Below are 53,243 nucleotides of genomic sequence, written 5' to 3' on the forward strand. Positions count from 1 at the left end.
GTTCAAAGTCTCGCGAGCAAGGGCGAGACAAGGCGAAAACAAGCGAAAAAGCGGAGTGCACATACGGTACATGAGCATTTTGAGTTTGTTTTCAACGCCCCTTTCTATCCATCCCGCCGACGCGCAGCAGATCGTAAACAGGTTCTTAGCGCTCTGCCCAAGCCAAGGTCGCCTTATACCCGTCCGGCGCCTCCAGCGCCCAGACTCTTGTCGCCGGCCAGCGTTCGGGCGCGGCAATCCGCAACGGCAGTTCCTTATCCGTCAGTTCCAAGGCCTCGAACGCGGACAGGTGCTGAGCAATGCCCACGCCCCAGGCTTTCAGCACCGCCTCCTTGATGGTCCACAACTGGAAGAAAGCCGCCACGTCCCGCCCGTGTCCGCATAGTTCCAGCTCCCCCGGCAGCAAGGTCTGCTCCGCCAACGCCGGCACGTCGCGCATGGCTTGCACCGTTTCGATGTCCACCCCCACCTGCCCGCCGCGCGCGATGGCGATCAACGCGTAAGCGCCGGAGTGAGACACATTGAAGACCGGCGCGCCGGCCAGGCTCAAGACGGGTTTCCCATGGGCGCCCAGCTCAAACGTCAGCGCGTCCGGCGTCAGGCCGGTTTCTTGCGCCAGCAGCCGCCGCAAGGCCAAGCGAGTCAAGGCGAACTGCAACTGGTTGATGGTGCGCAGATAGCGCAGGCAGCGCTTGCGCTCGTCCTGACTCAAGCCCGCCAGCAGCGCCTCGTCCACCGGCCAATCCACATCCAGCCGCACGCGGTACAGCCTCAAGGCCTGCGGCGCGCCCGCCGGACAAGGCAAGGGCTTGATCAAAGCGTTCAGTTCCATCCGCCTCTCCGCGCAAAAACCGCCATTATCCCTAGCCTGTAGCACGGCAACCAGGCCATTTGTGACCATCCCGCCACAATTTGGCACTTTTCATGCGTAATAATCACATTCCTTGGTTGAACTCGATAATGAGAATCGTTACCATTTGGCTATGGATAAATTCATGCATGCCCAAAACGCGGCCAAACTTGGCAACGGGGCCAGCGCAGCCAACCTGTCGCCGGTGCTGCGCAGCTGCGAGCTGTTCGCCAAAGGCAGAGAAATCCTGATCGAGCATCAGGGCGAAATGTATCGCTTGCAACTCACACGCAACGGCAAGCTCATCCTAATCAAATAGGTCTCTGACCACACACACCGCAAGCCAGCCAAGACTAGCCAGCCAGCGGAAGCACCCAACCTTAGGAAGTTTGGAGTTTCCATGGCCTTATTTCGCGCCACCCCCTTGGTTCTGAGCCTGGCCGCCGCCTGGCCCGCGCTGGCGGCGACGCCGGCGGAACTGGAGACCGTTCAGGTCACCGCCCACCGCAGCAGCAAACCGCTGGCGGAAACCGCGCCCAACGCCAGCGTGATCTCGCGCCACAAACTGGACGATCAACTGGTGCGCGACATCGCCGACGCGGTCAAATACGAGCCCGGCGTGGAAGTGGCCACCGATCCGGCGCGCCGCGGCAACGCCGGTTACACCATCCGCGGCATCGACGGCAACCGCATCCTGATGCTGATCGACGGCATCCGCCTGCCGGAATCCTATGCCGGCGGCGGCAGCAATAACGGAGCCGTTTCCGGCCGCGATTACGTGGAACTGGAAACCCTGCGCGCCATCGACATCGTCAAGGGCCCCACTTCCAGCCTGTACGGCTCCGACGCCATCGGCGGCGTGGTGGGCTACCGCACCAAGACCGTGGACGACTTCGTGCCGGAAGAACAAGGCGTGGGCGGCAGCGTCAAGGGCTTTGGCGGCACCGCCAACAATGGCTGGGGCAGCAGCGCCGGCGTGGGCGTCAAGGGCGAGCGCGCCGATCTGATGCTGCTCTACACCCATCGCAACGGCCACGAAACCGACAACCAGGGCAATAACGACAGCAGCAGCACGCTGCGCACCAAACCGAATCCGCAAAGCTGGGACAGCGACAATGTGCTGGCCAAGCTGGGCTTCAAGCCGGCCGCCAACCAGCGGCTGGAACTGACGCTGGAGCACTACCAGCGCAATGCCGACAGCAATCTGTTGAACTCGCTGGGTCCTGTAGTCAATCAACGCGGAATGACGCTTTACACCATCACGGGGAAGCAAGCACAGGATAGAACGCAACGCGACCGTGCATCCTTGACTTGGGAAGGTCGTCAACTCGGGGCCTTCGACCGGCTGGCAATCAGGGCTTATTACCAGAAACTGAATAATGCCGACAATGATACCGAGTGGCGTGATAACGGCCAGCGCATACGTTCCGACTACGGTTTTGAACAGGACAGCTATGGCCTGACCCTGGAAGCCGAGCACAACTTCCAGGCCCTCTCCGCTGAGCATCAGCTCTTGTGGGGCGCGGACTTGAGCCGCACCGACACCAGCCGTCCACGCCTCAAGACCCAGTACAATCCGAACGGCAGCAGCAGCAATATCGTCGACGGCGAAACCTACCCCAACAAGACCTTCCCCGACAGCCGCTCCGAACGCATCGGCCTCTTTGTCCAGGACGAGATCAAGTTCGGCAACGGTCTGGTGGCCTCGCCATCGCTGCGCTGGGATCACTACAAGATGACGCCGCAGCCGGACCAGGCTTTCGCCAACGGCAACCCCAACAACTACCAAGTGCCCGCCTTCAAGGACAGCGCCTTCTCGCCCAAGCTGGGTCTGAGCCTGCCGTTCGCCGATCACTACACCGGCTTCCTGCAGTTCTCCTCCGGCTTCCGCGCGCCGCCGTTCGACGACGCCAATATGGCCTTCACCAATCCGGTGCAGCGCTATCAAGTGCTGCCCAATCCCAACCTCAAGTCCGAAAGCAGCCGCGGCGTGGAGTTGGGCCTGAAAGGCCAGTGGGACAGCTTTGACTTCGGCGTCACCGTCTATGCCAACCGCTACAAGGACTTCATCGACCTTGCATCTCTCGGCACTATCAACGGCTTGTCCGCCTACCAGTACCAAAACATAGGCGAAGTCGAGATCAACGGTGCTGAAGGCCGTGCAGCTTGGCGCTTCGCTCCCGCTTGGCGCGCCATGGCGTCCATCGCCTACGCTCAGGGCAGTGACAAGCAACGTAACCAGCCATTGGCCAGCCTGACGCCGCTCAACGCCACTCTTGGACTGCGTTACGACCAAGCCAACTATGGCGGAGAAGCGTTCTTACGCTTGGTCACCGCAAATACCCGCATTCCCGATCTGCGTCCCGACGAAGCACGCGGCCAAAGCACCATACCGTTCAAGGCCCCCGGCTACGCAACGCTGGACCTGACCGCTTATTGGAAGCCGGCCAAGAACACTATTCTGCGCGCCGGCGTGTTCAACGTCTTCGACCAGAAATACTGGAAGGCAGCCGATGTGCGCGGCAAGTCCAGCAGCGTGCGCACGCTGGACCTGTTCACCCAGCCTGGCCGCAACCTCAGCGCCAGCGTCGAATACACCTTCTAACCGCGAGCGCCCGCCCCTTGGCGGGCGCCCGTTTTTGATCGTTCCAAGGAGAATCCAAACATGACCGACTTCAGCCAGCTGTGGGATCGTTACCAAATCCTGAAAGCCAGCCAGCCGAAACTGCGCGTGCGCGACGCCGCCGACGCCCTGGGCGTCAGCGAGGCCGAACTGGTGGCCGCGGACCCGGCCAGCCAGGCCCTGCAACCGCATTGGAACGACATCCTGGGCCAGATCGCCCAGCTGGGCCCGGTGATGGCGCTGACGCGCAATCACGCCTGCGTGCATGAAACCACCGGCGATTACCGCAATGTGCAGATCGACGGCAAGATCGGCCTGGCCATCAACCCGGTCATCGACCTGCGCATCTTCCTGTTCCATTGGCAGCACGCCTTCGCCGTCACCACGGCCAGCGCGCGCGGCGAGCAGCGCAGCCTGCAGTTCTTCGACCGTTTCGGCGAGGCGGTGCACAAGATCTATCTGACCGCCAATAGCGATGCGGCCGCCTACCAGCGCCTGGTGGAGACCTTCTCCGCGCCCAAGGTCGCGCTGAGCATAGACCCGCAGGAAGCCGAAGCGAAGGAGCTGGACGACGAGGCCATCGACAAGGCCGGCTTCCAGCAGGAATGGCAGAGCCTGCAGGACGTGCACGCCTTCCATCCCTTCCTGCGCCGCTGGGGCGTGTCCCGCCAGCAGGGCTTCCGCCTGGCGCCGGAAGGCCAGGCCTGGCGCGTGCTGCCGGAAGCGGTGGAGCAGCTGCTGCGCCGCGCCGCCCATATCGAAGCCCCCATCATGGTGTTCGCCGGCAACCGCGGCATGATCCAGATTCACACCGGTCCGGTGCGCAATGTGCAGATCGTCGGCAACTGGCTCAATGTGCTGGACCCGCACTTCAACCTGCATCTGCGCACCGATCTGATCGCAGAAGCCTGGGTCACCCGCAAGCCGGGCGATCACGGCGTGGTGACCTCGCTGGAACTGTTCGACGACAAGGGCTTGTCGCTGGCCACCTTCTTCGGCGAGCGCAAGCCGGGCCAGGCGGAACGCGTGGAATGGATCAAGCTGCTGGGCGAGCTGCCGGCACTGGAGCGCGCCGATGTCGCCTAAATTCGCCTTCGCCGCCCTGCTGGGCCTGGCCGCCGCGCTGCCCGCCTGGGCGGCGCAACGCATCGTGGTGATGACCCCCGACATCGCCGACATCGTGGTGGCGCTGGACGCCGGCAAGGAAGTCGTCGGCCGCGACCGCTCCAGCAAGTCGCCGGCGCTGGCTCAGGCCCAGGTGGTGGGCTTTTCCCGCGCGCTGAACGCTGAAACCATCGCCCGGCTCAAGCCCACCCTGGTGCTGGGCAGCGCCGAGGCGCAACCGCCGACGGTGTGGACCCAGCTGCGCCAATTGCAGGTGCGCGCCGAGGAAGTGACGCGCCGCGAGGACGGCGCGGACTTCGCCGACGCGATCCGCAAAGTGGGACAGCTCTTGGGCCGCGACGCCAACGCCCAGCAACTGGCCAGCCGCTGGCAACGCGAGATGACGCCGCGCCCGGCGCGCGGCGTGCGCTATCTGGTCAGCTACGACGGTCAGCTGGTGGCCGGCCGCGACACCGCCGCCGACACCCTGATCCGCGCCGCCGGCGGCGTCAACGTCGCCAGCCAGCTGTCCGGCTTCAAGCCGATGGCCCGCGACGCCTGGCAAAGCCTGCAACCGGACGTGATCATCCTGGGCAGCCACACCGGCGCGGTGCACGGCGGCAAGGAGGCCTTCTCCAAACGGCCGGAAATCGCCTCCACGCCGGCCGGCAAGCAGGGCCGCATCTACCTGTTGCCGGCCAAGGACGCGATGATGGTGGGACTGAACAGCCCGGCGGTGGTCAAGCAGATGGTGAAGATGTGAGCGCGCTGAGCATGGAAGCCGCCGCGCCCAATCGCGGCCGCTGGCTGCTGCTGGGTCTGATCGCCGCCAGCCTGCTGCTGCCGCTGCTGGCCTTGTCCAGCGGCGGCAGCGGCCTCGCCTGGCCGGACTTCAGCGATCCGCTGCTGACCCAGCTGCGGCTGCCGCGCATCGCCGCGGCGCTGGGCGTGGGCGCGGCGCTGGCCGCCAGCGGCGCGGCCTTGCAAGCGCTGTTTCGCAATCCGCTGGCCGACCCCGGCCTGATCGGCACGTCCAGCGGCGCGGCGCTGGCCGTGGTCAGCATGCTGGCCATCGGCGCCGCCGGCCTGTCCTTGCCGCTGGCCGCCTTTGGCGGCGGCCTGCTGGCCACCTGGCTGATTCTATTGCTGTCGCGGCTGGTGCGCGGCGGCCTGGCCGGCCTGCTGCTGATGGGCCTGGTGGTGGGCGCCTTCTGCGGCGCCATCACCAGCCTGATGATTTTCATGTCCGACGACCTGACGCTGCGCGCCGCCACCAGCTGGCTGGCCGGCAATCTGTCGTCGGCCTCGTCGGAACGGCTGCTGGCCTGCCTGGGCGTGGCCGGCCTGGGCTTGCTGATCCTGATCGCCGTGGGCCGCGATCTGGACTGCCTGCTGCTGGGCGAGGACGCCGCTCGCTCGCTGGGCATCGATGTGCGCCGCACCCGCCGGCTCACCGCCGTCGGCGCGGCGCTGGCCACCGGCGGCGCGGTGGCGCTGTCCGGGGTGATCGGCTTTGTCGGCATGATGATTCCCAACGCGCTGGCGCTGCTGCTGGGCGGCTGCCGTCGCCGGCTGATCCTGCTGTCGGCCTGGGCCGGCGCCTTATTCCTGCTGGCGGTGGACACGCTGGCGCGCACCATCGCCTGGCCCATCGATCTGCCGGTGGGCTTAATGGCGGCCTTCGCCGGACCGCCGTTTTTCGTATGGCTGTTCCGGCGGCAACAAAGGAGTCTGATCAATGGCTGATACCACTACCCTGTGCGTGCGCCAGCTGGCCTACGACATCGGCGGCAAGCGGATTCTGGACGACATCAACCTGGACTTGCCCACCGGCCGGGTCAGCGCGCTGCTGGGCCCCAACGGCGCCGGCAAGACCACGCTGATGCGGCTGCTGGCCGGTTTGAACACGCCCGGCGCCGGCGCGGTGCGCCTGGCCGGGCAATGCGTCGGCCGCATGGAGCCGGCGGTGCGCGCGCGCCGCATCGCCTGGGTGCCGCAACACATACCGGCCGGCATTCCGCTGACGGTGCGCGAATTCGTGATGCTGGGCCGCGTGCCCTACCTCGGCGCCTTCTCGCAGCCGCGGGTGGAGGACAAGAGCGCGGTGGCGGACGCCTTGGGCACGGTGGAGCTGGACGATTACGCCGACAAGCGGCTGGACCAGCTGTCCGGCGGCGAGCGCCAGCGCGCGGCCATCGCCCGCGCCTTGGCGCAGCAGGCGCCGGTGCTGCTGCTGGACGAACCCACCAATCACCTGGACTTGCGTCACCAGCACCGCTTGCAGCAACTGCTGCTGGAATTGTCGCGCCAGGGCCGCACCGTGGTGCAGGTCTTGCACGATCTGGCGCTGGCGGCCAGCTACGCCGACCACGTGGCCTTGCTGGAACAGGGCCGGCTGGTGGTGGCCGGCGCGCCGGAACAAGTGCTGACGCCGGAGCGGCTGCTGGCGGTCTACCGCTGGCCGGTGCGTTTGCAGCGCAACGGCAACGACTGGCAGGTCAACGCCGCCTTGGCGCAGGCGCAGAAGCCCGCGGCGCTGGCGGCCGGCGCCTGAGAGCCTGTTCATAGTCTGCTGCGCGTCGGCGGGATGGATAGGTAAAGGGCGTTGAAACTGGTTTCGAAATGCTCATATACCACTTGAGCATTCCGCTTTCTCAGCCGCAACGCCTTGTCTCGCCTTAGCTCGCGAGATCGGAAACACGTTCTTAGACTAGGTCCAAAAATAAAAACCCCCGGCTTGCTGACGCGAGCCGGGGGTTTTTCGCGATCTGGCCGCGCTTATTTCAGCGCGTAGATCGCCGGCAGATTGCGCCAGGCGCCGCGCACGTCCATGCCGTAACCGAACACGTAGCGGTCCGGCACGTCCAGGCCGACGAAGTCAGCCAGCATCGGCTTTTCCTTGCTGATCAGCTTGTTGGCGAACACGCCGCTGTAGAAGGCCTTGGCGCCCATGGCCATCACTTTGTCGCGGATCGCCGCCATGGTGTGGCCTTCGTCCAGGATGTCGTCCAGCACCAGCACCACGCGGTCGCGCACGTCTTCCTTGGGCGCCTGTTTCCATACCAGTTCGCCGCCCTGGGTCTTGTCGCCGTAGCGGGACACGTGAACGTAGTCGAAGTCCAGCGGGAAAGCCAGGCGCGGCAGCAGCTGACCGGTAAACACCACGGCGCCGCCCATCACGGACAAGACCAGCGGATAGGTTTCGCCCAGTTCCTCGGTGATTTCCACCGCCATGCGGTCAACGGCCGCGCTGACTTCCTCGGCGGTAAACAGCACGTCGGAGCTGTTGATCAGGCCACGGGCCTCGGCAATATTGGGCATGATGACTCCTTGATTCACACACGCAAACGCCGCTTTGAAGCAAGCGGCGTGATTGAAAAAACGATTAGTTCTTGGCCAGCGACCGCAGATAGGCGGCGAACTCGGCGCCCACCTCGTGATGCTGCAAGCCGTAATTGACCGTGGCTTTAAGATAGCCCAGCTTGGAGCCGCAGTCGTAACGCACGCCCTTGAACGGCAGCGCCAACACCGGCTCGTCCTTCATCAGCGCCGCGATGCCGTCGGTCAGCTGGATTTCGCCGCCGGCGCCGGCCGTGGTGTTGACCAGCTTGTCGAAAATGCGCGGGGTCAGAATGTAACGGCCCACCACCGCCAGATTGGACGGTGCCGCTTCCGGGCGCGGCTTCTCCACGATGTGTTCCACCTGCTGATGGCCGCGCGCGTCCGGCGCCACCTTGACGATGCCGTAAGAGCCGGTCTCCTCCGGCGCCACGGTTTCCACCCCCAGCACCGAGGTGTGGGTTTCGTCGAACAGCTTGACCATTTGTTCCATCGCGCCCGGCGCGCCTTCGATCAGGTCGTCGGCCAGGATCACCGCGAACGGCGCGTCGCCCACCACCGGCCGCGCGCACAGCACGGCGTGGCCCAGGCCCAGCGCCTCGGTCTGACGGATGAAGATGCAGGACACCGACGGCGGGATGATGCCCTGCACGGTTTCCAGCAGCTTCTGCTTGTTCTTGTTTTCCAGTTCGGTTTCCAGCTCGTAAGCCTTGTCGAAATGGTCTTCGATCGAACGCTTGTTGCGGCCGGTGATGAAAATCAGCTCGGTCATGCCGGCGGCGATCGCCTCTTCCACCGCGTACTGGATCAGCGGCTTGTCCACCACCGGCAGCATTTCCTTGGGGCTGGCCTTGGTGGCCGGCAGGAAGCGAGTGCCCAGCCCGGCGACGGGGAAGACCGCTTTCGTGATTTTTTTCATGCCCATTCTCGTTAACAAGCGTTGACAGCCGCGCATTCTACCGCGCCGCGGCCCGCTGGTGAAAGTCCCGCCTCACAAAGCGGCGGCAAAACGCTGAGCCAGCGCCTGCGCCGCGCCTTCCAGCACCGGCCCCCAGACGCCGGCCTCGGTCTGGCGCCAGACCCGCATCGAGTCGTACCACGGCGCGCGCTCGCCGGCAGCCAGGAAGAAGGGCGCGCTTTCCGCGCGCATCAACACCCAGACCGGCTTGCCCATCGCACCGGCCAGGTGGGCGACGGCGGTATCGACGGTGATCACCAGATCCAGCTCTGCCACCCAGGCGGCGGTGTCGGCGAAATCGTTCAAGGCCGGCGTGCTCAACAAACCTTGCAAAGCCGAAGGCGTCGTTCCCGGCTGCAAGGACACGAAATCAATGCCGGGCAGCCGGCACAAAGCGGCGAAGTCCTCCGGCGGCACGGATTTATGGCGGCGCCAGTGATCGGCCTTGCCCACGCCCCATTGCCCGCTCTCCCACACCACGCCGACGCGCGGCCGGCCGCCGTCGCGCGCCGGGACCGCGGCCGGCACCGCGCTCAGATAAGGCTGGCCGGACAGATTGTCCAGCGTCACGCCCAGCGCGCCGGGCAAGGACATCAGCGGCAGTTGCCAATCGAAAGCCGGAGCGGCCTCCGGCTCCAGCAATTCCACGCCGTCGAATTGGGCGAACAGGCGATGAAAGGTTTTGGGGCAGGCCAGCAGCAGGCGCGCCCGCGGATGCTCGGCCCGCAGCCGCGGCAGGAAGCGCGCCATCTGCAGGCTGTCGCCCAGGCCCTGTTCCGCCCACAGCAGCAAGGCGGACGCGTCCAGCGCCTGGCCCTGCCAGCGCCGTTCGCGGTGACGCGGCTGCAGGATGGCGTCCCAGCGCGCCTCGTAATACGGCCAGGCCTCGGCGTAGCGCCCGGCCAGCAATAGCGCGATGGACAAGCTGAAGCGCAGATTGGCGTCGTTCGGGTCCAGCTCCAAACCGCCTTGCAACACGGCGATGGCGTCGTCCAGCAGCAAGGCGCAGGTGCAGGCGTAGCCCAGGTTGTTGCAGCGCGCCGGGCTCGCGCCGGCCAGCTCGATGGCGCGCAAATGGCAGGCGATGGCCTCCTGGTATTGCAGACGATGTTGCAAGACCACGCCCAGATTGCTCCAGGCGTCGACATGCTCGGGCTCCGCCGCCAGGGCCTCGCGCAGCAGCGCTTCCGCCAGTTCCAGTTCGCCCAGTTCCTTGAGCAGCACCGCCAGATTGCACTTGATATTGACCGACTGCGGATTGAGCGCGGCGGCGGCCAGGTAGTCGTCCAGCGCGCGCGCGCTGTCGCCCTGGCGCAGACGGGCGTTGGCGCGGTTGGCCAGCGCCTGCCAATCCTTGGCGTTCCGCCTCAGACATTGATCAAACGCCTGCTCCGCCTCGCGCCAGCGGCCCTCCGCCGCCAATCTATTGCCTTGTTCGAAAGCTTGGTCCGCCGTCATCTGTTCCGTTCCTTCTTAAATTCCTGCCACGGAAAAACAAAAACCGATTTAGCCACGGAAGCGCACGGAAGGGCATGGAAGGCAAACCCTTTAGCCACGAAATCCACGAAAATAACAGCAGCCTCTGGTTTGGTCCGTGTTTTTCCGTGTGCTTCCGTGGCAAAAAACATTTGCCGCCGAGGCTACAGGCTCTTCAGTCACTCTCCGGCCAGCAAGGCTTGCAAGCCGGCCTCGTCCAGAATCGCCACGCCCAGCTCTTCCGCCTTGGCCAGCTTGCTGCCGGCTTCCGCCCCCGCCACCACGTAATGGGTTTTCTTGGACACGCTGCCGGACACCTTGCCGCCGGCGGCTTCTATCAATTCCTTGGCCTGGTCGCGGCTCAGCGTCGGCAAGGTGCCGGTCAGCACCAGGGTCTTGCCTTCCAGCACGCCGGCCGCCGCCGCTTGCGCCGGCAGCGCCGCCAGCATCTCGTCGACCAGGGCGGCGAGCGCGCGCAGGCTGTCTCGCTTGCCCGGCAGGTCCAGCCAATCGGCCAGCGCGTTGATCACCTCGGCCGGCAATTCCAGATCCAGCAGCGCGCGCCGTTCGCGCCCGGCCAGCGCGGCCAGGCCGTCGATCTGCGCCGCCAGCTGTTGGCTGCGCACCTCGGTCAGACGCGGAATGTCCAGCCGCGCCAGCAACACGGCCGGCTGAAGACGCTCGGCCAGGCGCGGCGACGGCGCGTGCTCGTCGGCTGGCGCCACATGGCTCAACAAGGCGTCCAGCGCGGCTTCGTTATTGGCTTCGGCGAAGAAGTCCGCCAGCGATTCCGCCACCACGCCGCCGATGTCCGGCAGCGCGGCGAACAAGGCCGCCGGCGAACGACGGATCAAGGCCATCGTCCCCAGCCAATCGGCCAGGGTCTTGGCGGTGGATTCGCCGACATGGCGGATGCCCAGCGCGAACAGCAGCCGCGCCAGCGGCGGCCGCCGGCTGGCGGCGATCGCCTCGATCAGGTTTTCCGCCCATTTGCTCGCCACCTTGCCCGCCTTGACGGTTTCCGGGGTCGCGTCCTCGTCCTCGTCGGCGCGGCGCTTCATTTCCAGCAAGTCTTCCAGCGTCAGCCGGTACAGATCGGCCACGCCGCGCACATAGTCGTACTCCACCAGCTTGTCGATATAGCGTTCGCCCAGGCCGTCGATGTCCATCATCCGGCGGCCGGCGAAATGCTGGATCGCCTGGCTGCGCTGCGCGCGGCAGGACAGGCCGCCGGAGCAGCGCGCCACCGCCTCGCCCTCTTCGCGCACCACGTGGCTGCCGCATACCGGACAGGCGCCGGGCAGCCGGTAGGCCGGATATTGCGGTTCGTCGAACAAGCCGCCATCCGCGGCCGGCAACATGGGCCGGCGCTCCATCACCACCGACACCACTTCCGGAATCACGTCGCCGGCGCGGCGCACGATCACGGTGTCGCCCACGCGCACGTCTTTGCGCCGCGCCTCGTCCTCATTGTGCAGGGTGGCGTTGGTGACGGTGACGCCGCCGACGAACACCGGCTTCAGCCGCGCCACCGGGGTGATGGCGCCGGTGCGGCCCACCTGCTCCTCGATCGCCTCGACCTGGGTCAAGGCTTCCTCAGCCGGGAATTTATGGGCAATGGCCCAGCGCGGCGCGCGCGACACAAAGCCCAGCTCGTCCTGCAAGGCGCGCTGATTGACTTTGTACACCACGCCGTCGATATCGAAAGGCAGGCCGGGGCGGCGCTGCTGTACTTGTTCGTAATAGGCGATCAAGCCGTCCACGCCGCGCACCACCGGCCGCAGGTCCTCGGCCACCACAGGAAAACCCAGCGCCCGCAACCAGCTCATTTCCCCGCTGTGGCTGGCCGGCCAGTCCGCGCCCTCCACCTGGGCGATGGCGTAGGCGAAGAAGGACAGCCGGCGCTGAGCGGTGATGCGCGAATCCAATTGACGCAAGCTGCCGGCGGCGGCGTTGCGCGGATTGGCGAAGGTTTTGTCGCCGCGCGCCGCCTGCTCGCGGTTGAGCTTGTCGAAATCCTGCTTCAGCATCAGCACCTCGCCGCGCACTTCCAGCAGGCCGGGCGTGGCCGCGCCGGCCGGCAGCCGCAGCGGAATCGCTCGCACCGTGCGGATGTTCTCGGTGACGTTCTCGCCGGTCACGCCGTCGCCGCGGGTGGCCGCCTGAACCAGCACGCCGTCGCGGTAAAGCAGGGAGATCGCCAGGCCGTCGAACTTGGGCTCGGTCGCGTACTCCACCTCGGCAAGATCCAGCCCTTTGCGCACCCGTTCGTCGAACTGCAGCAGCTCTTCATGGCGCTGCTCGCGCTCGCTCAGCTGCATATCGGAAAACGCGTTGGACAGCGACAGCATGGGCACGCTGTGGGTCACTTGCTGGAATTCGTCCAACGGCATGCCGCCGACGCGGCGGGTGGGCGAATCCGCGCTCGCCAGTTCCGGATGCTCCTGTTCCAGTTGTTGCAGCTCGCGGAACAGGCGGTCGTATTCGGCGTCCGGCACGGTGGGGGTGTCCAACACATAGTATTCGTGGCCGTAGCGGTTCAGCAGTTGATGCAGTTCGGCTACGCGCTGTTGCGGAGTTTGGGCGGTCATGTTCAGTCGGACTCAAACAGAAAAAGCCGGCGTGGCGCCGGCCTTGGAAACGGAGGATTATCGAGCGGGCTTATCACCCCAGTGTAGCGGCTGGGCAGCAAGGCGACACCAGGGCTTCCCGCCGGTTTCAGGCAAACAGTCTCAACGCGGCCACGCTGCCGGGGGCGATGCCGCGGTCGTCCATGCTGCCGTAGATGTGCAGCAGCTGGTCGCGGATGCGGGTCAGGCCGGCGTCGGACAGCGGACGGCGGTTGTCGTCCACCAATTGGGCGTCGAACTCCTGCGCCAGCTGGCGCGCGAAGTAAACGGCGCGGTCGAACACCTCGACGCCGCCGGCCACGCGCGGCACGTCGAACAACAGCGTCAGCGCCGGGAAGGACTTGTCCAGCAAGGTATGGAAGGTGAACGGCATCTGGTCCGCCGCCATCAGCGAATACAGGGTGTTGCCGGAGTCCGCCAGATAGTGGAAGGCGCCGTCCGGCTCCAACTGCAGGCCGGCGGCCTCGGCGAAGCTGCGCAGACGCGTGCCTTCTATCGGCCCCTGCGGCACGATGTTGATGCCGATCAGCACGTCCACGTCGGCGCAGAAACGGTCCAGTTCGCGCGCCGCCACCAGCTTCTGCTGGCGCTGCGGGAAGCTGACCGCGGCGTCGTGCTCCTCGGCGAAGCGCGACACCTGCTGGCAGAAGCCGGCCAATTCCTGTTCGGTCACCGCGCCGCTGCGGTCCACCATCTGCATGCTGACGTTGATCTGCTTGTAACGGGTGCCGGGCAAGGCCTCGGCCGGCTTCCACAGGCCTTTTTCGGTGCGGCCGATCAACTGTGTGCGCTTGCCCACGTTGAAGCGCGGAATCGCCGCCAACTCGTGCGGCGCGTGGAACACCACTTCGGCGATGAAGTCCAGCGACGGATCCAGCATCGCCACCACCAGCGCCTGGTGATCTGCGGAGTCCATCTGCGGGATGTCCTCCTCTTCCTCCACCACCGGCACCGCGTCGAAAACCGCTTCGCGCGGACGTTCGGTCTCGGCTCGCGCCGGCTCCGCGGGGATGTGCGGCTCGAAATAAGCGGCGGCGTAATCGTCCGGCTCCGGCGCGGCGTCCACCAGCACCGGTTCCATCCTGTCCTGCTTCACGCCGTCGCGCACATTGTTCTTGGGCACGTCCAGCAACACGTCGTCGTGGCCGCGCGTGAAGGCCTGGCGAGTCTTCTTGCGAAAACGCCATTCCTGGAAAGCATTGAATCCGTAAACCAGGGCGATCACCGCGCCGCCCAGTATCAACACACCAATCTGTAATTCGCTCATCAGCCAGTCCGCATTAAGGCGAATAATCGAAGCCGTCGGCAGCTCCCTCGCCGCGCGCCGGCGCATCTTTCAATGCGCGATGCGGCGTCTTTCGGCAATAGCCAAGCCGACAGCCTCCCTTTAAGTATTCGGCAACAAAACCGTTCGAATCTGGCGTTTCGGCCAGTCGAGAACGGCGATAGACCACGGTTATTATAACGAAAGCCTCAGCTTGCGCACCATTTGGCGGCAATTTAGCCGTAAATGCCTTGCCGCCAGCCTAAATCAAGCCGAGGCGATAGCTGATGCGGGCAATTTGGCGCTTCAAACCGGGTTCGCAACCTGAATTGGATGCCGAATCGCCCCTGCTGGTTCCATCGGACCGCGTCGAACCGCCCCAGTCGGCAGTTCGGCGCCGCGAGTCAGGCCCGCCGCAAGCGGGCCAAATGGAAGCGGAACGTCATTTTCAGGCCCATAAGGTCCGGTAGATGACATTTCTGACAGGGGCGCTCTGAAATATCTCGTGCCAGAATATTTCGTGTTCATGCAAATGAATGATTCCAAATCGTCTTAAACACTGCTTAGGAAAGCAAGGGATAGATCGATGAAAAACACTTCTCAAGCCAGTTTCCTTCCGGTGGTCCACGAGCTGGCGCGCACCTACCAGGCATTCGAACAGTTTGCCAGCCAGCACATTCGTCAGCTGGGCCTGACTCCGCCGCAATTCGACGTGGTCGCCACGCTGGGCCACAGCAAAGGCATGAATTGCAAGGAGCTGTCCGACCGCACGTTGATCACCAAAGGGACGCTGACCGGCGTCATCGACCGGCTGGAAGACAAGGGTCTGGTTACCCGCACCATGCAGCCCAACGATCGCCGCAGCGTGTTCGTCTCCTTGACCCAACACGGAGAACGCCTGTTCGACCAGGCCTTCCCCGCTCATATCGACTATATGCAGATCGCCTTTAAACGCTTTGGCGAACACGACCTATCCGGTTTCTGCCAGGAATTGGGCCGCCTGCGCGAAGGCTTCAGCCTGGCGCTGGAAGAACAGGAAGAAGTCACGGCTTAGGATTTCTCCTGCCGTAACCGCCTTTACCCGGCGGCGAGGCGCGCGGTCCCGCAATGCGGTCCGCCCCTCGCCGCCATTGCGTTTTCAGCGCCGGCCGCGCACGCGGCTCAAGGGCTCTGAAACCGCACCGGCACCGTCAACACCGAATCCACCGCCTGGCCATTGCGCTTGGCCGGCGCAAAGCGCCAGCTTTCCACCGCGGCCTTGGCCGCGCGGTCCAGCCGCGGATAGCCGCTGCTGACCGCCACCGTCACCTCGCCGGCGCGGCCGGCGGCGCTAACGCTGACCCGCAGCAAGACCGTGCCCTGCTCGCCGTTCTCCCGCGACCGCTCCGGATATTCCGGACGCGGATTGTTCAAATATTCGGCGCGATACAAGGCCACGCTGTCCTGTCCGCCGCCCCTTGCCGCGCCGGAAGCGCTTTGCGTCGACGCCGAGCCGGCCGGCTCGCCTTCCACGACGCTGGAGCCGCCTCCAAGCGCCGTCGGCAACGATGGACGCTGCCGCGGCGCGGCCGCAGCCGGCGGCACCGCAATAGCCTTGGCAATGGGAAGGCGCTTGGACTGCGGAGATTGGCGGCGCGGGACCGGCGACGCTTTGGCCGCGTCCAACCTAGCCCCTACGTCACCGGGAACGCCGGCGGCCCGCGGCGCCGGCAGGCTTAGCGTCAGTACCGCGGCGCGAGCAGAAGGCCGCGGCGCGAACGGCCGCCAGCAAAACAGCAACAAGGCGTGCAGCAGCAAAGACGCCAGCAAGGCCCAAGCCCATCCAGGCCGCGCGCGCATCGCTCGCCTCAGCAGCGCATCCGGCTGCCCGGCCGGCTGTATTGCCACCAAGCCACCAGCATGGACACCAGATAAAACACAAAGAACATGCCGAAGGCCGGCAGGAAGCTGCCGAAGGCGGCCAGCGCGCTGCCGAAGGACTTGGGAATCACGAAACCGCCGAAGGCCGCCATCACCGAGCTGACGTTCATCGCCGACGCGCCGCGGCGGCCGCCGCGCGCATAGGCCTCGGCGATGTCCAGGCCGGCGGCCTTGGCCCCTTGGCCGGCCTGCAACAGAAAAACCTTGGGCGCCAACTGGAAGGAAGAACCATTGCCGACGCCCGCGGCGAAGAAGATCAGCTGGAACATGGCGAGGAACAACCAGAACGAACCGCCGTTGCCGGCGGAGGGCATGCTCAGGTAGACGCCGACGGTGGCCAGCGCCATCACCCCGTTGCTGAGCATGGTGGCGATGCCGCCGCCGATGTGATCGCCCATCCAGCCGCCCAGCGGCCGCGACAAGGCGCAGACCATGGGGCCGATGAAGGCATAAGGGGTGACGTCGACCAGCGGAAACATATTGCGCGCCAGCAAGGGAAAGGCGGCGGCGAAGCCGAGGAAAGTGCCGTAGCTGCCCATGTACAGCAGGCAGATATACCAGGTGTGCGGGTCGCGCATCGCGTCCAGCTGGTCATGCGGCGTGATGCGCAGCTTGGGCAGATCATGCGCGTACAACAGGCAGGCCAGCGCGATGACCACGATGAAGGGCAGCCATAGATAGCCGGCGTTCTGCAGCCACACCGGGTGAACGACGCCGCCGACGCCCCAGATCTGCGGCCCGCCCGCCTCGCCGAACAAGGGCAGCAGAATGACCACCGGAATCGCCAGTTGCGCCACCGACACGCCCAGATTCCCCAAGCCCGCGTTCAGCCCCATCGCCAGCCCCTTGGCCGCCTTGGGAAAGAAGAAACTGGTATTGGACAGATGGGAGGCGCTGGCGCCGCCGCCGATGCCGCACAGGCCGGACACCAGCAGCAAGATGGGAAACGGCGTAGAAATGTCCTGCACCACCGCGGCCACGCCCAAAGCCGGCAGCAAGAGCAGCAAGGTGGAAATGCCCAGCCACAGGCCGCCGCCCACCCAGCTCCAGATCCACGAGTACAGCAGCCGCATCAGGGCGCCGACCAGCGGCGGGATAGACACCAGCAGGAACTGCTGCTGATTGCTGAGCGCGAATCCGACCGCCGGCAGATTGACCACCACCATGCTCCACATCATCCAGATATTGAAGTTCAGGTGCAGCGACAGGATGGACAGCCAGAGATTGCGATTGGCGATGCGCCGCCCGCGGCGCAGCCAGAAGATAGGGTTTTCAGGTTCCCAACGCTTGATGCTTACGGTCATGCCCATTCATCCAGCAATGATATCGCCCGACGGCCGCTGCCGTCGGGAAGCTGCGCAGTATGCCATCCGCGCGCGCGGCCCGGTTTGCGCGCCGTCAAACTGTAACTGACGACAATAGTCCTCACCAGCCTGTTTAAACGATGACTAACAAAAACCTGGCCGACGCCAAGCGGACTTTGCCATTGCGCCAAGCGCTTGTTCAAAAGCTCGCCGGCGAGGGCGAGACAAGGCGAAAACAGCTGAGAAAGCGGAATGTACGTGTGGTACATGAGCATTTCGAAGCGGTACTCACCGTGTGACGTCTCACGACGCGCAGCAGATCGTAAACAGCTTCTTAGGCGGTTTCCCGCATTTTCAACGCTTCCACGATGTCCACCGCCACAATGCGGCTGACACCCTGCTCCTGCATGGTGACGCCCACCAATTGCTCGGCCATTTCCATGGTCAGCCGGTTATGAGAAATATAGAGAAACTGCGTGCGCTCCGACATCTGCTTGACCAGATCGCAGAAGCGGCTGGTATTGGCGTCGTCCAGCGGCGCGTCCACCTCGTCCAACAGGCAGAACGGCGCGGGATTCAGAGAGAACAGCGAGAACACCAGGCTCATCGCCGTCAACGCCTTTTCCCCGCCGGACAGCAGGTGAATGGTGCTGTTCTTCTTGCCCGGCGGCTGGGCGATGATCTGCACGCCGGCGTCCAGCAAGTCCTCGCCGGTCAGCACCAGTTCGGCGCGGCCGCCGCCGAACAGCGTGGGGAAGAACTCGCGCATCTTGGCGTTGACCGCGTCGTAAGTGGCTTGCAGCATTTCGCGGGTTTCGCCGTCTATCTTGGCGATGGCCTCCTCCAGCGTGGCCATCGCCTGATTCAGGTCCTCGGACTGAGCCGCCAGATAATCGCCGCGCTTCCGGGCTTCGTCCAGTTCTTCCAACGCGGCCAGATTGACCGCGCCCAGGCCTTCCAGCGCGCGCGCCAGCCGCGCGATCTCGGCGGCCAAGGCGTTCGGTTTCACCGCCTCGCTCAAATCGGCCATCAGCGCGGCTTCGTCGGCGCCGGCGCTGGCCAGCTCTTCGGCGAAGCGCTCCATCGCCAGCCGCGCTTCCTGGTGCTTGAGCAACCAGTCCGAGCGCGCTTCGCGCAGCGCCGGCAAAGCGGCGTTGGCTTGCTGTTGTTGATGGGTCAGTTCGCGCAGCTTCTCGGTCAGGCCGTTTAGCCGGTCACGCACCGCGCCCAGACTATGTTCGCGTTGCTCCCGCTCGGCCAGGGCCAGTTGCAAGGCCTCCTCCGGCACCGCCTCCTCCACCGCCTCGGCCTCTTCGGCCAGGGTTTCCAGGCGCTCGGCCAGTTGCTGGTCGCGCTCGTCCAGTTCGCGACCGCGCCGCGCCAGCTCCGCCACCTTCTGCTCGGCGGTGCTCATTTCCAGCTTGATCTCGTGCAGCATGCGCTCGGCGTCGCGGGTCTTGTTGCGCGCCAGTTGCAAGCCGGTTTCGGCGTTGAGCCGGTCCACGCGCATGTCTTCCAGCTGCACCGTCAGTTCTTCCAGCGTCAGCGCCGTCTCTTCGCCCAGCATTTCGGCCTCGGCGATGCTCTGACGCGCCAGTTCGCCCTCTTCGGCGATGCGGCCGCGCTCGGCCTCGATCGCCGCCAGCCGCGCCGCGCCCTGCCGCGCGGCCTGATCCAGCTTGACGTGTTCCAGCGTCGCCGCGTTCAGCTCCGCTTCCAAGCGGGTCAGCGCGCCCTTTTGCGCGCGCACCGCCTCGGCCAGCATGCCGCCGCGGCTTTGCAAGGATTCGCGGCGCCGCTGCAAGGCGTCGATTTCCGGCGACAAGGCGTCCAACCGCGCCTGCGCCGCTTCCAGCAGCGCCTTGCGCGCCATCAGGCCGTCGCCGCTGGCTTCGGCGTGCAGGCAGAGGCTGGCGGCGTAAACGCGGTGGCCCTCCGGCGTCAGCAGGCAGGCGCCGGCCGGCAACTGCCCGCGCATGGCCAAGGCCTCGTCCAGCGAGCCGGCCAGGTAAACGCCGGCCAGCCAGTCCTGCAAGGCCGCCTGGAAGGGCTGGGCGGCGCGCACTTGCTGCAGCAACGTCGGCCACGGGCGCTCGGCCTGCCAATCGCGCGCCGCCGCGCCGTCCGCCAGCGCCAGCGCCGCCGGCGGCGGTTCTCCTTGCAGCGCGGCGGCACGCGCGGCAAGACGCTCGCCCAGCGCCGCCTCCAGCGCCGGCTGCCACTTGGGCTCCACCTGCAGGCTTTGCCACAGCTGCGGCGCCTCGGCCAGGCCGCGGCGCTGCAGCCAGGCGTCCAATTGTTCGCTGGCCGCCTCGCGCGCCAGCATGCTGGCCAGCGCGGCGGCCTCGGCCTCGGCCCGCGCCTGTTCGCTGCGCAGCCCGGCCAGTTGTTCGTCCAGTTTTTCCCGCTCGGCCGCCAGGTCCGCTTGCTTGGCCTCGTCGGCCACCAGCCGGCTGCGCACCGTTTCCAGCGCGCCGCGCGCGCGCTCCGCTTCGGCGGCGGCGGCTTGTTGCTTCTCTTGGTCCGGCAGGTTCAGATCGCTCAGCTCGCGCCGCAATGCGTCTTCCCGGCCGGACAGTTGTTCCAGGTTGCGGCGCTGATGCTCGCCGTTCTGGCGCGCCAGGTCGCGATCGCGGCCGAGCTTGGCCTGCTGCGCGGTCAATCCGTTCAATTGTTGTTCGATGGCTCGGTATTCCGCCTCGGCGGTGGGCAGTTCGTCGGCGCCGTCCTCCAGCGTCATCTGCGCCTCTTCCAGCCGCATCTGCGCTTCTTCCCGCCGCGGCAGCCAATCATCCAGTTCGGCTTTCACCTGGCCGCGGCTTTCGGCCAACACCTGGCGCTCGGTGCGCACGGCGCCCAGTTCGCGGTCGACGCGGGCGCGGTTCTGCTCGCGATGGCGCTGAGCCTCTTCCAGCCGCGCCAGTTGGGCGTTGGCCTCGAACAAGCGCTGTTGCGCCTCGTGCACTTCGTCGCTGGCGGCGAAATGGCTTTCGCGCACGGTCTCGGACTCGGCCTCCACATGGGTGACCGCGGCCTCCAGCGCCGCTTCCTCGGTTTCTATGCGCGCCAGTTCCCCGCGTGCCGCCGCCTCGTTGCGCGCGGCCTCTTCGCGCCGCGCCAAGGCCAGCAGGTTTTGCTTGTGCGTCAGCGTGCCGCGCAGATCGTGGTATTGGGCGGCCACTTCGGCCTGCTCGGACAGCCGCTCCACCTGGCGTTCCAGCTCTTGCCGCAAGTCGGCGATGCGTTCCAGATTGGCGCGGGTGTCCGCGATGCGGTGTTCGGTCTCGCGGCGGCGCTCCTTGTACTTGGACACGCCGGCGGCCTCTTCCAGATAGGCGCGCAATTCTTCCGGCCGCGCTTCGATGATGCGGGAGATCATGCCCTGCTCGATCACCGCGTAGCCGCGCGCGCCCACGCCGGTGCCCAGGAACAGATCGGTGATGTCGCGGCGGCGCACTTGCTGGTTGTTGATGAAGTAACTGGATTCGCCCTGGCGGGTCAGCACCCGCTTGATCGACACTTCCGCGTACTGGCCCCAGGCGCCGGTGAGCGCGCCGTCGCCGTTGTCGAACACCAGTTCCACCGAGGCGCGGCTGACCGGCTTGCGCGTGGACGAACCGTTGAAGATCACGTCCTGCATTGATTCGCCGCGCAGCTGCTTGGCCGAGGATTCGCCCAATACCCAGCGCACCGCGTCTATCACATTGGACTTGCCGCAGCCATTGGGGCCGATCACCGCCACCAGTTGGCCGGGCACGGCAATGCTGGTGGGGTCGACGAATGACTTGAAACCGGCAAGCTTGATGTGGGTGAGACGCAAAATGTCCTCGCAATGGCTGGGCGAAAATCGGCATTTTAGCAGTTGCCCGCCTTCGCCGCGCGTCGCGCGCGGACCTGTTGCGCGTCGCGCAGCCGCATCTACCCGGCCCGCCGACTTATGCCATAATGGCCGCATGGAACCGCTATCGTTGTCCAATCAATTCTTGATCGCCATGCCCAATATGGCGGACCCGCTGTTTTCGCGCTCGCTGGTCTTCGTCTGCGAGCACGGCGAGCACGGCGCCATGGGCCTGATCGTCAACAAGCCTTCCGGCATCGCCATGGCGCAGTTGTTCGATCAGATCGATCTGCCGCTGGACGGCGACTCGCTGCGCGCCGAGCCGGTCTACTTCGGCGGACCGGTTCAGCCGGACCGGGGTTTCGTGCTGCACATGCCGGTGGGCAATTGGCAATCCAGCCTGCTAGTCACCGACGACATCGCGCTGACCACGTCCAAGGACGTGTTGATCGCGGTGTCTGAAAACCACAAGCAGCCGGACCGCATGCTGATCACCCTGGGCTATTCCGGCTGGAGCGCCGGCCAGCTGGAGCAGGAGATCGCCGACAACGGCTGGCTGACGGTGCCGGCCCGGCCGGACATCATCTTCGGCCTGCCCTGCGAAGAACGCTACGACGCCGCGATGGCGCTGCTGGGCTTCGATCCCTCGCTCTTGTCCACGGATGTCGGCCATGCCTGAAGGTTGTGCTTTGGCATTCGATTTCGGCGAGCGCCGCATCGGCGTCGCCGTCGGGGACACCCTGCTCGGCATTCCCCACCCGCTCATCACCATAGACACGGAAATCAACGACGCGCGCTTCGCCGCCATCGCCGCCTTGATCGCGGAATGGCAGCCGGCGCAGCTGGTGGTGGGGCTGCCTATGCACATAGACGGCACCGAACACCAGATGACGCAGCTGGCGCGCCGCTTCGCCAACCGGCTCAAGGGCCGCTACGGCCTGCCGGTGTGGCTGGTGGACGAAAGGCTGACCTCGGTGGTGGCCGAATCCATGCTGGAAGAAGCCGGCGTGCGCGGCCGCAAGCAAAAGCCGGCGCTGGACCAGGTGGCGGCCCAGGCCATTCTGCTAACCTGGTTCGAGCATCCCGGCCAGGCCGTCTGAGCCCATCATGAAATTCTCGCCGCAAGCCCGGGTCAGCGCGCTGATGCTGGCCTTTCTCGCCAGCCTGCTGGGCTTGATCGCGGTCTTGCTGACGCCCAGCCATCAATTGCGCGAATGGCGCAACGCGCCGGGCCACGTGGAAAGCAGCCGCATGCTGGTGGTGTCCAGCGACGAGCATCCCGATCAGCTGTACTGGCAGCCGCATGTGCAATACCTGTACACGGTGCGCGGCCAGGTCTACCACAGCGACCGGCTGTTCGCCGTCGACGGCGCCCTGCCGGGCGACCGCAGCAACGCCGACGATCTGACGCGGCGCTTCCCCTCCGGCAAGGCGATCACCGTCTACTACAATCCGCGCAGCCCCGCCGAATCCGTGCTGATCAAGGGCGGCGACAGCGATATCGGCAGCGCCAAATTCATCCTGGCGGCGCTGAGCGCGCTGTTCGGCTGGGCGCTGCTGTACCGGCTGCGGGCCAAGCTGCCGCTGCCGCGCCGGCGCATTCACCGAGGCATCCGCGCCCCATGAGCGAAAAAGTCATCGCCCTGCTGGTCATCGCCATCGGCGTGGCCGTTTCCGCCTATCTCTGGCAGCAGTCCGCCAAGGCCCAGCAAGCCGCCGGCTGGCCCAGCGTCGCCGGCAAGATCGTCTCCAGCGAAGTGGACTGGCGCCACGCGCGCGGCGGCGACAGCTCGGACCGTCGGGAATACCGCGCCATCGTGCGCTACGAATACCGCGTGGCCGACGGCGTCCACCGCGCCGAGCGGCTGCGCTTCCCCAACCCCGGCTACGGCAGCAGCGACGAGCAGGCGCGAGAGATCGTGCAACGCTATCCGGCGGGCAAGACCGTGCCGGTGTTCTACAACCCGCAGAATCCCGAAGAAGCCTGCCTGGAGCCGGGCAAACACTGGTCGGCATGGCTGGCCCAGGCCGTTGGCGCGCTGGTGGTCCTTGTCGGCCTGTTCTTGCTGCGGCGCTGAATTCGGACCCGCCCCCAAGCGACGAACGGCGAAAACCGTCCGCCTGCGCCTATCATTACAAAGTCATCTTTCATTACGCCGACGATATCTGTTTTAATTTTTGGCGTAAGCGCTGACAAGAAATGACATTGCCGTCACAATGTCGCCCCAATCCCGAACTTCGAGCCGTTGACCCGATGACACGCGCGCTGTCGACATTGCTGCTGCTGTGCCTGCTCTTGGCCGGCGGCGTCGCGCATGCCGGCTTCCGGACCTTCAGCGAACGGGACGCCGCCGTCTATTGCAGCGCCGACGCCGGCCTGGACATAGACCGCGTCGCCAGCGCCGGCTGGCAGACGCGTTTCCAGCCGCTGCCGGACGGCAAACTGGCGCGCGGCTACGGGCACGACACCTGCTGGCTGCGGCTCAAGCTAAGCGATGTGCCGCCCCGGCCCTGGCTGGAGCTGATTCCCAGCTATTTGGCGCGGCTAAGCCTGTATCAGCGGCTGCCGGACGGCGGCTGGCAACAGCGGGACATCGGTTCCTGGCGTCCGGTGTCCGCGATGGAGCTGCCGCTGATCGCCGCCAGCTTTTCCCTGCTGCCGCATGAGCAAACGGTCTTCGTCAAAGTCCAGTCGCTGGCCTTGAACGCGCAGCCGCGCCTGTGGAGCGAGGCGGAACTGGCCGCCCACAACAATCAGCGCCTGCTGCAATTGGGTCTGATCTACGGCTATATGCTGACCATGGTGCTGATCGCGCTGGCGGCCTGGCTTATCACCCGCCGGGCACAGCACGCCAAGCTGTTCGGCTACATCCTGGCGGTGGCCTGCCACCGCTTCGCCACCGACGGCATGGCCCGCCTGCTGCTGTTTCCGGAACAGCCCCAGATCGCGCTGCTGTGCAATTACGTCGGTCTGGGCGCCGCCGTCATGCTGGGCTGCGCCTATTTCGCCCATCTGCTGGAGCTGAAGCGCGACTACCCCCGCACCTACCGGCTATACCAGCTGCAGGCCGCCGCCGGCGCCGCCACCGTGCTGTGCGCCTTGTTCTGGCCCTTTGGCCTCGCTTACAGCATTCCGGTCACCCTCTACGCCATCATCGTCATCAATCTGCTGACCCTGCCGGTCTGCTGGCGGCTGTGGCGGCGCAACGACAGCGGCGACCGCCTGATCGCGCTGCATCTGCCCACCAATCTGGCGCTCAACATCCCCGCGCTGCTATTGCATCTGGGACACATCCCCTATCAATCCTGGATCCAGGAATACGGCCGCCTGGCCGATCTGCCGCCCATCACTCTGCTCTACATCGGCCTGTTCCTGCGCATGCGCACGCTGGAGCGCGAACGCATCGAGGCGCTGCATCAGGCCAGCCAGGCCCAGGCCGACAGCCTGCGTCAGCGCGAGGCGCGCGAAGAGCAGGCCGATCTGCTGGCGATGATCACCCATGAAATCCGCACCCCTGTGGCCATCATCGACGCCGCCAGCAGCAGCCTGCGCCTGCTGGAAGAGGACGCGCCGGCGCCGCCGGTGCTGGCGCAGCGGCAGGCGCGCCACGAACGCATCCAGCGCGCCTTGCAGCGGATGCAGGAATTGATGCGGCTGGCCGAGCAGCACGGCCGCGCCGATGTGAGCGACGCCGGCCTGCACAACCGCCCGCTGGATTTGCTGGAGCTGACCCGACGCAGCCTGGAACAACTGGACGCGGACGCGCAGCGGCGCTTCTGGCTGCAAAGCGGCGGCGCGCGCATGCCGCTGTGCGGCGACGACCAATTGCTGACGATGCTGCTGCAGAACCTGATGGAAAACGCCCTGAAATACGCGCACCCGGACACGCCCATCCAGATCGGCGTCCACCGCCTCGCCGACCGCATCGTCTGGCAAATCAGCGACTACGGCCCCGGCATCGCGCCAGGCCAGGAAGAAGCGATTTTCCAGCGCTTCACCCGCTTGGCGGAAACCAGCAACCGCCCCGGCCTGGGACTGGGCCTGCACCTGGCGCGGCGCATCGCCGTCCAACACGGCGGCGAGCTGGGCCTGGACCCTCACTGGCCGCACGGCGCCAGCTTCATCTTGCATCTACCGAAAGCCGCTCATGACGCACATAGCCTTGCTTGAAGACAACCCGGACCTGCGCGAAGAGCTGCTGTTCCAGCTCAAGCGCTGCGGCTACCAGGCCACCGGCCTCGCCTGCGGCCAGGAGCTGGAACGGCATCTGGCCGAACATCCCTGCCGGCTGCTGATACTGGACTTGGGCTTGCCCGATATCGACGGCATGGCGCTGAGCCGGCGGCTGCGCGCCAGCCACCCCGGCCTGGGGCAAGTCATGCTCACCGCGCGCGGCGCGCTGGACGACAAGGTGCAGGGCCTGCAGCAAGGTGCCGACGCCTATCTGGTCAAACCGACGCCGCTGGCGGAATTGCTGGCCACGCTGGCCAGCGTGCTGCGGCGGCTGGACGGCGACGCGGCGGAGCGCGCCGACGGCTGGCGTTACCACGCCGCCAACCGCACGCTGACCGCGCCCAACGGCCAGCAGCTGCACCTGACCCATGCGGAACATCAGGTGATGAGCACGATGCTGCGGCGCGCGCCGGAACCGGCGCACCGTCGCGAACTGGCGGAGGCGCTGGGCGCCAATTATCTGCACTACGACGAACGCAGACTGGAAACCCTGATCAGCCGCCTGCGGCGCAAGCTCAGCGGCATCGCGCCGCAACACAACCCCATCCTGGCGGCCAGAGGCGTGGGCTATGGCTTCAGCGAGCCCTGCCAGCCGCTTTGAGGCGGCAAAAAAAACGCGGCCCGCAATGGGCCGCGCTTGGGCGGAGCAAGAAGGGACGCAGGCTCAGCGGCGGCCGGACTTCTTGCTGTCCCTCTCCTGTTGCCGGGCTTCGCGTTCGGCGGCGCGGATGGCGGCCAATTCCTTAGCGCGCTTTTCCCAGGCCAGCCATTCTTCCGGCCGTTCCAGCGTGATGCGGCCGATATTGCCGTCGCGGAAATCGGTCAGCACGATCTCGGCCGCCTTCTGCACATTGATCTTGCCGCCGGACTGCACCGCGCCGCGCTTGCGGCCTATCATTTCCAGCACCTGCCAATCCTGCTGACCGGCGATGTCGTCCAGCTTGTAGCGCGCGCTCAGCTCCGCCGTGTAGTGCTGCATCAGATACTTGAGCAGCTCCAACGCCACTTCCTCTTCATCCATCGCGTTGCGGCCCACCGCGCCGCTGGCCGCCAGATTGTAGCCGCCCTCTTCCACCTCGATCTTGGGCCACAGCATGCCCGGGGTGTCGAACAACTCCACGTCGTCGGCCAGGATGATGCGCTGCTCGTTCTTGGTGACGCCGGGCATATTGCCGGTCTTGGCCACCTTGCGGCTGCTCATGCTGTTGATCAGCGTGGACTTGCCCACATTGGGAATGCCGCAGATCAACACCCGCAGCGGCTTTTCCAGGCCGCCGCGCGTCGGCGCCAGCTCGCGGCAGGCGGCCACCAGCTTTTGCGCCGGCGCGCGCTCGCCGGCGTCCATGCCCAGCGCCTGGGTGTTTTTCTTAGCGCGATACCAGTCCAGCCACTGCTGGGTGGCGGCGGCGTCGGCCAAGTCCTGTTTGTTCAGGATCATCAGCCGCGGCTTGCCCTTGGCCATGCGCGCCAGCATGGGATTGGCGCTGGAAGCCGGCAGCCGCGCGTCCAGCATTTCAATGACCACGTCGATGTCTTTCAATCGCTCGGCCACATCCTTCCGGGCCTTGTTCATATGGCCGGGGAACCATTGGATTGCCATGCTTCTAGCGCTTTCTTATCGGATCAAGTAGATAGGTTAGGCCATTATGGTCCAGCTCCTGCATCAATTGCAGCAGGCGGCCAATTTCGCCGGGAGGAAAGCCTTCGCGGGCGAACCAGTTCAGATAGTTGCCGGGCAGGTCGCAGATCAGCGTGCCCTTGTGTTTGCCAAACGGCATGGCCCGGGTCACCAGGCTTTGCAAATCATCGGCTTGCATTGCGCCTCTCGTTCAAACAGCCTGCGCATTGTGCCAAAACCGCAGCCCGCTGGCCATGCCCGCGCCCCTGGCTTGACATGGCGCAAGCGCCGGCCGGGTTTTGCTGGGGGCCGCCAGGCGCGCGGTTTAGCATGTAGGCGGCTTTCAAAAACCAGCGGCTCGCCGGCCGCCCATTTTCCGGTTCGCGCAGAACCTTGCCGGGCGCCGGGCATTGCATATGCCCGCGCCCGCTCTTTTTGTCCGGAGGCCGCTCACTCCGGCATCGGTTTGCCGTCGTTGAAATTCAGGAAACCGCGCACGATGCGGTACACGTACCACACCCAGGTAACGCCCAAAATCACGAAGCCCACCAGGATCCAGGCCAGCGCCACGCCCAACACGGTGCCGAGCAAGGCCCACCAGAAGGTGCGGATCTGCCAGCTGAAATGGCTTTCATAGCGCGTGCCGCGCACATCGTCGCGCTTGACGTAGTTGATGATCACCGCCACCAAGCCGGTCAGGCCGACAAACAGGCTGATTGCCTGCAGGATATAGACCACCAGGGTCAGATTATTCAGTTTGCGTTCGTCTTCTTGCGTGATCACGTCCATGGACATCATGCCTCCCCGGCTCAAAATTTATGCTAAACAATTATCAAGATACCCTAGCCAGCAGCGCTTGCAAGCGCTGTTCGCAATGCCGCGTCAACGCCGCTTCCCCTCTGCCGCCGGCCAGGGCCAGCGCCACCTCGGCGCTGCGGCTCCAGGCCTGCAAACACGATTCGCCGCCGGCGTCCGCCACCAGAATGGGCAAGGCCGGCGCGAACGGCAGGCCGATCTGTTCCGACCAGGCGCGGCAGCGGCGGTTCGCCAGATCCAGCCGGGCAAAGCTCTCCGCCGTCACCAGCACGTGGCTGAGGCCCAGCAGCAGAATGCGCGCGGCCAGCCAATCCGCCGCGTCGGCCAGCCGCGCCGGCGTCTCCCCGCTCCGTTCGCGCCAGCGTTGCGCGGCCAACAGCATGGCCATCGCGCGCAGCTGCGGCAGCCGGCTTTCCAGCACGCCGCCGTCGCGCCGCGCGGCGGCCATCCACGCGGCGTCCGGCGCCGGGCGGTTGGCGTAGCGTTCGCCGTCGGTCAACACTTTCACCGGAACGGCGTCGCTGGGACACAGCAGGGACCAAGACTGGCGCGCGATTTGCGCGGCATCGCTGACTTCATTCATGGAACGGACCTCCTGGGGTCTGGCCTGGCTTCCGGAGGTCATGTATTTCGGGGAGGAAAAACAAATGCCGCCGGTAGCGCGGCGGCATTTATCGGGAATCTTTACTAGTGCTGGGTCAATCTTTCAGTCCACAGCCATCCCTTGGCGCCGCCGGTGTGCGGTACCAATAAAAATAGCTGTTGAAGAAGGCGAAAGATTGGGTCATGTCGTGCATGCTGCCAACAATAGGCCCGGCTTGTCAAGAAAAACCCCGGAGCATGCTCCGGGGTTTCGCCAGACCATCCCGCTTACATATTGGGATAGTTGGGGCCGCCGCCGCCCTCAGGCACGGTCCAGACGATGTTCTGGGTCGGGTCCTTGATGTCGCAGGTCTTGCAGTGCACGCAGTTCTGCGCGTTGATCTGCAAGCGCGGCTCGCCCTCTTCGCGGCCGACGATCTCATACACCCCGGCCGGGCAGTAGCGTTGTTCCGGCGCGTCGTACTTGGCCAGATTGAACTGCACCGGCACGCTGGCGTCCTTCAGCTTCAGATGCGGCGGCTGGTCTTCGCCGTGATTGGTGTTGGAAATGAACACCGAGGACAGACGGTCGAAGGTCAACACCCCGTCCGGCTTGGGATAGGCGATGGGCGCGCACTCGTCGGCCGGCTTCAGGCTCTGATGGTCGGCCTGGTGGTGGCGCAGCGTCCACGGCGCCTTACCGCGGAACAAAAAGGTGTCCAGCGCCGAATAAATCATCGCCGGCCACAGACCCCAGCGGAACGACGGCCGGATATTGCGCACCCGGTGCAGTTCCTCGTGCAGCCAGCTTTGCTTGAATTTCTGGCTGTAGGCGGTGGCTTCGCGCGCCGGCTGTTCCTGGCCCAGCAGTTCGAACACCGCTTCCGCCGCCAGCATCGCCGACTGCATCGCGGTATGGGTGCCCTTGATCTTGGGCACGTTGAGGAAGCCGGCGGTGTCGCCCACCAGCAGGCCGCCGGGGAAGGTCAGCCGCGGCAGGCTTTGCAGGCCGCCCTCGGTCAGCGCGCGCGCGCCGTAAGACAGCCGGCGGCCGCCTTCGAACACCTTGCGGATGGCCGGATGGGTCTTGAAGCGCTGGAATTCATCGAACGGCGACAGATAGGGGTTCTGGTAATCCAGGCCGATGACGAAGCCGACCACCACCTGATTATTGTCCAGGTGGTACATGAAGGAGCCGCCGTAGGTGGCGGTGTCCACCGGCCAGCCCACGGTATGGGTGATGCTGCCCGGCTGATGCAGTTCCGGCCGCACCTCCCACAATTCCTTGATGCCGATGCCGTAGGTTTGCGGATCGGCGCCGTCGTGCAGGCGGAAACGCTCGAACAGCGTCTTGGTCAAGGAGCCCCTACAGCCTTCGGCGAAGATGGTCTGCTTGGCCCACAGCTCCATGCCAGGTTGCCAGGCGTCGGTTTTCTCGCCGTCCTTGCCGATGCCCATATCGCCAGTGGCCACGCCCTTGACCGAGCCGTCCTCGTGATAGAGCACTTCGGCCGCGGCAAAGCCGGGGTAGATTTCCACGCCCAGTTCCTCGGCCTGCTGGCCGAGCCAGCGACAGAAATTGCCGAGGCTGACGATGTAGTTGCCGTGATTATGCATCTGCGGCGGCGTCGGCAATTGGATGGATTCGGTTTCGGTCAGCAACAGGAAACGGTCGGACTTGGCCTCGGTGTTCAGCGGCGCGCCTTTTTCCTTCCAGTCCGGGATCAGCTCATTGAGCACCCGCGGTTCGATCACCGCGCCGGACAGGATGTGGGCGCCGATTTCCGAGCCCTTCTCCAATAGACAGACGCTGATCTCCCGGCCCTGCTCCGCCGCCAGCTGCTTCAGGCGAATCGCCGCGGTCAGCCCGGAGGGGCCGCCGCCGACGATCACCACATCGTATTCCATGTAATCGCGTTCCACTGCATCTCCTTAATCGCGCGCCGGGTTCAAAAGCCCCGCTACCGCATGCATGTTGCATGGCGCGCGATCAAAAATCAAACAACCGTTTAAAAACTGTCAGACGCCCGACCGCCGGCCGCCCGTCTGACTTCAATCTGTAAAGGCTCACCCTGTTGCAAATGCACATCGCGCTGCGGGAAGGGCAGCTCGATGCCGGCCTTGGCCAGCGCGCCGTCTATCATGTGACGCAGATCGCTGGCCACCAGCACGGAATCGGCGTCGCCGATGTCCAGCCAGTACTCCAGCTCGAACTCCAGCGCGTCGGCGCCGAAGTTGCTGAACAACACCCGCGGCGGCGGCTCCTTGAGCACCAGGCCGTGTCGCTCCGCCTCCGCCAGCAATAGATTGCACACCTCGCGCGGCGGGCTGCCGTAAGCCACGCCGATGGCGATTTTCCGGCGAATCCGCCGGTTGCTGTAAGTCCAGTTGGTCACCGCGCTCTCCACGAAGGTGGAGTTGGGGATCAGCGTCTCGATGCCGTCGCCTGCGCGCACCACCGAAGAACGCAGCCCTATGCTGCTGACGGTGCCGCTGATGCCGCCGACCTGGACAAAGTCGCCCACTTTCAGCGGCCGCTCCACCAAGAGCATCACGCCGCTGATCAGGTTCTTCAGCAGGTTCTGAGTGCCGAAGCCGATGCCGATCGCCAGCGCGCCGCCCAGAAAGGCGAACACCGTCAGCGGAATCTTGACCAGATTGAGCGCGAACACCACCAGCAGGGCGATCACGCAGACATAACTCCAGCGCCACCAGATATTGGCGGCGGCCTCGCTGAAGCCCAGCCTATGCGTGGCCAAGCGCCGCAAAGCGCGCAGCAGCGCGGTGCTGGCGGCGTAGCCTATCAGCAGCACCAGGATGGCGCCCAGACTCTTGCCTATGGTCACGCTGCGGGTGGCCTGCACTTTCTGGCCGTTGATCTCCACGCTGTCGTCGGCGCTGAACAGTTCATAATTCCACAGCGCCCGCGCCGCCTGCAACACGCGCTCGCTCAGCCGGCGGGACACCTCCTGCGGCGTGCCCTCCGCCGGCGCGCCGACGTCGAACTCCTGCTGCAACAGCAGAATGCCGGTCAAGGCCGCCTGCACCGGCTGTTGGGCGGCGTTGACGATGTCCAGCCGCTGGCGCAGCAGTTGCAGCATCGCCAGCGCGTGGCCGCCGCCGCGGTCCAGGCCGACTTCATGCTGCACGTCCGCCATCTTGGCCATGGTCAGCTCCGCCTCTTTTTGCAGGTAATCGCGCACCGCGCCCAATTCCTCGCCGGCCTGACGGCTGGCGCTGGCCACCTCGGCCAGATTGGCCGCCTTGCCGGCGTACAACTGGTAGCGGTACTCCCAGATGCCGCCCTCCTGCGAGTTCGCCTCCTGACGGATGCGCATCAGCTGCACCGCGAGGTCGCTATTGTCCAGAGCCTGGCGCTGCTCGACTGTGCGCTGGGTCAAATCCTGTAACAGCGCGGCCTGCGCCGGCGCGTCCTTTTTCTGCTTCAGGGCCGCCAACTGCCGCTCCAGTTCCTCCAGCTCGGCCTTGACCCGGCGGCGGCGCTGCTCGTGCGCGCTCATCTCCCGCTCCAGGCGCAGGCGTTCCTCTCCCAAGCGCCGTTGCACCCCGTCCAGCTCCGCCGGCTGGAAACGGACCTGTTTGCCGACGCCGTCCAGTTGCTTCCGCCACAAGTCCAACTGCGCCTGCAAGGTCTGCTGACGGATGCGCAGCACCTGCCCCAAGGCGTCGAACTGCAGCAGTTCCGACGCGCTGATGTCGCGGCGCCAGCGCGCGCCGTCCATCCGCCAGCGCAGCGCCTCGGCCTCGCCGGCCGCGGCCCCTTCCAACTGCTCCCGCGCCTGGCGCAGACTCACCTCGTTGAGCTTGAGGCTGTTGCGCATCGCCTCCTGCATCTGCGACAACATCAGTTGCTGCGCCTGCTGGGTATCCTTTTCCCAGCCGCCGGTCTGCAGGCGGCTGCGCAAGCCCTCCACCAAGGACACCGGATAAGGGCCGGCTTGCGCAAAGCCGCTCCAGTTGCGCAAGGCCTCTTCGGCCTCGGCTTGCTGCCTCAGCCTCTGGTCGCGTTCCCCCGCAAGATCCAGCTGCCAGGCGTAAGACGCCACCAAGCGTTCCAGCAAGGCGCGGCGAAACAACAGCTCGCCCGGGGTGACGCCGGCCGGCAACTTGTCCAGCTTGATGGTTTCCAATTGATCCAGCGCCTGCTGCGCCTCGGACAGCTTGTCCGCCACGCTGACCGCGGGCGCCGAAGCCGCCGGCTTGGCCGCGGGTTTGGACGCGGCCGGCAAGGCGGCGTAAGCCCCGGCGCAGGACAAGAGCCCGGCAAACAGGCAACAGACGGCAAAGAAGCGGCTCTTCACGCTAGGCATTTCATTGAACAAGCGGTGGACCTTGCCCCGGCGCAGACCGCCGGCGGCAACTCGACGGCGCATTTTCGCACGAATCCGCGCGCGGCACCCAGGCCCAAACCATGCCAAAGGCATGTACTCGTCTCAGATCACGCCCGCCCCACGCAGGCGGGCAATGTCCTCGGCGCCGTAGCCGGCCTTCTCCAGCAAGGCGTCGGTGTGCTGGCCCAGCCGGGGCGGCGCCTCGCGATATTGCGGCGGCGTGTCCGACAGTTTGATCGGGCAGGCCACCAGGGGCACGGCCTGGCCGTCCAGACCCGGCAGTTCGATCTGCATCTGACGATGCCGGATTTGCGGATCGGCGAAGGCCTCGTCCACGGTATTGATCGGTCCGCAGGGCACGCCGGCCTGATCCAGCCGCGCCAGCCAGGCGTCGCGCGGCTGAGCCAGGAAGCCGGCGGCCAGCAAGGGCACCAGCTCGTCCCGGTGCGCGACGCGCTGCGGATTGCTGGCGAAACGGGCGTCGTCGGCCAGTTCCGGCCGGCCTATCAGCTCGCACACCGAGCGGAACTGGCGGTCGTTGCCGCAGGCCAGGATGAAGTGGCCGTCGCCGGCGCATTTGAATACTTGGTAGGGCACGATATTGGGATGGGCGTTGCCCAGGCGCGGCGGCACCGCGCCGCCCACCAGCCAGTTCATATTGACGTTGGCCAGCATCGCCAGCGCGCAGTCGAACAAGGCCATATCGATATGCTGGCCGCGCCCGCTGCCTTGCCGCGCCCACAGCGCGGCCTGGATCGCGTTGGCGGCGTAGAGTCCGGTGAACAGATCGGTGACCGCCACGCCCACCTTGTGCGGCTCTCCGTCGGCCGGGCCGGTGATGCTCATCAGGCCGGACATGCCCTGCACGATATAGTCGTAGCCGGCCATCTGCGCGTACGGCCCGTCCTGGCCGAAGCCGGTGACCGAGCAATACACCAGCCGCGGGTTGAGTTCGGCCAGGCTGGCGTAGTCCAGCCCGTACTTGGCCAGCCCGCCCACCTTGTAGTTTTCAATCAGCACGTCGGCGTCGGCGGCCAGCCGGCGGACGATCTCCTGCCCCTCCGGCTTGGCGATGTCCACGGTCAGCGATTTCTTGCCGCGGTTGGCGCACAGAAAATAAGCGGCGGTGCCGTCCGGCAGGCTGGGCGGCGCCCATTGCCGGGTATCGTCGCCGCAGCCCGGGCGCTCCACCTTGATCACTTCCGCGCCCAGGTCGGCCAGCAACTGGCCGGTCCACGGCCCCGCCAATACCCTGGACAAATCCAATACCTTGATGCCTTCCAGCGCGCCCGTCATCTGCGTCTCCCGATACATGCAACCCATCGAAAAAAAAGCGGCCCGGCAAGCCGGGCCTCCAAGGACAGACAGGAATAACGGCGCGGCCGGCCTCCCGGCCGCGCCGGCTTATCAGGCAAACGCCTGAATACCGGTCTGGGCTCGGCCCAGAATCAAGGCATGCACATCGTGCGTGCCTTCGTAAGTGTTGACCGCCTCCAGGTTCATCACATGGCGGATCACGTGGAATTCGTCGGCGATGCCGTTGCCCCCGTGCATATCGCGCGACAGCCGGGCGATGTCCAGCGCCTTGCCGCAGTTGTTGCGCTTGATCAGCGAGATCATTTCCGGCGCGGCCTTGCCTTCGTCCATCAGGCGTCCCACGCGCAGCGCCGCGTGCAGGCCCAGGGCGATCTCGGTCTGCATATTGGCCAGTTTCAGCTGGATCAATTGATTGGCGGCCAGCGGACGGCCGAACTGCTTGCGGTCCAGCGTGTACTGGCGCGCCGCGTGCCAGCAGAATTCGGCGGCGCCCAGCGCGCCCCAGGCGATGCCGTAGCGCGCCTTGTTCAGGCAGCCGAACGGCCCCTTCAAACCCTTGACCCCCGGCAGGATGGCGTCTTCCGGCACCAGCACGTCGTCCATCACGATCTCGCCGGTGATGGAGGCGCGCAGCGAGAACTTGCCGTGGATCTTGGGCGCGGACAGCCCGGCCATGCCCTTCTCCAGCACAAAGCCGCGGATTTCGTCTTCGTCATCCTTGGCCCAGACCACGAACACATCGGCCTGCGGGCTGTTGGTGATCCACATCTTGCTGCCGTTGAGCAGATAGCCGCCGTCCACTTTGCGCGCCCGCGTCTTCATGCTGGCCGGGTCCGAGCCGGAGTCCGGTTCGGTCAGGCCGAAACAGCCCAGCCATTCGCCGCTGGCCAGCCGCGGCAGGTATTTATCCTTCTGCGCGTCCGAGCCGTAGGCCCAGATCGGATGCATCACCAGGCTGGACTGCACGCTCATCGCCGAGCGGTAGCCGGAATCCACCCGCTCCACTTCGCGCGCCACCAGGCCGTAGGCCACGTGGTTGAGGCCGGCGCAGCCATAGCCTTCTATGGTGCAGCCGAGCAGGCCGAGCTCGCCCATCTCGTTGATGATTTCGCGGTCGAAGCGTTCTTCGCGGTTGGCGCTCAACACCCGCGGAAACAACTTGTCCTGACAGTAGTCATGGGCGCTCTGCTGCACCATGCGTTCTTCTTCACTCAGGCATTCGGCCAAAAGCAAAGGATCGTCCCAGCTGAACGGCGCGCGACTGGAGGGGGCTGCCATAGGTTCTGTCTCCGCGTTACTTGTTCCGCATTGCGGAACTTGGTTTCACATTGCAGAATAGGCTAATCGCCGCCTGGACGGATGTAAAGCGTTTTTGCGAAACTCGACGCCCGCCCCCGGCGCGCAACCCAAGCGGAGGCTCACGAGACAAGATGGATTCAATGGATTTGGAAACGGACAAGGACAGGCTGTTCGTCACCGCGCTGGCGCGCGGACTGGAAGTGCTGGCGGCGTTTCGCCCCGGCGAACTGGCGCTGTCCAATCAGGAGCTGGCCAAACGCACCGGCCTGCCCAAATCAACAGTGTCGCGTTTGAGCTACACTCTGACCCGCCTGGGCTATCTGGCGCAGGACGAAGCCAGCGGCCACTACCGGCTGGGACTGGCGGTGCTGGCCTTGGGCTCCACGGTGCTCGCCAGCTACGATATCCGCCAGATCGCCGGGCCGCTGATGCGCGAGTTCGCGCTGGAGCAAGGCCTGTCCATCAGCCTGGCGCTGCGCGACGGCAGCGATATGGTGTATCTGGAAACCTGCCGCAGCCCGGCCCGCATTTCGGTGCAATTGACCGTGGGCTCGCGGGTGCCCCTGGCCACCACCGCCATCGGCCGCGCTTATTACGCCGGCTTGCCGGCGGCGGAGCAGCCCAAGCTGCAAGCACTGCTGGCCGCGCGCTACGGCGCGGAGTGGCCGGAAATAGGCGCGCGCCTGGAGGAGGCCCGCCAGGCCTATCTGCGCCAGGGTTATTCAGCGTCTTTCGGAGAATACGAACCGGATGTGATGGCCGTGGGCGTGCACTTGGCCGTGCCCGGCCAGGCGCCGATGGCCTTGAACGCCAGCGGCCCGGCCTTCGCCTTGAGCGAAGGCGCGATGCGCGAACGCATCGCGCCGGCCTTGAAGGCCTTGCGTCAGCGGCTGGCGCCGCTGGGCTGAGCGCACGGCTCCGTTCGCCGGGCTCAGGCGGACTGGATGTAATGGACCAGGTGGTTGATCACCTGCTCCTGCTCTTCGATGGTGGCGCGTACCAGGTCGCCGATCGACAACATGCCCATCACGTCGCTGCCTTCCAACACCGGCAGGTGGCGAATGCGCTTTTCCGTCATCAGGCCCATGCAGTCGTCCAACGTCTGGCTGGGCGTCACGTAGACCACGCGGCTGGTCATGATGTCGCGCACCTTGGTGCCGGCCGAGGTGCGGCCCTGCAATACGATGCGCCGCGCGTAGTCTCGCTCGGAGAAGATGCCGACGATGCCGCCCTCCTCCATCACCAGCACCGCGCCGATGTCGTTTTCCGCCATCACCTGCAAGGCCTGGAACACCGTGCTGTCCGGGTTCACGTAGACCAAGGCTCGGTTTGGCTTGCTGTCCAACAACTGTCTTACCGTTTGCATGCATGTCCCCTTTCAAACCGGCAATCCGGCCGTTCCCGTGGCCCCGCCCGCCGCTTGGCGACGCGGACGAGCGCCTACCAATCCACTATAGCGCAGGCTGCGGCGCCTCGGTAAGCGCGCGGCGCCCTGCCGGGGCGGAGCCTCGCCTCAAGCCCGGATCATGGTGCCGACGCCGGCGTCGGTCAGGATCTCCAGCAATAGCGCATGCGGCACGCGGCCATCGATGATGTGCACCGCGTTGACGCCGTTGCGCGCCGCGTCCAAGGCCGAGCTGATCTTGGGCAGCATGCCGCCGTGTATGGTGCCGTCGGCGAACAAGCCGTCCACCTGCTGCGCCGACAGCCCGGTCAACAGCTTGCCGTTCTTGTCGAGCACGCCCGGAGTATTGGTCATCAGCACCAGTTTTTCCGCGCCCAGGGTCTCCGCCAGCTTGCCGGCCACCAGATCCGCGTTGATGTTGTAGGCCTCGCCGTCTTCGCCAACGCCTATCGGCGCCACCACCGGGATGAAGTCCTGACTGTCCAGCAAGGACACCAGCGCCGGATCGATGCTGGAGATTTCGCCCACCTGGCCGATGTCGATCTCATCGTCGGTCTCGGACTTCAAATACATCTTGCTGGCGCGAATGAAATGCCCGTCCTTGCCGGTCAGGCCCACGGCCTTGCCGCCGTGCTTGTTGATCAGAGACACGATCTCCTTGTTCACCAGGCCGCCCAGCACCATTTCCACCAGGTCCATGGTATCCGAGTCGGTCACGCGCATGCCCTGGATGAACTCGCCCTGCTTGCCAACGCGGTTCAGCAGCTCGTTGATCTGCGGTCCGCCGCCGTGCACCACCACCGGGTTGATGCCCACCAGCTTGAGCAACACCACGTCCTTGGCGAAGCCCTCTTTCAAAGCCGCGTCGGTCATCGCGTTGCCGCCGTACTTGATGACCAGGGTCTTGCCAGCGAAACGGCGGATATAGGGCAGGGCTTCGGCAAGAATCAGGGCTTTTTCTGCTGCGTCGGTCGGCACGGCGTTCTCCATGGTTGCGCCGGCCGTTGCCGGCCGGCGAGATGACGGTTCTGACCCAATGGTCTGATCTGTTGCATTTTAATCAAGCTTGTTAATGAACTGTGATTTATTAATTGCAGAACAACGGCATTATGCAATACAGTCCACATCATTAATGAACCAGAATTCAGCTATATCGCCATGGCCCAAGCCCCCGCCTCGCGCTGGCAGCGCAAAAAAGACGCCCGTCCCAGCGAAATCCTGGACGCCGCGCTGGCCCTGTTCGTAGAGAAAGGCTTCAGCGCCACCAAGATGGAAGACATCGCCCGCGCCGCCGGCGTGACCAAGGGCACGCCCTATCTGTACTTCCAGAACAAGGAAGAAATCTTCAAGGCCATGGTCCGCCACCATCTGTCCAGCCGTCTCGGCGCCTTTGTCGAACTGGAGCAGCAACACACCGGCCCGGTGGGCGAGTTGCTGCAGATTCTGCTGCTCAAATGGTGGGACGAAGTGGGCGCCACGCCGGCCGCCGGCCTGTGCAAGCTGGCCATCGCCGAAGCCACCAATTTTCCGGAGCTGGCGCGTTTCTACACCACGGAAGTGATCTCGCCCTGTCTGCGCATGGTCGAGCACATTCTGCGCCGCGGCATGGACAGCGGGGAATTCCGCGTCCTGCCCATCGCCAGCAGCAGCGACGCCCTGCTGGCGCCGCTGGTGATGGCGATGACCTGGGCCCACTCCTTCGCCAAGGTGGTGCCCGATGTCTGCGGCTACTCGCATCAATACTCCCGCGCGCACCTGAGCGAAGCCCTGCAGTTGGTGCTGCAGGGCCTGAAGAATCCCACCTACGAGAATTGACATGAAAACTGCCGCTCATTGCCTCTGGCTGGGCATCGCCAGCCTGACCCTCGCCGCCTGCAGCAAGCCGGAGGCGCCGCCGGAAGCGCCGCGCCCGGTCCGCTACGTGGTGGCCGGCGCCGCCGCCCAGCAGCAGGGCGACAGCTACGCCGGCGAAATCCGCGCCCGCCACGAGACCAATCTGGCCTTCCGCGTGGCCGGCAAGGTGGTGGCCAAGCTGGCCAATAGCGGCGACCGAGTGAAGAAAGGCCAGACGCTGGCGCGGCTGGACCCCAGCGACTACGCACTGGACCTGTCGGCCAAACAAGCTCAACTGGCCGCCGCGCAGTCCGATCTCGGCCAGCAGGAACTGAATCTGAAACGCTACCGCGAGCTGCTGGCCAAGCAGTTCGTCAGCCAGTCCCAGGTGGACGGCCAGCAAAACGCGGTCAACGCCGCCCGCGCCAAGGTGGACCAGGCCAGGGCCCAGCTGGCGGCCAGCCGCAATCAGACCGGCTACACCAGCCTGGTGGCGGACGCCGACGGCGTGCTGAGCCAGATGGCCGCCGAACCCGGCCTGGTGGTGGCCGCCGGCCAGCCGATGGCGCGTCTGTCCCAGGACGGCCCGCGCGAGGCCGCGATCCAGGTGCCGGAAAACGCGCTGGACAAGGTGCGCCGCGCCGGACAGTTCCAGGTGCGCTTGTGGAACGGCGGCGCGCCGATGACGGGCACGCTGCGCGAACTGGCGGCCGACGCCGACCCGGCCACCCGCACCTATCCGGCGCGCGTCGCCATCGGCGGCGATTCCAGCCGCCTGCAACTGGGGATGACCGCCAGCGTCGCGCTGCCGGACGCCGCCGACTCGCAGATGCGGCTGCCGCTGACCGCGCTGCTGGACGAGCAGGGCAAGCACTATGTCTGGCTGATCGCCGCCAACGGCAAAGTCGCCCGCCGCGCGGTGACGGTCAGCCGCGTCGACGCCGACTCCGCCACCTTGTCCCAGGGCGTGCAAGCGGGCGACAAGATCGTCACCGCCGGCATCCATCTGCTGCGCGACGGCCAGGCCGTGAAACTGTTGGAGCGCTGAGACGGCCATGAAAAAACTGAACCTGTCGGAATGGGCGCTGCGCCACCAGTCGCTGGTGCGCTATTTGATGGTGATGCTGATGTTGGCCGGCGTCTGGGCTTACACCCAGCTGGGCCAGAAGGAAGACCCGGAATTCACCTTCAAGGCCATGCTGGTGCAAGCCTACTGGCCCGGCGCCGGCACGCTGGAAATGGAACAGCAGATCACCAACAAGCTGGAGGAGAAGCTGCAGGAAATGGGCGAAATCGACTTCGTCCAAAGCTATACCAAGCCCGGCGAGAGCCTGTTGCTGATTTCGGTGCGCGAGGACGTGCCGCCCAAGAACGTACAGCAGCTCTGGTATCAGGTGCGCAAGAAGATAGGCGATATCCGCGCCACCCTGCCGGCCGACATCCAGGGGCCCTTCTTCAACGACGAGTTCGGCGACACCTTCGGCAATATCTACGCCTTCGCCGGCGACGGCTTCAGCTATGAGGAAGTGCGCCAATACCTGGAGGACGCCAAGCGCGAGATCCTGCGCGTGCCGGACGTGGCCAAGGTCAGCCTGCTGGGCGTGCAGGAGCAGCGCGTCTACGTGGACCTGTCCACCGCCAAGCTGGCTTCGCTGGGCCTGGACACCGGCGCGATCTGGAAAGCCTTGCAACAGCAAAACGCGATGACGCCGTCCGGCGTGTTCGAAACCGCCAGCGACCGCATCTGGGTCCGTCCCACCGGCAACTACGCCAGCGTGGAGGCCATCGCCGCCACCCCGGTCACCGTCAACGGCAAAACCTTCCGCCTCGGCGACATCGCCACGGTCAAACGCGGCTATATCGACCCGCCGCAAAATACCATGCGCTTCAACGGCAAGCCGGTGCTGGGCATGGCCATCACCATGAAGGCCGGCGGCGACGTGCTGCGCCTGGGCAAAAACCTGGACGAGGCCATGCGGCAGATCCAGTCCAAGATGCCGGTGGGTCTGGAGATCCACTCGGTGTCGGACCAACCCAAGGTGGTCAAGAACGCGGTGAGCGAATTCATGCGTTCTCTGGTGGAGGCGGTGGTCATCGTGCTGGCGGTCAGCTTCTTCAGCCTGGGCCTGCGCACCGGCATCGTGGTGGCGCTGTCCATCCCGCTGGTGCTGGCGATGACCTTTCTGGCGATGTATTTCTTCAACATCGACCTGCAACGCATCTCGCTGGGATCGCTGATCATCGCGCTGGGCCTGCTGGTGGACGACGCCATCATCGCGGTGGAAATGATGGCGCTGAAACTGGAACAGGGCTGGAGCAAGTTCCAGGCCGCCACCTTCGCCTACACCAGCACAGCCTTCCCGATGCTGACCGGCACCCTGATCACCGCCGCCACCTTCCTGCCGGTGGGCATCGCCAAGTCCAATGCCGGCGAATACGTATTCAGCCTGTTCGCCGTGGTGGGCATCGCGCTGGTGCTGTCCTGGATCGTCGCGGTGGTGTTCACCCCCTATCTGGGCTACAAGCTGCTGCCGGAAAACCTGCAACACCACGAGGCGCACGATGTCTACGACAAGCCGTTCTACCGGCGCTTCCGCCGGGTGGTGGAGTGGTGCCTGGAGCGGCGCAAGACTGTGATCGCGCTGACGCTAGCCGCCTTCGTGCTGTCCTTGCTCGCCTTCAAATTGCTGGTGGCCCAGCAATTCTTCCCCTCCTCCAACCGGCCCGAGCTGATGGTGGACATGTGGCTGCCGCGCGGCGCCAGCCATCAGGCCACGGAGCGCGAGGTGGAAAAACTGGAAGCGCTGCTCAAGCGCGACCCGGACATCGTCAGCGTCACCAGCTACGTGGGCAGCGGCAGTCCGCGCTTCTATCTGCCGCTGGATCAGCAGCTGCAGCATCTGAACTACGCGCAGCTGATGTTGATGACCCGCGACGAACATGTGCGCGAAGACGTGAAGAAACGGCTGGAAAAGCTGTTCGACAACGACTTCCCCAATGTCCGCGGCCGGGTGACCCGGCTGGAAAACGGCCCGCCGGTGGGCTACGCGGTGCAATTCCGGGTAATGGGCGAGGACCACGCCAAGGTGCGCGCCATCGCCGCCCAGGTGGAGGCGCTGATGCGCGCGCATCCGTCCACCCGCCAGGTCAACATCAATTGGGGCGAGCAGGTGAAGGCGCTGCGCATCCGCATCGATCAGGACAAGGCGCGCGCGCTCGGCCTGTCCTCGCAGCAATTGTCCCAGCAATTGCAGATGCTGATTTCCGGCGCCGCCGTCACCAGCTTCCGCGAAGGCGACCAGGCCATCGCCATCGTCGCCCGGCTCAATCCGGACGAGCGCAAGAACGTCGCCGGCCTCGGCAATTTGATGATACAAACCAGCAGCGGCCGCTTCGTGCCCGTGTCGCAAATCGGACACATCGAATACCAGCCAGAGGAAAGCATCATCTGGCGGCGCAACCGCCTGCCCGCCATCACCGTGAGCGCGGACCCGGCGGAAGGCGCCCAGGGCGCGGACATCTCTCGGCAGTTGCAGCCCAAGATGCAAGAATTGGAGCGGACGCTGCCTCTGGGCTATCACATCGAAACCGGCGGCAGCATGGAATCCAGCGCCAAATCGCAAAAAGCCATCGCCGCGGTGGCGCCGCTGATGCTGGTGGTGGTGGTGACCCTGCTGATGTTGCAGTTGCACAGCGTGCAGCGCACCATCATGGTGCTGCTGACCGCGCCGCTGGGCATGATAGGCGTGACGCTGACCCTGATCGCCTTCAGCGCGCCCTTCGGCTTCGTCGCCATGCTGGGGGTGATCGCGCTGTCCGGCATGATCATGCGCAACTCGGTTATCCTAGTCGATCAGATCGAGCACGATATTCGCGACGGCATCGATCCCTGGCATGCGATTGTCGGCTCCACAATTAGACGTTTTAGGCCTATCATGCTGACGGCATTGGCGGCGATCCTGGCGATGATCCCGCTGAGCCGCAGCACGTTCTGGGGACCGATGGCCGTGGCCATCATGGGCGGGCTGCTGGTGGCCACGGTGCTGACCCTGCTGTTCCTGCCGGCGCTGTACGCGCAATGGTTCAAGATACGGCGGCCTCCGGCCTGACGGCGCCTTGCCGCCACACACAAGCACACAAAACAAACCGAGCAAATAAACACCAATGAACAAGACCCGATTCCGCTCGCCCCTGCTGGGCAGCCTGTTGCTGCTGGGCTTCGCCCTGCCGGTCCACGCTTTCGACCTGGTGGAAGCCTGGCGCGCCGCCCGCGACTACAACGCCGACTTCGCCGCCGCGCGCTCCGACCTGGACGCCGGCCGCGAAAAAGCGCCGCAGGGCCGCGCGTTGCTGATGCCCCAGGTCGGCGCCACCGCCAATTACAATTACACCAATCCGATCGCGCCGGCCGGCCAGGGCCGTTACGACTCCACCACCTACGGCGTCAATCTGCAGCAGCCGCTGTTCGACGTGGGCAAATACACCGGCTATCAAAAAGGTAAACTGGCGACGCAGCAGGCGGAAACCAGCTTCAGCGCCGCCGAACAGCAGTTGATCCTGGACACCTCGCAGGCCTATTTCAACGTGCTGCTGGCCAAGGACACCCTGTCCGCCACCAGCGCCAGCAAGAAAACCTTCCAGCAACAACTGGAGCAGGCCAAGACCGCCTTCGAAGTGGGCACCGCCACCATCACCGACACGCACGAGGCCCAGGCCGGCTACGACGGCGCGGTGGCCCAGGAAATCAAGGCGATCAACAGCCTGGAGCTGGCGGAAAACAATCTGCGCCGCGTCACCGGGCTGGACCCCAAGACCATCCAGCCGGTGCTGGACAAACTGCCGCTGGAACTGCCGACCCCGGCCACGCTGGAAGCCTGGATCGGGCTGGCCCTGCGCAACAGCCTGAGCATCAAGACCGCCGAGCAGGCGTTGGAGATCGCCGACAAGAACGTCACCGAGAAAAAGGGCGGCCACCTGCCGGTGATCAGCCTGACCGCCGGCTACAGCGACACTCAGACCCGCGCCCCGATGCAGCAGCCGCACACCCGCGGCAGCAGCATAGGCGTCGGCGTCACCCTGCCCCTGTTCGCCGGCGGCGGCATCAATTCGCAAGTGCGCGAGGCGGCGGCGCAGCAGGAGTCCGCCAAGGACAAGCTGGAAGCCACCCGCCGCCAGGTGCGCGAAGACGTACGCCGCACCTTCCTCGGCGTCACCAACGGCGCGGCGCTGGTGCGGGCCCAGGAACAGCTGCTGATCTCGGCCAAGAGCAAGGTGGAATCCACCCGCCTGGGCAAGGAGGTCGGCATCCGTACCAATATCGATCTGCTGCAGGCCGAGCAGGCTTACTACTCGACGCTAACCAGCCTGGCCACCGCCAAGTACGAGTATCTGATCGCGCGGCTGTCCTTATCCCAGGCCGCCGGCCAGCTGGATAGCGAGGTGCTGAGCAAGGTCAACGCCGTCATCCGCCGTTAAGAACCTGTTTACGATCTGCTGCGCGTCGGCGATACGGCGTTGAAAACAGCATTCGAAATGCTCATGTACCACGTGTACATTCCGCTTTCTCAGCCGTTTTCGCCTTGTCTCGCCTTAGCTCGCGAGATCGTAAACACGTTCTAAGACCCCTTCTCCGCGGCCATGCCAGCCGGCGTGGTCGCCGCCTCCCCATCCCTTCCGCACTCCCCCGCTGACGTCCACGCAACAAGTGTTTAATTTTTTAGGGCATGTGTAGCTTTTTGCTAAACACGAACATAGAATGCCTGAGATGGTCAGACAGCAATAATGAAAGCAAAAAACCACGGAGCGGCAACCGGCGCCATGACAGACCGGCCCCGTTCCGACACCGATTCGCGGCGGCCCGTCCGATGCGGCGCCGACCGCACAACGTCGAGGAGAGAGCAGATGAGCAATAAGGATTTGATGCAACGCAAGGCCGACGCCACCCCGCGCGGCGTGGGCGTCATGTGCGGCTTCTTTGCCGAGCGCGCCAAGAATGCCGAAGTCTGGGATACCGACGGCAAACGCTACATCGACTTCGCCGGCGGCATCGGCGTCTTGAACACCGGCCATCTGCACGACAAGGTGCAGGCCGCGGTGGCGGAACAACTGTCCCGCTTCAGCCACACCTGCTATCAAGTCGTCCCCTACGAATCCTATATCCGCCTGACCGAACGGCTGAACCAGCTGACCCCGGGCCAGCACGCCAAGAAAACCGCGCTGTTCACCACCGGCGCCGAAGCGGTGGAAAACGCGGTGAAAGTGGCGCGCGCCGCCACTGGCCGCGCCGGCGTGATCGCCTTCGGCGGCGCCTTCCACGGCCGCACCCTGCTGGGCATGGCGCTGACCGGCAAGGTGGCGCCGTATAAAGTGGGCTTCGGCCCCTTCCCCAGCGACGTCTATCACGCGCCTTATCCCAACGCGCTGCACGGCGTGTCCGTGGAAGACTCCCTGCACGGTCTGGAAAAACTGTTCAAATACGATGTCGATCCCAAGCGCGTCGCCGCCATCATCTTCGAACCGGTGCAGGGCGAAGGCGGTTTCTACGCCGCGCCCAGCGAATGGGTGGTGCAGCTGCGCAAGATCTGCGACGAACACGGCATCCTGCTGATCGCCGACGAGGTGCAGTCCGGCTTCGCCCGCACCGGCAAGCTGTTCGCGATGGAACACTACCCGGTGCAGGCCGACCTGATCACCATGGCCAAATCGCTGGCCGGCGGCTTCCCGCTGTCCGCGCTGACCGGCCGCGCCGAACTGATGGACGCTCCGGCGCCCGGCGGCCTAGGCGGCACCTATGCCGGCAACCCGCTGGCGGTGGCCGCGGCGCTGGCGGTGATCGACGTCATCGCGGAAGAAAAGCTGCTGGAGCGCGCCAACCGTCTGGGCGAGCTGCTGAAGGAAAAACTGCACGGCCTGAAAAGCGCGGTGCCGCAGATCGCCGAAGTCCGCGGACTGGGCGCGATGCTGGCGGTGGAGTTCAATCAGCCCGGCAGCCCGCAGCCTGATCCGGACTTCGCCAAGAAAGTGCAGACCAAGGCGCTGGAATCCGGCCTGATCCTGCTGACCTGCGGCGTCTACGCCAACGTGGTCCGTTTCCTGTTCCCGCTGACCATAGAAGACGCGGTGTTCGAAGAAGCCCTGGCCAAGCTGGAAGCCGCGCTCAAAGCTTAAGCGCCTGTTCAAAGTCCAAGGCCCGCGCCGCCCGGCGCGGGCCTTATCCGACATCTTCCGCGTTGGAGAGCCGCATGTTGAACCTGAAAGACCCCTCGCTGCTGAAACAGCAGTGCTATGTGAACGGCGCCTGGCTTGACGCCGACAACGGCGAAACCATCCCGGTGAGCAACCCGGCTACCGGCGAAATCATCGCCAGCGTGCCCAAGATGGGCAAGGCCGAAGCCGAGCGCGCCGTGGCCGGCGCGGCCGAGGCCTTCCTCGTCTGGAAACGCAAGCCAGCGAAAGAACGCGCCGCCCTGCTGCGCCGCTGGTTCGATCTGGTGATGGCGAACCAGGACGATCTGGCCGTCATCCTCACCTGCGAACAGGGCAAGCCGCTCTCGGAAGCCAAGGGCGAAATCGCCTACGGGGCGTCCTATATCGAGTGGTACGCCGAAGAAGCCAAGCGCCTGTACGGCGACACCATCCCCTCTCCCGGCGCCGACAAACGCATCCTGGTCAACAAGGAGCCGATAGGCGTGACCGCCGCGATCACGCCGTGGAACTTCCCCAATGCGATGATCACGCGCAAAGCGGCCCCGGCGCTGGCCGCCGGCTGCCCGATGGTGGTGCGCCCGGCCAGCCAGACCCCGCTGTCCGCCTTGGCCCTGGCGGCGCTGGCCGAGCGCGCCGGCATTCCCGCCGGCGTGTTCTCGGTGCTGACCGGCGGCTCCAGCGAAATCGGCGCGGTGCTGACCGGCAGCGACACCGTGAAGAAATTCTCCTTCACCGGCTCCACCGAAGTGGGCCGCAAGCTGATCGCCCAATGCGCGGACACCGTCAAGAAAGTGTCGATGGAGCTGGGCGGCAACGCGCCCTTCATCGTCTTCGACGACGCCGACCTCGACGCTGCAGTGGAAGGCGCCATCATCTCCAAATACCGCAACGCCGGCCAGACCTGCGTCTGCGCCAACCGGCTGCTGGTGCAGGACGGCGTCTACGACGCCTTCGCCGAGAAGTTCGCCGCCGCGGTGGCCAAGCTCAAGGTGGGCAACGGCCTGGAGGCCGGCGTCAGCCAGGGCCCGATGATAGACATGAACGCGGTGAGCAAAGTGGAAGAGCACATCGCCGACGCGCTGGCCAAGGGCGGCAAGCTGGTGGCCGGCGGCAAGCGCCACGCGCTGGGCCACAGCTTCTTCGAACCGACGGTGATCACCGACGTCACGCCGCGGATGAAGGTGGCCAAGGAGGAGACCTTCGGCCCGCTGGCGCCGCTGTTCCGCTTCCACAGCGAGGCGGAAGCGATCCAGATGGCCAACGACACCGAGTTCGGCCTGGCCAGCTACTTCTACGCCCGCGACATCGGCCGCATCTTCCGCGTGTCCGAGGGCCTGGAATACGGCATGGTGGCGGTCAACACCGGCATCCTGTCCAACGAGGCCGCGCCCTTCGGCGGCGTCAAGCAATCCGGTCTGGGCCGCGAAGGCTCCAAGTACGGCATCGAGGACTATCTGGAAATCAAATACGTGCTGCTGGGCGGCATCGACCAGTAAAGCGCCGCGCCAATGCGAAACGGGCTGGAAATCCAGCCCGTTTTTTTGACCACTTCAGCCCTACACCTAGTGGAACTTGGCCAAGGTCTCCGACAAGGGGATGCCGGCCTCTTTCAGGCATTCAGCCAGATCGCGCCAGGCCTCGTCGCGCTCAGGCGCCACGTCCGGCGTCACCAGCCACGGCGCATGCGCGGCGGATTCCTCGCGACCCCGCAGGCGGAAGCCCACCTCATAGCCCTGTAATTCCGGCTGATATTCCGCCACCGCCTCCAGTTCCTGCACCCCGCCGGCGCTCGCGGCCAGCAGCGCCGCGGTCACGCCCAGGCGTTTGCGGTTCCAGGCCCGCACGCCGGTCTGCACCGCCTCCCACCAAGGCAGCGGCGCGAACAGCTCGGCCTCGCCGTATTCCATCTCTGCGCCCACCGCCTGCTGCACCAGCGGCATCGCCGCGTCCAGCGCCTTGCGCGCCAGACGGCGCGCCTGCTCCGGCGGCAAAGCGCCGCGCTCCACCAGGAAGGGAATCCAGGCTAGCACCAATTGCGGCTCGTTGGTCTTGCGCGCCGCCTCGTAAGTGGCGCGCGAGGAGTCCGGATCCAGCGGCGCGAAATCGCAGCCGGCGTCCATCACCGGCGCCAATTGCACCAAGTCCTGGCAGGCGCGCTCGTTCAGCATCTCCAGCGTGAACAAGGTGGGAGAAATCCACAATATCGACTGCTCCGGCACCTCCAGCGCGTCCGCCAGCGCCACCTCCAGCCGCTCCAGCTGCGGGAAATGCCACCACACTCCGCCCTGGGCGCGTGAAAACGCGAACGGCAAAGCCCACAGCTCGAACGACACCACGGCGCCGTCCTTGCGCATCACCTCGGGGAAGGCGATCGCGTCGCGCGCGCAATTCACCAGCAACTGCCTCGCGGCCGGCTGGGACAACAGCGCCAGCTGCGATTCGGTGAACACCGCCTGATCGCCGGCCGCCAGCGCCATCTGCACCTCGCCCGCCAGCTGCGCCCGGTCCATAGGCTGATCCACCGCGCGCCGCGCCAGTTCCACCAATTGGTTCACCGCGCGGCCGCGCTCCGCCGGCGGCAGCGGCTCGGTGGGGCCGGCGCGCATCTCGCGCGGCACCGGGCCGGCGGCCTCGCGGTCGGCGTAAGCCTTGTGCAGGCGCTGATAAGCCTGCATCGCCTCGTCGCAGATCGCCTGCAACTGGCCCACGGTCGGCATCTCGTCTTCATTGCTGAAGTTGAAGTCGAACAAGCGCAGACGCAGATTGCAGACATAGACCGTCACATTGTCCGCCTCGTCGAACAGCATGGCGCTGACCAGGCCTTCCCGCTCGCGGCCGGGAAAGTCGGTGTCGTCGTCGCCAAGCAGGCGGCAGACAAAAGCCGGCGTTTCCGTGTGAATCAGGTACTCGGAACCTTCCAGGCCCTGATCGTCGACGGCATCACCAAAAATGAAGCGGTTGGGCAAGAACGGCTCGCCCTTGATGCGGGCATTACGCGGCAGGGATTTCATCTGGCAAGCAAATCTATTCAATAAATCAAACACTCATTGTACCTGCCTAGCGGGGCGGCTTGAAGTCCGCCGGCAAAATCAATCCCCGTCCCGCCATTGCGCCAGCGTCCGGCGCTGCCCGCCCGCCGCGTCGAAGTTGTCCGCGGACAGCCAGGCTTCGAAGCCTTGCCGCAAGGCCGGCCACTCCTGATCCAGGATGGAAAACCAGGCGGTGTCGCGATTGCGCCCCTTGTAGACCATGGCCTGCCGGAACACGCCTTCGAAGCGGAAGCCCAGCCGCTGCGCCGCTCGCTGCGAAGGCAGGTTCAGCGCGTCGCACTTCCACTCATAACGGCGATAGCCCAGCTCAAAGGCCTGGCGCATCAACAGATACATCGCTTCCGTCGCCGCCGGCCGACGCTGCAGCAAGGGCGAGAAATTCAGATGCCCGACTTCGATGCAGCCCATGGCCGGATCGATGCGCAGATAGGCGGCCACGCCTAGCGCCTCCCCGCTGACCGCGTCCACGATCGCGTAAAAATGCGGATCGCGCCGCCATTGCTGCTCGGCCAGCCAGCCGTAGTAGTCGGCGTAATCGGCAAACGGCCCGTAACTCAGATAAGTCCAGTTGCGCGCTTCCGCGTCCGCGCCCATCGCCGCGAACAAAGCGGGACCGTGCCGCTCCGCCTGCAACGGCTCCAGCCGGCAGAAGCGTCCCTGCAGATCCGTCTTAGGCGGCCAAGCCGCCTCGCGCCAGTCGGCCACCGGCCATCCCACCGCTTGCCCCAGAGCGTTGGCCTCGCCCGCCTGCGCCATGCCCGTTTCCAACATCGCTGCCCCTTTCAGCATGCGCAGGACACGGCGACGCCGGCGCGCGCCGTGGTCGCGTAGCCATCGCGCACCCACCAATCCAGGCCGCCTTGCAGTTCGCGCACATTGAAGCCGAGACGCGCCAGCTTCAAAGCGCCCTTGGTCGACGCGTTGCAGCCTATGCCGTCGCAGAACGACACCAGGACCGCATCCTTGGGCAAATGCGCGGTGCTCGCCTCATCCATGGTCCGGTGCGGCACGGACACGGCGCCGGGCAGGGTTTCCTTCCGGAAGGCCTCTTCCGCGCGGGCGTCGATCAGGACCAGTTTCTCCCCGGCTTGCAAGGCGCTCCAGACATCGGCCGCGTCCATCTCGTACGCCAGCTTGGCGGCGTAAAAATCCTGCTGACTCAACATTTTTTTCTCCTGCGGCTCTGGGAATGCTGTTAGCCTAAGCGACAAGTCATACCCCAAACAGTGCCACCATGCAAAATCCGAAGGAACCACTTTGTCCGCCGAGTGGTTGATCGATTTCCTGCGTCAGCGCTTGCAACGCCAGGGCGCCGAAAGTTTGGCGCGCCAGCTCTACCGTTTATTGCGCGAACTGATCCGCGCCGGTCAGCTGGCCGGCGGCGCGCCCTTGCCCGCCAGCCGCGCGCTGGCGGCGGAGCTGGCGCTGGGCCGCAACACCATTCTCAACGCCTACGAACAACTGGCCGCCGAAGGCTATCTGGAAAGCCGCCACGGCTCCGGCACTTATGTCGCCGCCCTGTTCAGCCCCAGCGCCTCGCCGCCTCTGCGCGCTCCGCAACACCCGGGGCTGTCTCAGCGCGGCCAACGCGTCTCCGGGCAGTGCTCGCTGCCCACCGGGCTGGCCGGCGCCTTCGCCCCCGGCACGCCGGAACTGAAGCAATTCCCCCACGCCCAGTGGCAGCGTTGCCTGCAACAGCATATCCAGCGTCCGCAACTGGATCATCTTCATTATCGCCACGACGGCGGCCTGCCCGAGCTCAAGCGTTCCCTCAGCCAATACCTGTATCTATCGCGCTCGGTTCGCTGCCAGCCGGAGCAAATCGTCATCATCCAGGGCGCGCAACAAGGGCTGGAATTACTCGCCCGGCTATTGGCCGACCCCGGCGACGCCGCCTGGGTGGAGGACCCCGGCTATAGCGGCGCGCAAGCCGCGCTGCGCGCGTCGGAATTGGACATCGTCCCGATCCCGGTCGACGCTCAGGGCATGGCCCCGACGCCCGCGCATCAGGCCGCGCCGCCGCGCCTGATTTACATCACGCCGTCCCACCAATACCCGACCGGCGTCGTCATGTCGCTGGCGCGGCGGCTCGCGCTGCTGCAATTAGCCAAACAGCACGACAGCTGGATCATCGAGGACGACTACGACAGCGAATTCCGCTACGCCACCCACCCCATCGCCTCCCTGCAAGGCCTGGCCGACAGCGAACGCGTCATTTATCTCGGCACCTTCAGCAAAGTGATGTTTCCGGCGCTGGGCCTGGGCTATCTGATCCTGCCGGAAGAATTGGTGGAACCGTTCCGCCGTGTGCAGGCGCGCTTGTACCGGGAAGGCAATTATCAGGTGCAGGCGGCCTTGGCCGATTTCATCGAACAAGGCCATTTCGCCCGCCACATCAAACATATGCGCGAACTCTACCAACTGCGGCAACAACTGCTGCGCGGCACCCTGCAGCGCGCCTTGGGAGACGCGCTGCCGCTGTCCGCAGGCGAAGCCGGCCTGCACTTGGTCGCGCAACTGCCGGACGGCTTCGACGAAGAGGAACTCAGCCAGGCCGCCGCCCGGCAGCAACTGTGGCTGCGCCCGCTGGCCAAGCACTTCATCGGACGGCCGGACCGCAGCGGGCTGGTGCTGGGCTACGCAGGTGTGGAGGAACAGGAACTTCACGCCGCCGCGCTCAAGCTGGCGGCGCTATTGGAAACGCGATGGAAATGAAACCGACTTTGCTGGTCAGCGCCTGCCTGCTGGGGCAGCCCGTGCGCTACGACGGCCAGGCCAAACCGCTGGCCGAACGGGACTGGGCGCGGTTGCGCCGGGATTTCACCCTGATCTCCGCCTGTCCCGAATGCATGGGCGGGCTGCCCACGCCTAGACCGGCGGCGGAACTGCGCGGCGGCGACGGCGCGGCCGCCTTGCACGGCCAAGCCACCGTGGAAACCGCCGCAGGCGAAGACATCAGCGCCGCCTTTCTGCGCGGCGCCCAGGCATGCCTGCGTCTGGCGCAAGCCCATGGCTGCCGACAAGCGCTGTTGAAAGCCAACAGCCCCTCCTGCGGCACACGCCGCATCTACGACGGCGAGTTTTCCGGCACGCTCAAGGACGGGGAAGGCGTGGCCGCCAGCCTATTGCGGCAGGCCGGCATCGAGGTCTGTTCGGAGGAAGACATGGCGGGGCTGAGAGCGCCGGCGAGCTGAACGCCGCCGGCCCCCTATCGACGGCGCTTACAGAAACTCGAGGCGGCCGCCGCTCAAATGGTACATGGCGCCGGCGATCTTGATCCGGCCCTCCTTCTCCAGCTTGGCCAGCACATCGCTGCGCTTGCGGATCTGATCAATGGTATGCAGCACATTGCTGCGCGCCACCGCGTCGACAAACTCCGCGTTCTTGCTACTGCGCTCGCCCTCGTAGCGGGTCTGCGCAATCGCCGGGCGGATGCGCGCCAGCAAGCCGGTCAGATTGCCCAGCTCCACATGGTCTATCGCCCCCTTGATCGCCCCACAGGCGGTATGCCCCATCACCAGCACCACCTTGGCGCCGGCAACCGCGCAGGCGAACTCCATGCTGCCCAGCAAGTCGTCATTCACCACATTGCCGGCCACCCGCGAATTGAAGGTGTCGCCTATGCCGGCGTCCATCACGATTTCCGCCGGCGCGCGCGAGTCTATGCAGCTGAGCACCACCGCGGCGGGGTATTGCCCCTCGGCGCTGGAACGCTTTTGCGCCAGGTAATCGTGCTGCATCGGCTTGCCGGTGCGGAAACGTTCATTGCCCTTGGCCATCTCCGCCAGCACCTGCTCCGGCGTCATCGCGTCCCGCTGCGTCTTGCTCAAAGACGCCGCGTAAGCCACGCCGTTCACGCCCCCGTTGGCGCCGATGGCAAATAGCGCCGCCGCTCCCAGCGCGGTTTTCATCACCGTCCGCCGGCCGATGGTTTCGCCGCAATGGCCTTCCCGACACAGATGCTCGCTCATTCGCGTCCTTTCCTAGTGCAGTGGTATAAAGTTTTTTAATTTTATTCAGTAACTATTTATTTAGATGATCACCATCGACTTAGTTCATCAAACCCGCAATTAAGACATGGGTATGGCGTTTGCCGCATCGGTACCCAACAACAAGCCAGGAAAAGAGAAGGAAAACGGAAGATAAGGAGAAGCGGCGGCTCCGTCCGGCCGCAACAAAGCCTCCCTTTGGGGAGGCTTCCGTGTCGCCGTTCAACAGCACAATG

At 65.4% G+C, this 53,243-nt stretch carries 46 protein-coding genes; 22 read left to right on the plus strand and 24 right to left on the minus strand.

Annotated elements, in window-relative coordinates:
• Window positions 1-145: 145 nt before the first annotated feature.
• Window positions 146-832, minus strand: a complete 687-nt coding sequence (locus ACODSD_RS21345; protein ID WP_488878279.1) for a 4'-phosphopantetheinyl transferase family protein — start codon at window positions 830-832, stop codon at window positions 146-148.
• A 163-nt stretch (window positions 833-995) separates the two neighbouring features.
• On the opposite strand from ACODSD_RS21345, the gene hemP reads away from it, so the two are divergent.
• The 6 genes from hemP to ACODSD_RS21375 all read left to right on the plus strand — a co-directional run bounded on the left by hemP (window position 996) and on the right by ACODSD_RS21375 (window position 7,131).
• Window positions 996-1,169 (plus strand): hemin uptake protein HemP, encoded by a 174-nt coding sequence (hemP, locus tag ACODSD_RS21350; RefSeq protein WP_107801622.1) that lies wholly within the window; start codon window positions 996-998, stop codon window positions 1,167-1,169.
• 81 nt (window positions 1,170-1,250) lie between these two features.
• The gene (locus ACODSD_RS21355; protein ID WP_488878280.1) at window positions 1,251-3,455 is read left to right on the plus strand and encodes a TonB-dependent hemoglobin/transferrin/lactoferrin family receptor; all 2,205 of its coding nucleotides are present in this window, start codon (window positions 1,251-1,253) and stop codon (window positions 3,453-3,455) included.
• A gap of 60 nt (window positions 3,456-3,515) precedes the next feature.
• Window positions 3,516-4,559, plus strand: a complete 1,044-nt coding sequence (locus ACODSD_RS21360; RefSeq protein WP_488878281.1) for a hemin-degrading factor — start codon at window positions 3,516-3,518, stop codon at window positions 4,557-4,559.
• Complete coding sequence (locus ACODSD_RS21365) at window positions 4,549-5,340, plus strand: heme/hemin ABC transporter substrate-binding protein (RefSeq protein WP_488878282.1); 792 nt, start codon at window positions 4,549-4,551, stop codon at window positions 5,338-5,340. The genes ACODSD_RS21360 and ACODSD_RS21365 overlap by 11 nt, the downstream gene beginning before the upstream one ends.
• Window positions 5,337-6,323, plus strand: a complete 987-nt coding sequence (locus ACODSD_RS21370; RefSeq protein WP_233246639.1) for a FecCD family ABC transporter permease — start codon at window positions 5,337-5,339, stop codon at window positions 6,321-6,323. Before ACODSD_RS21365 ends, ACODSD_RS21370 begins: the two co-directional genes overlap by 4 nt.
• Entirely contained in the window at window positions 6,316-7,131 is an 816-nt protein-coding gene (locus tag ACODSD_RS21375) for an ABC transporter ATP-binding protein (protein WP_107798069.1), read from the plus strand. The genes ACODSD_RS21370 and ACODSD_RS21375 overlap by 8 nt, the downstream gene beginning before the upstream one ends.
• A gap of 224 nt (window positions 7,132-7,355) precedes the next feature.
• On the opposite strand, the gene ACODSD_RS21380 is transcribed toward ACODSD_RS21375, so the two are convergent.
• From ACODSD_RS21380 to ACODSD_RS21400, 5 genes are all read right to left on the minus strand, one after another.
• Window positions 7,356-7,898, minus strand: coding sequence for a hypoxanthine-guanine phosphoribosyltransferase (locus ACODSD_RS21380; RefSeq protein ID WP_019103182.1), 543 nt, complete (start codon window positions 7,896-7,898; stop codon window positions 7,356-7,358).
• A gap of 64 nt (window positions 7,899-7,962) precedes the next feature.
• Window positions 7,963-8,835: a UTP--glucose-1-phosphate uridylyltransferase GalU gene (gene galU, locus ACODSD_RS21385; RefSeq protein WP_107801619.1), complete on the minus strand. Its 873-nt coding sequence runs from the start codon at window positions 8,833-8,835 to the stop codon at window positions 7,963-7,965.
• Between the two features lie 72 nt (window positions 8,836-8,907).
• Complete coding sequence (locus ACODSD_RS21390) at window positions 8,908-10,332, minus strand: tetratricopeptide repeat protein (RefSeq protein WP_107798068.1); 1,425 nt, start codon at window positions 10,330-10,332, stop codon at window positions 8,908-8,910.
• 197 nt (window positions 10,333-10,529) lie between these two features.
• Complete coding sequence (ligA, locus tag ACODSD_RS21395) at window positions 10,530-12,941, minus strand: NAD-dependent DNA ligase LigA (RefSeq protein WP_488878283.1); 2,412 nt, start codon at window positions 12,939-12,941, stop codon at window positions 10,530-10,532.
• A 127-nt stretch (window positions 12,942-13,068) separates the two neighbouring features.
• Window positions 13,069-14,247 (minus strand): cell division protein ZipA C-terminal FtsZ-binding domain-containing protein, encoded by a 1,179-nt coding sequence (locus ACODSD_RS21400; RefSeq protein ID WP_227106779.1) that lies wholly within the window; start codon window positions 14,245-14,247, stop codon window positions 13,069-13,071.
• Window positions 14,248-14,830: 583 nt separating this feature from the next.
• Here ACODSD_RS21400 and ACODSD_RS21405 point away from each other — a divergent pair.
• The gene (locus ACODSD_RS21405; protein ID WP_019103187.1) at window positions 14,831-15,298 is read left to right on the plus strand and encodes a MarR family winged helix-turn-helix transcriptional regulator; all 468 of its coding nucleotides are present in this window, start codon (window positions 14,831-14,833) and stop codon (window positions 15,296-15,298) included.
• Window positions 15,299-15,405: 107 nt separating this feature from the next.
• Here the strand turns inward: ACODSD_RS21405 and ACODSD_RS21410 are convergent, their stop codons facing one another.
• The 4 genes from ACODSD_RS21410 to smc all read right to left on the minus strand — a co-directional run bounded on the left by ACODSD_RS21410 (window position 15,406) and on the right by smc (window position 21,423).
• Window positions 15,406-15,828 (minus strand): energy transducer TonB, encoded by a 423-nt coding sequence (locus tag ACODSD_RS21410; RefSeq protein WP_488878284.1) that lies wholly within the window; start codon window positions 15,826-15,828, stop codon window positions 15,406-15,408.
• Between the two features lie 263 nt (window positions 15,829-16,091).
• Window positions 16,092-17,468, minus strand: coding sequence for an MFS transporter (locus ACODSD_RS21415; RefSeq protein ID WP_227106777.1), 1,377 nt, complete (start codon window positions 17,466-17,468; stop codon window positions 16,092-16,094).
• Window positions 17,465-17,737: a hypothetical protein gene (locus tag ACODSD_RS21420; RefSeq protein WP_488878285.1), complete on the minus strand. Its 273-nt coding sequence runs from the start codon at window positions 17,735-17,737 to the stop codon at window positions 17,465-17,467. Before ACODSD_RS21420 ends, ACODSD_RS21415 begins: the two co-directional genes overlap by 4 nt.
• A gap of 65 nt (window positions 17,738-17,802) precedes the next feature.
• Window positions 17,803-21,423 carry a chromosome segregation protein SMC gene (gene smc, locus ACODSD_RS21425; protein ID WP_488878286.1) on the minus strand — a complete coding sequence of 1,207 codons (3,621 nt, stop codon included), beginning with the start codon at window positions 21,421-21,423 and terminating at the stop codon, window positions 17,803-17,805.
• Here smc and ACODSD_RS21430 point away from each other — a divergent pair.
• The 6 genes from ACODSD_RS21430 to ACODSD_RS21455 all read left to right on the plus strand — a co-directional run bounded on the left by ACODSD_RS21430 (window position 21,422) and on the right by ACODSD_RS21455 (window position 26,141).
• Window positions 21,422-21,985 (plus strand): YqgE/AlgH family protein, encoded by a 564-nt coding sequence (locus tag ACODSD_RS21430; protein ID WP_107798062.1) that lies wholly within the window; start codon window positions 21,422-21,424, stop codon window positions 21,983-21,985. The two genes, smc and ACODSD_RS21430, sit on opposite strands and share 2 nt — an antisense overlap.
• Window positions 21,969-22,406, plus strand: coding sequence for a Holliday junction resolvase RuvX (gene ruvX, locus ACODSD_RS21435; RefSeq protein ID WP_107798061.1), 438 nt, complete (start codon window positions 21,969-21,971; stop codon window positions 22,404-22,406). The genes ACODSD_RS21430 and ruvX overlap by 17 nt, the downstream gene beginning before the upstream one ends.
• 7 nt (window positions 22,407-22,413) lie before the next feature.
• Window positions 22,414-22,932: a DUF3592 domain-containing protein gene (locus tag ACODSD_RS21440; protein ID WP_107798060.1), complete on the plus strand. Its 519-nt coding sequence runs from the start codon at window positions 22,414-22,416 to the stop codon at window positions 22,930-22,932.
• On the plus strand, window positions 22,929-23,384 hold the full coding sequence (locus ACODSD_RS21445) for a DUF3592 domain-containing protein (RefSeq protein WP_107798059.1): 456 nt from the start codon (window positions 22,929-22,931) through the stop codon (window positions 23,382-23,384). The genes ACODSD_RS21440 and ACODSD_RS21445 overlap by 4 nt, the downstream gene beginning before the upstream one ends.
• A 176-nt stretch (window positions 23,385-23,560) precedes the next feature.
• A complete protein-coding gene (locus ACODSD_RS21450; protein ID WP_488878287.1) occupies window positions 23,561-25,477 on the plus strand; it encodes a sensor histidine kinase in 1,917 nt (638 codons plus the stop codon).
• Window positions 25,455-26,141 (plus strand): response regulator transcription factor, encoded by a 687-nt coding sequence (locus ACODSD_RS21455; protein ID WP_227106769.1) that lies wholly within the window; start codon window positions 25,455-25,457, stop codon window positions 26,139-26,141. Before ACODSD_RS21450 ends, ACODSD_RS21455 begins: the two co-directional genes overlap by 23 nt.
• A 63-nt stretch (window positions 26,142-26,204) precedes the next feature.
• On the opposite strand, the gene ylqF is transcribed toward ACODSD_RS21455, so the two are convergent.
• The 8 genes from ylqF to ACODSD_RS21495 all read right to left on the minus strand — a co-directional run bounded on the left by ylqF (window position 26,205) and on the right by ACODSD_RS21495 (window position 35,503).
• A complete protein-coding gene (gene ylqF, locus ACODSD_RS21460; RefSeq protein WP_488878288.1) occupies window positions 26,205-27,140 on the minus strand; it encodes a ribosome biogenesis GTPase YlqF in 936 nt (311 codons plus the stop codon).
• A 4-nt stretch (window positions 27,141-27,144) separates the two neighbouring features.
• A complete protein-coding gene (locus ACODSD_RS21465) occupies window positions 27,145-27,357 on the minus strand; it encodes a DUF3820 family protein (RefSeq protein WP_019100859.1) in 213 nt (70 codons plus the stop codon).
• 251 nt (window positions 27,358-27,608) lie between these two features.
• A complete protein-coding gene (locus ACODSD_RS21470; protein ID WP_107801617.1) occupies window positions 27,609-27,947 on the minus strand; it encodes a DUF4870 family protein in 339 nt (112 codons plus the stop codon).
• Window positions 27,948-27,990: 43 nt separating this feature from the next.
• A complete protein-coding gene (locus ACODSD_RS21475; RefSeq protein WP_253315078.1) occupies window positions 27,991-28,557 on the minus strand; it encodes a hypothetical protein in 567 nt (188 codons plus the stop codon).
• Window positions 28,558-28,844: 287 nt separating this feature from the next.
• Window positions 28,845-30,464, minus strand: coding sequence for an electron transfer flavoprotein-ubiquinone oxidoreductase (locus tag ACODSD_RS21480; RefSeq protein WP_227108533.1), 1,620 nt, complete (start codon window positions 30,462-30,464; stop codon window positions 28,845-28,847).
• A 101-nt stretch (window positions 30,465-30,565) separates the two neighbouring features.
• Entirely contained in the window at window positions 30,566-32,950 is a 2,385-nt protein-coding gene (locus tag ACODSD_RS21485; protein WP_488878289.1) for a mechanosensitive ion channel family protein, read from the minus strand.
• Window positions 32,951-33,010: 60 nt separating this feature from the next.
• Window positions 33,011-34,204 carry a CaiB/BaiF CoA transferase family protein gene (locus ACODSD_RS21490; protein ID WP_235084598.1) on the minus strand — a complete coding sequence of 398 codons (1,194 nt, stop codon included), beginning with the start codon at window positions 34,202-34,204 and terminating at the stop codon, window positions 33,011-33,013.
• Window positions 34,205-34,315: 111 nt separating this feature from the next.
• A complete protein-coding gene (locus tag ACODSD_RS21495; RefSeq protein ID WP_227106762.1) occupies window positions 34,316-35,503 on the minus strand; it encodes an acyl-CoA dehydrogenase in 1,188 nt (395 codons plus the stop codon).
• Window positions 35,504-35,664: 161 nt separating this feature from the next.
• On the opposite strand from ACODSD_RS21495, the gene ACODSD_RS21500 reads away from it, so the two are divergent.
• Window positions 35,665-36,432, plus strand: coding sequence for an IclR family transcriptional regulator (locus ACODSD_RS21500; protein WP_488878290.1), 768 nt, complete (start codon window positions 35,665-35,667; stop codon window positions 36,430-36,432).
• 23 nt (window positions 36,433-36,455) lie between these two features.
• Here ACODSD_RS21500 and ACODSD_RS21505 read toward each other — a convergent pair whose 3' ends face one another.
• Together ACODSD_RS21505 and argB are read right to left on the minus strand one after the other, a co-directional pair.
• Window positions 36,456-36,890, minus strand: a complete 435-nt coding sequence (locus ACODSD_RS21505) for a CBS domain-containing protein (RefSeq protein ID WP_048414414.1) — start codon at window positions 36,888-36,890, stop codon at window positions 36,456-36,458.
• Window positions 36,891-37,037: 147 nt separating this feature from the next.
• On the minus strand, window positions 37,038-37,907 hold the full coding sequence (gene argB / locus ACODSD_RS21510) for an acetylglutamate kinase (RefSeq protein ID WP_370646552.1): 870 nt from the start codon (window positions 37,905-37,907) through the stop codon (window positions 37,038-37,040).
• A 180-nt stretch (window positions 37,908-38,087) separates the two neighbouring features.
• Between argB and ACODSD_RS21515 the strand changes: the two genes are divergently transcribed.
• The 6 genes from ACODSD_RS21515 (at window position 38,088) to gabD (ending at window position 47,464) form a co-directional block, all read left to right on the plus strand.
• Window positions 38,088-38,744 (plus strand): TetR/AcrR family transcriptional regulator, encoded by a 657-nt coding sequence (locus ACODSD_RS21515; protein ID WP_107798049.1) that lies wholly within the window; start codon window positions 38,088-38,090, stop codon window positions 38,742-38,744.
• A gap of 1 nt (window position 38,745) precedes the next feature.
• Window positions 38,746-39,810: an efflux RND transporter periplasmic adaptor subunit gene (locus tag ACODSD_RS21520; protein ID WP_235084605.1), complete on the plus strand. Its 1,065-nt coding sequence runs from the start codon at window positions 38,746-38,748 to the stop codon at window positions 39,808-39,810.
• A gap of 7 nt (window positions 39,811-39,817) precedes the next feature.
• Window positions 39,818-42,871: an efflux RND transporter permease subunit gene (locus ACODSD_RS21525; protein ID WP_488878291.1), complete on the plus strand. Its 3,054-nt coding sequence runs from the start codon at window positions 39,818-39,820 to the stop codon at window positions 42,869-42,871.
• A gap of 55 nt (window positions 42,872-42,926) precedes the next feature.
• Window positions 42,927-44,237, plus strand: a complete 1,311-nt coding sequence (locus ACODSD_RS21530; RefSeq protein ID WP_107798046.1) for a TolC family outer membrane protein — start codon at window positions 42,927-42,929, stop codon at window positions 44,235-44,237.
• Between the two features lie 426 nt (window positions 44,238-44,663).
• Window positions 44,664-45,929 (plus strand): 4-aminobutyrate--2-oxoglutarate transaminase, encoded by a 1,266-nt coding sequence (gene gabT, locus ACODSD_RS21535; protein WP_107798045.1) that lies wholly within the window; start codon window positions 44,664-44,666, stop codon window positions 45,927-45,929.
• Between the two features lie 74 nt (window positions 45,930-46,003).
• The gene (gene gabD, locus ACODSD_RS21540; RefSeq protein ID WP_488878292.1) at window positions 46,004-47,464 is read left to right on the plus strand and encodes an NADP-dependent succinate-semialdehyde dehydrogenase; all 1,461 of its coding nucleotides are present in this window, start codon (window positions 46,004-46,006) and stop codon (window positions 47,462-47,464) included.
• A gap of 66 nt (window positions 47,465-47,530) precedes the next feature.
• Here the strand turns inward: gabD and ACODSD_RS21545 are convergent, their stop codons facing one another.
• From ACODSD_RS21545 to ACODSD_RS21555, 3 genes are all read right to left on the minus strand, one after another.
• The gene (locus tag ACODSD_RS21545) at window positions 47,531-48,979 is read right to left on the minus strand and encodes a hypothetical protein (protein ID WP_107798043.1); all 1,449 of its coding nucleotides are present in this window, start codon (window positions 48,977-48,979) and stop codon (window positions 47,531-47,533) included.
• A 78-nt stretch (window positions 48,980-49,057) separates the two neighbouring features.
• On the minus strand, window positions 49,058-49,789 hold the full coding sequence (locus ACODSD_RS21550; protein WP_227106752.1) for a GNAT family N-acetyltransferase: 732 nt from the start codon (window positions 49,787-49,789) through the stop codon (window positions 49,058-49,060).
• A gap of 11 nt (window positions 49,790-49,800) precedes the next feature.
• A complete protein-coding gene (locus ACODSD_RS21555; protein WP_107798042.1) occupies window positions 49,801-50,184 on the minus strand; it encodes a rhodanese-like domain-containing protein in 384 nt (127 codons plus the stop codon).
• 91 nt (window positions 50,185-50,275) lie between these two features.
• Here ACODSD_RS21555 and pdxR point away from each other — a divergent pair, with 91 nt between their 5' ends.
• The gene (pdxR, locus tag ACODSD_RS21560; protein WP_488878293.1) at window positions 50,276-51,733 is read left to right on the plus strand and encodes a MocR-like pyridoxine biosynthesis transcription factor PdxR; all 1,458 of its coding nucleotides are present in this window, start codon (window positions 50,276-50,278) and stop codon (window positions 51,731-51,733) included.
• The gene (locus ACODSD_RS21565) at window positions 51,730-52,212 is read left to right on the plus strand and encodes a 2-thiouracil desulfurase family protein (RefSeq protein ID WP_488878294.1); all 483 of its coding nucleotides are present in this window, start codon (window positions 51,730-51,732) and stop codon (window positions 52,210-52,212) included. The genes pdxR and ACODSD_RS21565 overlap by 4 nt, the downstream gene beginning before the upstream one ends.
• A 27-nt stretch (window positions 52,213-52,239) precedes the next feature.
• Here ACODSD_RS21565 and ACODSD_RS21570 read toward each other — a convergent pair whose 3' ends face one another.
• Window positions 52,240-52,989: a carbonic anhydrase family protein gene (locus tag ACODSD_RS21570; RefSeq protein WP_107798039.1), complete on the minus strand. Its 750-nt coding sequence runs from the start codon at window positions 52,987-52,989 to the stop codon at window positions 52,240-52,242.
• Between the last annotated feature and the right edge of the window lie 254 nt (window positions 52,990-53,243).

The organism is Chromobacterium sp. FG22, from assembly GCF_057809415.1.

Excerpts from the sequence above, each read along its gene's own strand:
- ACODSD_RS21345 (WP_488878279.1), bottom strand. The coding sequence starts at position 832 with ATGGAACTGAACGCTTTGATCAAGCCCTTGCCTTGTCCGGCGGGCGCG.
- hemP (WP_107801622.1), top strand. The coding sequence starts at position 996 with ATGCATGCCCAAAACGCGGCCAAACTTGGCAACGGGGCCAGCGCAGCC.
- ACODSD_RS21355 (WP_488878280.1), top strand. The coding sequence starts at position 1,251 with ATGGCCTTATTTCGCGCCACCCCCTTGGTTCTGAGCCTGGCCGCCGCC.
- ACODSD_RS21360 (WP_488878281.1), top strand. The coding sequence starts at position 3,516 with ATGACCGACTTCAGCCAGCTGTGGGATCGTTACCAAATCCTGAAAGCC.
- ACODSD_RS21365 (WP_488878282.1), top strand. The coding sequence starts at position 4,549 with ATGTCGCCTAAATTCGCCTTCGCCGCCCTGCTGGGCCTGGCCGCCGCG.
- ACODSD_RS21375 (WP_107798069.1), top strand. The coding sequence starts at position 6,316 with ATGGCTGATACCACTACCCTGTGCGTGCGCCAGCTGGCCTACGACATC.
- ACODSD_RS21380 (WP_019103182.1), bottom strand. The coding sequence starts at position 7,898 with ATGCCCAATATTGCCGAGGCCCGTGGCCTGATCAACAGCTCCGACGTG.
- galU (WP_107801619.1), bottom strand. The coding sequence starts at position 8,835 with ATGAAAAAAATCACGAAAGCGGTCTTCCCCGTCGCCGGGCTGGGCACT.
- ACODSD_RS21390 (WP_107798068.1), bottom strand. The coding sequence starts at position 10,332 with ATGACGGCGGACCAAGCTTTCGAACAAGGCAATAGATTGGCGGCGGAG.
- ligA (WP_488878283.1), bottom strand. The coding sequence starts at position 12,941 with ATGACCGCCCAAACTCCGCAACAGCGCGTAGCCGAACTGCATCAACTG.
- ACODSD_RS21400 (WP_227106779.1), bottom strand. The coding sequence starts at position 14,247 with ATGAGCGAATTACAGATTGGTGTGTTGATACTGGGCGGCGCGGTGATC.
- ACODSD_RS21405 (WP_019103187.1), top strand. The coding sequence starts at position 14,831 with ATGAAAAACACTTCTCAAGCCAGTTTCCTTCCGGTGGTCCACGAGCTG.
- ACODSD_RS21415 (WP_227106777.1), bottom strand. The coding sequence starts at position 17,468 with ATGACCGTAAGCATCAAGCGTTGGGAACCTGAAAACCCTATCTTCTGG.
- ACODSD_RS21420 (WP_488878285.1), bottom strand. The coding sequence starts at position 17,737 with ATGTACCACACGTACATTCCGCTTTCTCAGCTGTTTTCGCCTTGTCTC.
- ACODSD_RS21430 (WP_107798062.1), top strand. The coding sequence starts at position 21,422 with ATGGAACCGCTATCGTTGTCCAATCAATTCTTGATCGCCATGCCCAAT.
- smc (WP_488878286.1), bottom strand. The coding sequence starts at position 21,423 with ATGCGGCCATTATGGCATAAGTCGGCGGGCCGGGTAGATGCGGCTGCG.
- ruvX (WP_107798061.1), top strand. The coding sequence starts at position 21,969 with ATGTCGGCCATGCCTGAAGGTTGTGCTTTGGCATTCGATTTCGGCGAG.
- ACODSD_RS21440 (WP_107798060.1), top strand. The coding sequence starts at position 22,414 with ATGAAATTCTCGCCGCAAGCCCGGGTCAGCGCGCTGATGCTGGCCTTT.
- ACODSD_RS21445 (WP_107798059.1), top strand. The coding sequence starts at position 22,929 with ATGAGCGAAAAAGTCATCGCCCTGCTGGTCATCGCCATCGGCGTGGCC.
- ACODSD_RS21450 (WP_488878287.1), top strand. The coding sequence starts at position 23,561 with ATGACACGCGCGCTGTCGACATTGCTGCTGCTGTGCCTGCTCTTGGCC.
- ACODSD_RS21455 (WP_227106769.1), top strand. The coding sequence starts at position 25,455 with ATGACGCACATAGCCTTGCTTGAAGACAACCCGGACCTGCGCGAAGAG.
- ylqF (WP_488878288.1), bottom strand. The coding sequence starts at position 27,140 with ATGGCAATCCAATGGTTCCCCGGCCATATGAACAAGGCCCGGAAGGAT.
- ACODSD_RS21465 (WP_019100859.1), bottom strand. The coding sequence starts at position 27,357 with ATGCAAGCCGATGATTTGCAAAGCCTGGTGACCCGGGCCATGCCGTTT.
- ACODSD_RS21470 (WP_107801617.1), bottom strand. The coding sequence starts at position 27,947 with ATGGACGTGATCACGCAAGAAGACGAACGCAAACTGAATAATCTGACC.
- ACODSD_RS21475 (WP_253315078.1), bottom strand. The coding sequence starts at position 28,557 with ATGAATGAAGTCAGCGATGCCGCGCAAATCGCGCGCCAGTCTTGGTCC.
- ACODSD_RS21480 (WP_227108533.1), bottom strand. The coding sequence starts at position 30,464 with ATGGAATACGATGTGGTGATCGTCGGCGGCGGCCCCTCCGGGCTGACC.
- ACODSD_RS21485 (WP_488878289.1), bottom strand. The coding sequence starts at position 32,950 with ATGCGCCGTCGAGTTGCCGCCGGCGGTCTGCGCCGGGGCAAGGTCCAC.
- ACODSD_RS21490 (WP_235084598.1), bottom strand. The coding sequence starts at position 34,204 with ATGACGGGCGCGCTGGAAGGCATCAAGGTATTGGATTTGTCCAGGGTA.
- ACODSD_RS21495 (WP_227106762.1), bottom strand. The coding sequence starts at position 35,503 with ATGGCAGCCCCCTCCAGTCGCGCGCCGTTCAGCTGGGACGATCCTTTG.
- ACODSD_RS21500 (WP_488878290.1), top strand. The coding sequence starts at position 35,665 with ATGGATTTGGAAACGGACAAGGACAGGCTGTTCGTCACCGCGCTGGCG.
- ACODSD_RS21505 (WP_048414414.1), bottom strand. The coding sequence starts at position 36,890 with ATGCAAACGGTAAGACAGTTGTTGGACAGCAAGCCAAACCGAGCCTTG.
- ACODSD_RS21515 (WP_107798049.1), top strand. The coding sequence starts at position 38,088 with ATGGCCCAAGCCCCCGCCTCGCGCTGGCAGCGCAAAAAAGACGCCCGT.
- ACODSD_RS21520 (WP_235084605.1), top strand. The coding sequence starts at position 38,746 with ATGAAAACTGCCGCTCATTGCCTCTGGCTGGGCATCGCCAGCCTGACC.
- ACODSD_RS21525 (WP_488878291.1), top strand. The coding sequence starts at position 39,818 with ATGAAAAAACTGAACCTGTCGGAATGGGCGCTGCGCCACCAGTCGCTG.
- ACODSD_RS21530 (WP_107798046.1), top strand. The coding sequence starts at position 42,927 with ATGAACAAGACCCGATTCCGCTCGCCCCTGCTGGGCAGCCTGTTGCTG.
- gabT (WP_107798045.1), top strand. The coding sequence starts at position 44,664 with ATGAGCAATAAGGATTTGATGCAACGCAAGGCCGACGCCACCCCGCGC.
- gabD (WP_488878292.1), top strand. The coding sequence starts at position 46,004 with ATGTTGAACCTGAAAGACCCCTCGCTGCTGAAACAGCAGTGCTATGTG.
- ACODSD_RS21545 (WP_107798043.1), bottom strand. The coding sequence starts at position 48,979 with ATGAAATCCCTGCCGCGTAATGCCCGCATCAAGGGCGAGCCGTTCTTG.
- ACODSD_RS21550 (WP_227106752.1), bottom strand. The coding sequence starts at position 49,789 with ATGTTGGAAACGGGCATGGCGCAGGCGGGCGAGGCCAACGCTCTGGGG.
- ACODSD_RS21555 (WP_107798042.1), bottom strand. The coding sequence starts at position 50,184 with ATGTTGAGTCAGCAGGATTTTTACGCCGCCAAGCTGGCGTACGAGATG.
- ACODSD_RS21565 (WP_488878294.1), top strand. The coding sequence starts at position 51,730 with ATGAAACCGACTTTGCTGGTCAGCGCCTGCCTGCTGGGGCAGCCCGTG.
- ACODSD_RS21570 (WP_107798039.1), bottom strand. The coding sequence starts at position 52,989 with ATGAGCGAGCATCTGTGTCGGGAAGGCCATTGCGGCGAAACCATCGGC.